Genomic DNA, 49,603 nt, shown 5'->3' on the forward strand with positions numbered 1-49,603 from the left:
GGCTGGCCAGGTTGCCGCCCGCCAGGTCAATGGTCTGGTTCGGCGCCGCGCCGGCCATGCCGCTGACGTCGATGCTGGTGACCAGTGACGCGCCGCTGCCGCTGACAGTGAAGTGCAGGTAGTCATCGAGCGACGCGGCGCTGCCATTCTCCCCTTGCAGCAGCTGCGACAGGTCGAGTTTGTCGGTGCCCGGCGTAAAGTCGGTGATCACATCGTGGCCACTGTTGCCTTTGAGCCATTGGAACGTGTCGGCGCCGCTGCCGCCGGTCAGCGTATTGTTGCCCAGTCCGCCGATCAGGAAGTCATCGCCACCCTCGCCCTTGAGCACGTCATTGCCCAGGCCGCCGGTAATGATGTTGCTGTTGTTGTCGCCGGTAAGGTTGTCGTTGAAATCGGAGCCGACGAGGTTTTCGATGGCGGTCAGGGTGTCGGTGCCGGCGCCCAAGGTGTTTTGCGGCCCACTCTGGCCCAGGTTGACCGTAACGCCAGTGGTGGCATGGGCGTAGCTCGCGGTGTCGTTACCGATGCCGCCATCGAGCAGGTCGTTGCCCGTGCCACTGAACAACAAGTCATTGCCCGCATCGCCATGCAGCGTGTTGTTGCCGGTGCCTGCGGTGAGGATGTCATTGCCGTCACCGGCATTGATGATGTTGTCGCCGTTGCCTGCCACCAGGGTGTCGTTGCCCGTGGTCCCGGTGAGGGTATGACCGTCCTGATAGCTGATGGTCAGGTTGGCGCTGTCGCTGCCACCATGGTTATCGCTGGCAGTGTAGGTGCCGTGATAGTCCGGGGCAGTGTCGTGGGCACCGGAATAATCGAGCTTCATGGTCAGCTGATAGCTTTCCGAGTTGCCTGCACCGCTGCCGCCACCGGTGTTGGTGATGTTGGTCACATGGATCTGATAGACGCCGTCCGACGTCGCCGTGATAGTCTGGCCATCGCCGAGGGCAATCCAGGCACCGCCGTTGATCGAGTACTCCATAGTGATATGGCCGGCAGCCAGATTGTGGTCAAGGTTGAGGGTCTCGCCCTGCTTGAGGTTGACGGTGATGCGATCTTCATCGTTAACGTTGGCCGCAGTGACCGGCCCCAGATAACCACTGATCACCAACAGGGCCGTCATCGAGGCGGTATTGGCTGCGAACGCGCCGCGCACGTTGCTCAGGCTCTGGTTGCTCGGCTTGACGCCGCTGCCGGAGAAATCGATGGCGCCGCTGCCGGTGAAGTCGGCACCTTTGGCGACCCAGCCCGTATTGAACGTGGTTGGCGAGGCCTTGAGCGGGTCGCCATCGGCGTCGGTGTCGTTGGCCAGCAGTAATTCACCCGGCACCGTCACGCTGCCTGAAAGCACATTGGTGATGATGTGATCATCGGTGGCCACCGGTGCTGCATTCGGAATGACTTTGACCACCAGTGTCGAGCTGGCGAGATCGCCGTCGTTGTCGCTGAGGGTGAAGCCGATGTTTTCAGTAAGCACCACCGATGTGGTTTTCTGCGATACGTAGTTGTACTCACCAGTATCGAGATTCACCACCAGCGTGCCCTTGTTGTTGGTGGCGATACTCAGGGTGTTGTTGGTCGTATTGAACGTACCGTGATTGGCGCCGCCGCTGAAATTCAGCGAGCCCTGGTTGCTGTTGCCTTTCGGATCGTAGGTGTACGTGGTGCCATCGACGGTGATGGTTTTTATGAAGCCGCCATCTGCACCAAACGCCCCACCCTCGCCCAGCAGTGAACCGGTGACCGGTGCGCCCATCACCGTGCCCGAAAGCACCGAGTTGAGTTGGCCAAGGTCGGTGACGATCACGGCGTTGTTATTGGTGCCCGTGCCAGTGCCGTCATATGCCAGCGGATCGAGGGCATCATTGTCGACGTTTGCGCCCAGGCCGATCGCGTAGTTCTTGATTTGATTCTCGGTAAGAAATGCCTTCCAGAGCGCCTCGTCCTGCGTCTCGATCGAACCTTCATTGGGTTTGCCGTCAGAGAAGAAGTAGCCGACATTCTGTGCGCCCGTCAGCTTGCCGTTGGTCTCAAATGCAGTTTGTGCCACGGCCACCGCCGCGTCGTAGTTGGTGCCGCCGCCCGCCGTCAGACCAGCGACGATTGCCTTGGCGGTCGCCACGTCAACCCACACCGACGACTTGTCGATGGCATTGCTGCTGAACGTGACAATCTGCACTTTGACGTCGCCGAGGTCGTCGTATTTGTCGAGCAAGGCACTGATCGCCTGCTTGGCCAGATCCAGCCTCGACAGCCCCGTTACGCCGGAGGGGTCGACCATGCTGCCGGAGACATCGATCACCAGCAGCAGGTTGGAGTCAATCTCGACTGCTGCCACCGAACGCTCCGAAGCCACAGCCTTGGGCACGTCGTCGACGATGTTGACCACGATAGTGCTGGTGGTGGTGGTGTTGCCCAGCGCATCGGTGGCCTTGTAGGTAAAGGTGTCGCTCAGGGAGTTGGGGCCATCGTTGGCGCCCGGTGTTGTTTTCGGTGCCGAGGTCAAGGTGTAGGTATACGTGCCGTTGGGGTTGAGCAGGATTTGCCCAAAGTTGCCGTTGGCGCTGCCGACCAGGGTGTAGCTGATCGCGCCAGTCGCGCCGCTGACCGAGCCGACCAGCGTGCCGGACGCGGTTTCACCGGCGTTGGCTGGATCGCTGCCGGTAACGGTGCCGGCCGCCAGGTCCTGGCCGTCCTTGTTCAGGTCGAGGGCTTTTTCGTAGACGGTGGCGTCGGCGTCGCTCACCGCTTGCAGGCAGCTGTTGTAGACGTCGATGGTGATGGTCGTGGTGCTTTCATCGCCGTCGGCATCGCGCACGGTGTAGGTGAACACATCCACCGCACCGGGGCCGCTCACAGCGTTCGGGTTGCTGTGATAAACCGCGTTGCCGCTGGCGTCGAGGGTCAGGTAGCCGTAGGTGCCGTTGATCTGGCTGTTCAGGCCACCGATAGCCGAGGTCGAGGTATCCGAACCGGCGCGCACGCCGATCACCGCACCGAGGCCATCGGCGCCGCCGATGTCATTGACCAGTACGTTGCCGCTGACGGTGCCGCCCTCCACCACCGAATCCACGTCCGCTTTGGCAGTGGGCACGTCGTCGACGATGTTGACCACGATGGTGCTGGTGACCACATTGCCCAAGGAATCGGTGGCCTGATAGGTGAAGGTTTCGTGGGTGACGTTCGGCCCATCGTTGGCGCTCGGCGTGGTGCTCGGTGGCGAAGTCAGGGTGTAGGTGTAGGTGCCGTTGGGATTTAGCACGATTTGACCATAGGCCCCGGTGGCGCTGCCGACCAGTGCGTAGGTGATCGCACCGACGGCGCCGCTGACCGAGCCGACCAAGGTGCCGGACGCGGTTTCACCGGAGTGCCCCGGTTCGCTGCCGGTGACGCTGCCGGCCGCCAGGTCCTGGCCGTCCTTGTTCAGGTCGAGGGCTTTTTCGTAGACGGTGGCGTCGGCGTCGCTCACCGCTTGCAGGCAGCTGTTGTAGACGTCGATGGTGATGGTCGTGGTGCTTTCATCGCCGTCGGCATCGCGCACGGTGTAGGTGAACACATCCACCGCACCGGGGCCGCTCACAGCGTTCGGGTTGCTGTGATAAACCGCGTTGCCGCTGGCGTCGAGGGTCAGGTAGCCGTAGGTGCCGTTGATCTGGCTGTTCAGGCCACCGATAGCCGAGGTCGAGGTATCCGAACCGGCGCGCACGCCGACCACTGCACCGCTGGCGGCCGGGCCGTCGGCGCCGCCAATGTCATTGCTCAGCACATTGCCACTGACGGTGCCGCCCTCCTGCACGGAGTCCGCGTCGGGTTTGGCGCTCGGCAAGTCATCGACGATGTTGACGTTGATCTGCCCCGATGCGGTGCTGCCGTCAGTGTCGGTTGCGATGACGTTGAGGTTCTCGGTGATGCTGTTGGCGCCGTTGGCAGTCGGGTGGGTTTCGTTATCGGCCAGGGTGTAGCTGTAGCTGACCACGCCGGTGGTTGGGTTGTAGCCGGTGATGGTCAGGGTGCTGCCCAACGGAGTGGTGATCGTTTGTGGGAAACCGGCGGCCACGCCACCGCTGACTACGGTAATGCCGCCCACGGTCAGGGTTTGCAGGCCATCGAGAGCGGTGACGGTGAAGGTGCCGCTCTGGGTCAACGCCGATGCGTTGGGGCTGGTGCCGTCGCCGAGGTTTTTCTCGTAGACGGTCAGTTCGCCGCCCTCGACGTCGAGGCCGTTGATCGTCACCCCGTCGTCGTTGTTGTGGATGTTCAGCACCAGGTTGGCGGTGCTGCTGTCGCCGTCGGCATCGGTGAGTACGTAGGTGAACGTTTCGGTACCGTTGCCACCGCCATGCAGCGCTTTGAAATCCGCATCGCTGGTGTTCAGGGTGTAGGTGTACGTGCCGTTGGCATTCAGCACCAGGGTGCCGTAGGTTCCGACGAACGTACCGGGGGTGATCGGGCCGCTGTTTTCACCGACCGGCACGCGATCCGCGCCTTGTATATCGTTGGTCAGCACGTTGCCGTTGAGGGTCAGCTGGGTTTCCGACGCCACGCCGTTATCGTCGTCGATGGCTTTGGGCACATCGTCGGTGATGTTGACGTTCAATTCACCGTTGGCGGTGGTGTTGTTGTCATCGACCACCACCACGGCGAACGACTCGGAAAGGCTGTTGGCGCCGTTGGCATTCGGGTGCGTTTCGTTATCGGCCAGGGTGTAGCTGTAGCTCACCACGCCGGTAACCGGGTCGAACCCGGTGATGGTCAGCGTACTGCCCAACGGAGTGACGATCGATTGCGGAAAACCGGCTGCCACACCGCCAGTGACGACGGCGATGCCCCCGACGGTCAGGGTTTGCACACCGTCGAGGGCGGTAATGGTGAAGGTGCCGCTCTGGGTCAACGCCGATGCGTTGGGGCTGGTGCCGTCGCCGAGGTTTTTCTCGTAGACGGTCAGTTCGCCGCCCTCGACGTCGAGGCCGTTGATCGTCACCCCGTCGTCGTTGTTGTGGATGTTCAGCACCAGGTTGGCGGTGCTGCTGTCGCCGTCGGCATCGGTGAGTACGTAGGTGAACGTTTCGGTACCGTTGCCACCGCCATGCAGCGCTTTGAAATCCGCATCGCTGGTGTTCAGGGTGTAGGTGTACGTGCCGTTGGCATTCAGCACCAGGGTGCCGTAGGTTCCGACGAACGTACCGGGGGTGATCGGGCCGCTGTTTTCACCGACCGGCACGCGATCCGCGCCTTGTATATCGTTGGTCAGCACGTTGCCGTTGAGGGTCAGCTGGGTTTCCGACGCCACGCCGTTATCGTCGTCGATGGCTTTGGGCACATCGTCGGTGATGTTGACGTCCAGCGACCCGGTAGCGGTGTCGCCATTGCTGTCACCGGCGACCACAGTGAAGTGTTCGCTGAGGGTGGTGCCGTCGCCGCTCGTGTGGGTTTCGCTGCCATTGAGGGTGTAGCTGTAGCTCACAACGCCAGTGGCCGGGTTGTATCCGGTGATGGTCAGGGTACTACCCAACGCTGTGATGATCGACTGCGGGAAACCGCTGGCTACACCGCCACTGATCACGTTGATCCCGCCGATGCTCAGGCTGCTCAAGCCGTCGGGGGCGTTGATGGTGAACGTACCGTTCTGCGTCAGGGCACTTGGGCTGCTGGCCGAGCCGTTGGAAAGGTTGGCTTCCTTGACGGTCAGCTCACCGCCTTCTACCGACAGGCCGTCGAGGCTGACCGGGTTGTCCGCCACCGGTGGTACCAGCGGGATGACAACCGGAGGAATCCCTGGGGCAACCGGCGTCAGACTGCCATCGTCGGTATCCGTATCGCCTTCGCGGCGACCTTCCGGAAACTCGGGAATGCCATTGAATCCGGCAGTGGGAAAACCGATGATCGGATCGACTCTCCCACCGACCTCCTCCAGCATCACGAAACTGTGCCCGCCTCCCGCCTCACCACCCGGCGCGCCAGTCGATGGTCCCGCCGCGGTGGCTTCCGCGGTTTGCGTCGGGTCGTCACCCGCGGCAATGGCTTTTTGCAGTTGTTCGACATCGCTCAGTTGCGCCTGGCTCGGCGTCACTGCTTCGGCGGTGTCGACGCGGGGGATGTGATTAGTCAATAACTGCGGCGTCAGTTGCAGGCTGCTTCCCCGTCCAAGGGTCAGTTCCTGGCCATTTTGCAAATGCACCGCTACCGCGCCCTCGGCTCCGGTCGACAGTTGATCACCGGCGAACAAGCGGTCGCCCTCGATCAGGACGCGACGCGTGCCGTCGCTTGTCACCGCGAACACCTGCCCGACGACCTTACTGACGATACCGATGAGCGTAGCCATGTGCATTTTCTCCGCTGCCAACCGCTGTCGGCACTTTTTTATTGCGCGGAGCAATGCTTGATGGACGGTTTACCGAGTGCCTGGCGGATCGTCTACCGGCCAGCGGGTTTACCTGAGTAAGCCGCTGCCCTGGCGACGATCTCGCCGGCGTTGCTCACGGTCACGTTTGGTTGCGCAACAAACCCCTTTGCAATCAAAGGCATCGGGAATACATCGCAAATACGCTGCCCTGCGAGCAATGCGTAACGGAGCTGAATCAACCGAGTGACAAAAAACCGTCACACAATTCCGCTACGCCTCCCTCCCCTCCAGCACTTCTCCGCCCTATGTCGATAAGTGGATCGGAACTTTTCACCTGCCCCGATGAGCGCCCTAAAGCTCATAAATCAAGGGCTTTGGTAATGAACAATGTGCTGGATTTTGCGGAGCGCATAAGTTTTTTTCGGCATAGGGCTTATGAGAAAAACTTCTTAGGTTCTCTCCAGAATGTTCTTAGCTCTTCTGTAAAACCCGTGAAACGGTTTACCTATAAATTTCGTCAAATAATTGGCGACTGATTAAGCACCATCAGGACTTCAGGGAGAAGCACCATGCGCCTTTTAACCCCCCTCTGCAGCGCAGTTCTATTGGCCATGGCCTGCACTTCTCAAGCTCACGCCATGTCGCTGACCGAAGCCATCCAGAGCACCATTGCCACTCACCCGGAATTGGCGTCACGAGTGGACAGCCGTCTGTCGGCTGACGAAGACGTGAAAGTCGCGAAGGGGGGCTTTTATCCGTCGGTGGACTTGAATGCCGCATACGGGCGCGGGTACAGCGATAACACCAACACCCGGGCGCTCGGCAAACACCACACGGAAATCCTCAATTACACCCAGTCGGAACTGCGGTTGCGGCAAATGCTTTTCGACGGGTTCAACACTGCCAACGAAGTCGAACGCACCAAAGGCGTAGTCAACTCCCGCGCCTATTACGCCCAGGGCACCGCCCAGGATCTGGCTTTGCGCACCACCGAGGTCTACCTCGAAGTACTCAAGCGCCGTGAGCTGGTGACGCTGGCCAAGAACAACCTGCAGGCACACTTGCGCGTCAACGATCAGATCGGCCTGCGCACCGAGCGCGGAGTCGGCAGCAACGCCGACGCCGACCAGTCCAGTGCCCGTCGGGCATTGGCGGAGAACAACCTCGACACCGCCGAAGTCGACCTGGCCGACGCCGAATCGAACTTCGCCGCCGTCGTTGGGCGCCTGCCCGATGAACTGGAAGCACCGCCCTCGATTCGCGGCGAAGTGCCTGCATCCCTGACGGAAGCCCAGCAGAGCATGGTGGAAAACAACCCGTACCTGAAATCGGCCCAGGCCGACGTGCAATCGGCCGAGAGCCAGTACGAAGTCGCCAAGTCGCCGTTCTACCCGCGCTTCGACGCTGAAGCGGCGGTGGGCGCCAACAACAACATCGCCGGTGAAGAAGGCCATGACAACGAATGGCGGGTCGGCGTGGTGATGAACTACAACCTGTTCCGCGGCGGCAGCGACAAGGCGCGCCTGCAATCGGACGCGCACAAGATCAATCAGGCGATGGACATCCGCAACAACGCCCTGCGCCAGCTCAACGAGAACATTCATCTGGCCTGGAACGCCATGGTCAACGCCAAGAAGCAAACCCCGACCGCCCGTGAGTATGCCGATACCAGCAAACGCGTGCGCATGGCCTACCAGGACCAGTTCGGCCTCGGCCAGCGCACCCTGCTCGATCTGCTGGACAGTGAAAACGAGCTCTACAACGCCAACCGCCGCTACACCGAAGTGCGCTACACCGAGGAATATTCGATGTACCGGATACTGGCGAACATGGGCCAGTTGTTGAGCAAACAGCGGGTCGTACTGCCAGCCGATGCCATCGCCCAGACCGAAGTGAAAAGCGAAGCCCGTTTGCCTGATCTCAAATAAACACCCCTGCAGGAGCTGCCTCAGGCTGCGATCTTTTGATTTGAACTGTTCAAGATCGCAGCCTGCGGTAACGCTTGCAGGGGGACGTGCAGAAACCGTTACCCATTGATGTAGCGCAACCGGAGCGATCACATTGACCAGCATGGAACCTGGCAACACAGGCGTTGATCCGCGCCTGAGCTTCGATGACCCGCTTCTGGACGGTCTGCTGATCCTCTGCAAACTCCATGGCGCGACGGTCAGTCGCGCCAGCCTGAGTGCCGGGCTGCCAATGGCACACCAACGCCTGAGCCTGGACCTGCTGCCTCGCGCAGCGGCCCGGGCCGGATTGCAGGCACGCCTGCTACGTCGCGAGCTCAAAGACATTTCTCCACTCAACCTTCCCGTGATGCTCCTGCTCAGCCATGGACGCACCGCTGTCCTGCGCCGTTACGGCGAAGACGGTCGGGTGCTGATCCTGCCCAGTGAAGCCGACGGTGGCGAACAGTGGATCAGCCCGCAAGAGCTGGCCGAACACTACAGCGGCCAGGCCCTGTTCGCCCGGCCACGGCATGAACTCGAAGACCTGCGCTCGCCCTTGGTGCCCCGCGTACAGGCGTGGTTCAGAGACACGCTGAAACTGTCGAAATGGCTGTACAGCGATGCAATCCTCGCCAGCTTCCTGATCAACCTGTTGGGTTTGATGGTGCCGCTGTTCGTGATGCAGACCTACGATCGCGTAGTGCCGAACCAGGCCACCTCGACCTTGTGGGTCCTGTCCATCGGCCTGCTGATCGGCACCGGTTTCGAGCTGGTGCTGCGCGTGGTGCGCGCGCACTTGCTGGACACCGCCGGCAAGAAGACCGATGTGATTCTTTCGGCGACCCTGTTCGAACGCATCACCGGCATGGCGATGAAAGCGCGGCCTGCGACCATTGGCGGATTCGCCCAAAGCATTCATGACTTCCAGGGCTTGCGGGAATTTCTCACGGCGGTGACCCTGACCAGCCTGATCGACCTGCCCTTTGCGTTGCTGATGCTGGTGGTGATCGGCCTGCTCGGCGGCTGGCTGGTGGTGATTCCGGTGTTGGCGTTTCCGATCACGATCATCTTTGCCATGATCATTCAGACACGCCTGCGCGACACGGTGCAAAAAAGCTTGAGCCTCGGCGCCGAACGCCAGGCGCTGCTGATCGAAACCCTCGGCGGCCTGGAAACCCTCAAGGCCTGCAGCGCCGAAAGCGAGCGCCAGCACAAATGGGAAAGCACCCACGGCGCCCTCACCCGCCTCGACAGCCACGCGCGTAACCTGGCGGCGCTGGCCACCAACGGCACCCTGTTCATCCAGCAGTTTTCCGGCATGGCAACCATCGTCGCCGGGGTCTACAGCATCATCGCCGGCAACCTCAGCGTCGGCGCACTGGTGGCGACCTACATGCTCGGCAGTCGCGTGCTGGCACCGCTGGGGCAAATCGCCGGGCTGATCACCCGCTACCAGCAAGCACAGTTGACCATGAAGAGTACCGACGCCCTGATGTCGCTACCCCAGGAGCGCGATGCCCGGCAGCGGCCGCTTGAACGCACGCAACTACGAGGTGCACTGGATGTGGTCGGTGTGACCTTCCACTACAACGGCCAGGCCGCCCCGGCGCTGGCCAACATCAGCTTCAGCGTCAAACCCGGTGAACGCATCGGCATCATTGGCCGCAGTGGCTCGGGCAAAAGCACGCTGGGGCGCCTGGTGATGGGGTTCTATGAGCCGGAAGAAGGCCAGCTCCTGCTCGATGGCCTGGACTTGCGGCAACTGGACGTCGCCGACCTGCGCCATCAGATCGGCTATGTCGCCCATGACTTGCCGTTGCTGGCCGGCAGCCTGCGCGACAACCTGACACTCGGCGCACGCTACATCAGCGACGCTCGCATGCTTGAAGTCGCCGAGCTCACCGGCGTCACCGAACTGGCCCGGCAACACCCGCAAGGCTTCGACCGGCCCGTCGGCGAGCGTGGGCAATTGCTCTCCGGTGGTCAACGCCAGGCTGTGTTGCTGGCCCGGGCGCTTCTGCTCGACCCGCCGATCATGTTGCTCGATGAGCCGACCAGCGCCATGGACAACAGCAGCGAGGATGTACTGCGGCAAAAACTCCACGGCTGGGTGCAGGGCAAAACCGTGCTGCTGGTCACGCACCGCACCTCGATGCTCAGCCTGGTGGATCGGCTGGTGGTGCTCGACAACGGGCGAATCGTTGCCGACGGACCGAAAGAAGCGGTCATCGATGCATTGCGCAAGGGCCGCGTCGGCTCGGCGGCTGTCTAGATGCGAATACACAACCTGTGGCGAGGGAGCTTGCTCCCGCTGGGTTGCGAAGCAGCCGCCTGGTTGTGTCACCTGGATCGCGTCAGCAGTTTTTGCGACGGCTTCGCCGCCGGACGGGAGCAAGCTCCCTCGCCACAGGGTTGTGTTCGGCACTATTTCTCTTAACTGACGGGTATCGCCCATGTCTGCTCAAACGCCAGATTCAGCGCCCCGAGGCTACTTCAACAGCTTCGGCAAAAGCGCCGAAGCCGAGTTCATGCCGGAAACCGCCGGCGCTTCGTTGCAGGACTCGCCGCGCTGGTCGCGGGTGACCGTGTGGCTGGCCGCCGCGTTGCTGATCAGTGCGCTGGTCTGGGCCAAGTTCGCCGTGTTGCAGGAAGTCACCATGGGCGAAGGCAAGGCGATTCCGTCAAGCAAAGTCCAGGTCATCCAGAACCTCGAGGGCGGCATCGTCAGTGAAATCTTCGTGCGTGAAGGGCAAATGGTCAGCAAGGGCGATACCTTGTTGCGCCTCGACGACACGCGCTACCTGTCGAACAAGGGCGAAAGCGAGGCCGATCGCTATGCCCTGACCGCGCAAGTCGAGCGGCTGTCGGCGGAAGCGGAAGGCCGGCCTTTCAAGCTGTCGGAGGAAGTAATTGCCAAGGCGCCGCAAGTGGCCGAGGACGAACGCTCGTTGTACGAACAACGACAACGCCGACTGGCCAGCGAGCAACGCACCCTGACCGAACAACTTCGGCAAAAAACCCAGGAGCTGGCAGAGTTCCGCTCGAAAGCCGGGCAATACAGTTCAAGCCTGGCGCTGGTCAATCAAGAGATGAACATGTCCGAGCCACTGGTGAAAACCGGTGCCGTATCGCCGGTGGAGATTCTGCGGCTCAAGCGCAGCGCCGTGGAAATCCGTGGCTCGCTGAACGCCACGACGCTGGCGATACCTCGTGCTGAGTCCGCGATCGCCGAGATCCGCAGCAAGATCGACGAGTCGGAACAATCCTTCCGTTCGGATGCGGCCAAGGAGCTCAACGAGAAACGCACCGACCTGTCGAAAATCACCGCATCGAGCATCGCCATCGACGACCGCGTGACCCGCACCACAGTGACCTCGCCAGTCAAAGGCATCATCAAGGTTTTGAAGGTCAACACCATCGGCGGCGTGGTCCAGCCAGGCAGCGACATGGTGGAAATCGTGCCACTGGAAGACAACCTGTTGATCGAAGCCAAGGTCCGGCCTCAAGACGTTGCGTTCCTGCATCCTGGCCAGAAAGCCATGGTCAAGTTCACCGCTTACGACTACACGATCTACGGTGGCCTGAGCGCGAAACTGGAGTTGATCGGCGCCGACACCATCACCGATGACAAGGGCAACAGCTTCTATCTGATCCAGGTGCGTACCGATAAAAACCATCTGGGCGGGGACGCCAAACCATTGCTGATCATTCCGGGGATGGTGGCGACTGTGGACATCATTACCGGGGAAAAGACAGTGCTGGATTATCTGCTTAAGCCGGTGCTCAAGGCCCGCACCGAGGCGATGCGGGAAAGATAGTCCTGAATCCTTCCGTGTGGCGTGGGAGCTTGCTCCCGCTGGGCTGCGAAGCAGCCCCAAGTGGTGTGTCCGGGCTATCGAATTCGCTGGTTTGGGGCGCGCTTCGCACTCCAGCGGGAGCTAGCTCCCTCGCCACAACGGGTCATCCGCCATGATTGCGCTGGTAAACCTCCTCCCCCATCGCCGCAATCTGCCCCTCGATCAACGCCTCGAACGGTTTCAGCAAAGGCGCAAACGAGGCCGGTGCCTCCAGGGTTTCCAGCGCCTGCACAATCGCTTCCACCGTCGACAACGCTCCCGGCCCCGGCGCCTTGCGCAGTCGATAGCGCGACACGCCACCCTCGGCCAGCGTCACTCTGGGCAACGCGGCCAGCAACGGATTGAGATGCAGCATTTTGCGCGCCTTACGCCAGGTACCATCCGGGACCACCAGCAGCAACGGCTCGTCAGACGCGGCATACGTCTGCAGCGGCTGTGCATCCTCACCGGGAAACAACAACCGCGCCCGATACCCTGGCTGATGCAACAGCGCCGGCAAATCCGCAAACACCTCACCGACGATCAGCTCGGCATTCTGCAACCCGAGTGCCGCCAGACGTGCGGTGTTCAACGCATGATTCACTTCACTCGGATGCTGTAACAACAGCACCCGGGTGCGGCTGTCGAGACTCGGGATCAGCGGACACAAGCAATGACTTTGCGGGCGCAGACAACGCGGACATTGAATTCTGGACATGCTCTTCAGGCCTGATTGAGTTGTGCTTTGAGCAGATCGCGGAAGGTCTGGATCAACGGCTCGCGGCTGCGTCCCCGGCGCATGATCATGGAAAACGGTGCCTGATAACCGAAGGTCGCCGGCAGCAGCACACGCAAATCACCCTTGTCGGCCCAGGCCTGGGCGTAGTGCTCCGGCAGGTAACCGATGTAGGCGCCGGACAACACCAGAATCAGCTGCGCCTCCATACTTTCCACCGTCGCGGCGCTGTGCTTGAAACCGTGGCGGGCCAGTTCCGCCTGGCTCCAGTAGCCACGACCGACCATGCGCTGCTGGGTAATGACCTGCTCGGGAATGCGCCGCTCGTTGAACAGCGGATGCCGCGAACTGCAATACAGCCAGTGCTGTTCGCGGTACAACGGCATGTACACCAGACCGCTCATGCGCGTGGAGAATGCGCCGATGGCCAGGTCAAGACGGTTGTCCTGCACGCCGAGCTGCAACTCATAAGGGCTCATGACCGAAAGGTGCAAGTGCACCGCCGGGTGTTCCTGACTGTAGGCGCCAATGGCTTCAGCGAACGGCAAGGCCTTGTCGCTGACCGTGGAGTCGATCACCCCCAGGTTGAGCGTACCTCGCAATTCGCCCTTGAGCGCGGCGGCGTATTGCTCGAAACCTTCCAGCTCGCCCAGCAGGCGCAGGGTTTCCTGATGGAACAACTCACCCTTGCTGGTCAGGCTGAACCCGCCACGGCCGCGATGGCAAAGCACCAGGCCCAGCGCCGATTCGAGCTGGCTCATGTAAGTACTGATAGCCGATGTCGATAGATTGAGCTCCTGCTGGGCGTTGGCGAACCCCTGATGACGCACGACGCTGACGAAGATGCGCAAAAGTTTCAGGTCGGGTAAAGCGTTGGCCATGGGCACTCCTGCTCTTGTGGCGAGGGAGCTTGCTCCCGCTCGGCTGCGCAGCAGTCGTAAACCTGCTCATGTGGTTTGTCTGCCGGACTTGGGTGAATGGTTTGGGGGTGCTTCGCCCCCCAGCGGGAGCAAGCTCCCTCGCCACGGGGTTCTGTAGACCGCCTCAAGTCTATCTCCCTCCCCGCCATTAGTTTAGAAAAATCTGAACTAAGTATTTGCCCGTAGCGATTCTTCCCGTCCACTACATTTCGCAGAATCGGCCCACAACGGTGCCCGTACCTTCCGTGAACGGCGCAACCCAATAAATAAAACAACGACGATGAGGCCCTACCCGTGGACAAGATTCTTCACCAACCACTGGGCGGCAACGAAATGCCGCGCTTCGGCGGCATCGCCACCATGCTCCGACTCCCCCATGTACCGACTGCTGCCGGCCTCGACGCGGCCTTCGTTGGCGTGCCGCTGGACATCGGTACTTCGCTGCGCCCCGGTACCCGCTTCGGACCACGTGACATCCGCGCCGAATCGGTGATGATCCGCCCGTACAACATGGCCACCGGTGCTGCACCGTTCGATTCGCTGTCGGTTGCCGATATCGGCGACGTGGCGATCAACACCTTCAACCTGCTGGATGCCGTGCGGATCATCGAAGAGTCCTACGACAACATCCTCGAACACGACGTGATCCCGCTGACCCTCGGCGGCGACCACACCATCACCCTGCCGATCCTGCGTGCCATCCATAAAAAGCACGGCAAGGTCGGCCTGGTGCACATCGACGCCCACGCCGATGTCAACGATCACATGTTCGGCGAGAAAATCGCCCACGGCACCACCTTCCGCCGCGCCGTCGAAGAAGGCTTGATTGACCCGGACCGCGTTGTACAAATCGGTCTGCGCGCCCAGGGCTACACCGCTGACGACTTCAACTGGAGCCGTAACCAGGGCTTCCGTGTGGTCCAGGCCGAAGAGTGCTGGCACAAATCCCTGGCGCCATTGATGGCCGAAGTCCGCGAGAAAGTCGGCGGTGGTCCGGTGTACCTGAGCTTCGACATCGACGGCATCGACCCGGCTTGGGCACCCGGCACCGGTACCCCGGAAATCGGCGGTCTGACGACCATTCAGGCGATCGAGATCGTTCGCGGCTGCCAAGGCCTCGACCTGATCGGTTGCGATCTGGTAGAAGTCTCGCCCGCTTACGACACCACCGGCAACACCTCGCTGCTGGCCGCCAACCTGCTGTACGAAATGCTCTGCGTACTGCCTGGCGTGGTCCATCGCTGAGGATCGGTCATGAACGAACGTGATCAGGTTTTGAACGCGGCGGCCGATCTGGTCGCCGCCTTCGCCCGTAACGATCGAGAAGCCTACTTCGGTGCGTTCAGCGCCGATGCCAGCTTTGTTTTCTACACCCTCGGCCAGCCGCTGCTGTCGCGCGATGCCTACCAGGCGTTGTGGGACAGCTGGCGTGCCGAGGATGGCTTCGAGGTGCTGTCGTGCACGTCGAGCAACGCCTTCGTCAGCCTGCAGGGTGACGTGGCGATTTTCATTCATGACGTTGCCACCGAGCTGCGCATGCAAGGGGAGCAACACTTCAGCCAGGAGCGCGAGACGATTGTTTTCAAGAAACAAGCGTCTGGCCAAGAACAACAAGGCCTATGGCTGGCCTGTCACGAACATTTGTCCGCAATGCCGGAAGGGCTGCCACCCCCTTAGCCAAACAGGTGACGCTCACACACGATGAGCGCGCCTTTATGATCGGAGCAGATCATGAATAACAACAACAAAGAAAAAAGCCTTAGCATCGAAACAAACGGGGTCGAACAGATTCCGGACAATGAGCGCACCGCCCGGCCCAGCGACCTGTTTCGCTTGATCTTCGGCGGCGCCAACACCTTTGCCACCGCCGTGCTCGGCAGTTTCCCGGTTCTGTTCGGCCTGTCTTTCCAGGCGGGCGTCTGGGCGATTGTGCTGGGCGTCGCGCTCGGTGCGCTGATCCTGGCGCCGATGGGCCTGTTCGGTCCGATCAACGGCACCAACAACGCGGTGTCTTCCGGTGCACACTTCGGCGTGCACGGGCGGATCGTCGGCTCCTTCCTGTCCCTGTTGACCGCTATCGCGTTCTTCTCGCTCTCCGTCTGGAGTTCGGGGGACGCATTGGTGGGCGGCGCGAAACGCCTGGTCGACCTGCCGGAAACCGACTTGACCCTGGGCCTGGCCTACGGTCTGTTCGCGCTGCTGGTGCTGACAGTGTGCATCTACGGTTTCCGTTTCATGTTGTGGGTCAACCGCATCGCGGTGTGGGCGGCGAGCCTGTTGTTCCTGCTGGGCATCTTCGCGTTCGCCCCGGCGTTCGACAGTCAGTACGCCGGTACCGTGGCCATGGGTCAGGCTGGTTTCTGGGCAGCGTTCATCGGCGCAGCACTGGTTGCCATGAGCAATCCGATTTCCTTCGGTGCGTTCCTCGGCGACTGGTCGCGCTACATCCCGCGTGAAACGCCGAAAGGCCGGATCATGCTCGCGGTGATCGCCGCGCAACTGGCGACGCTGATTCCGTTCCTGTTCGGCCTCGCCACCGCGACGATCGTGGCGATCAAGGCACCGGACTACATTGCGGCCAACAATTATGTCGGCGGGCTGTTGGCGGTTTCGCCCACCTGGTTCTTCCTGCCGGTGTGTTTGATTGCGGTGATCGGCGGCATGTCCACCGGCACCACGTCGCTTTATGGCACCGGGCTGGACATGTCCAGCGTGTTCCCACGGGTGTTGTCGCGGGTCAAGGCCACGCTGCTGATCGGTGTGATGTCGATTGCCTTCATCTTCATCGGTCGCTTCGCGGCGAACCTGGTGCAGAGCGTGTCGACTTTCGCCGTACTGATCATCACCTGCACCACGCCATGGATGGTGATCATGATCATCGGCCTGGTGACGCGTCGCGGTTTCTACTGCCCGGATGACCTGCAAGTGTTCACCCGTGGCGAGAAAGGTGGCCGCTACTGGTTCACCCACGGCTGGAACTGGCGTGGCATGGGCGCCTGGATCCCGAGCGCGGCCGTCGGCCTGTGCTTCGTCAACCTGCCGGGGCAGTTTGTCGGTCCGCTGGGCAACCTGGCCGATGGCATCGACATCAGCCTGCCGGTGACACTGGGCCTGGCCTCGGTGGTGTACCTGATGTTGCTCAAGATGTTCCCGGAAGCGCACGCGGTGTTCGGCCCGAACGATTCACGCAGCAAGAGCACGGACCCGCTCGTTAAACCGGCGATGCGGCAAGTCGCCTGAAAAAAAACGCACGAACCTGTGGACAACGCATGACCTGTAGGAGCGACGCTTGCCCGCGAAGATCGATGACGCGGTCAGGCTGACTCACCGCGGCACCCCATTCGCGGGCAAGCCACGCTCCTACAGGAATACATTCACAGGAATTGATTTTCAGCCTCACATAAAAAAGACAATCGGAGACACGCCATCATGGCTTTGGATTTATTCGTCGTACTCATCTACGCCGCCGCGATGCTGATACTCGGCTACTACGGCATGCGCAAGGCCAAGACCAACGAAGATTTTTTGGTTGCCGGTCGCAATCTCGGCCCTAGCCTGTACATGGGCACCATGGCAGCCACCGTCCTGGGCGGCGCGTCCACCGTGGGCACCGTGCGTTTGGGCTACGTGCATGGCATCTCCGGTTTCTGGCTGTGCGCAGCCCTGGGTTGCGGGATCGTGGCGTTGAACCTGTTCCTCGCCAAGCCGCTGCTGAAACTGAAGATCTACACCGTTACCCAGGTGCTGGAAAAACGCTACAACCCGATGGCCCGCTCGGCGAGCGCGGTGATCATGCTGGCCTATGCCCTGATGATCGGCGTGACCTCGATCCTGGCGATCGGCACCGTACTGCAAGTGCTGTTCGGGTTGCCGTTCTGGATTTCGGTAGTGCTCGGTGGTGGTGTGGTAGTGGTTTACTCGGCCATCGGCGGCATGTGGTCGCTGACCCTGACCGACATCGTCCAGTTCGTGATCAAGACCGTTGGCCTGATGTTCATCCTGTTGCCGATCTGCCTGTACCGCGTCGGTGGTTGGGATGAGTTGGTGTTGAAACTGCCGGCGGCGAGCTTCAGCTTCACCACCATTGGTTGGGACACCATCATCACCTACTTCATGATCTACTTCTTCGGCATCCTGATCGGTCAGGACATCTGGCAGCGGGTGTTCACCGTCAAGACCGCCAAAGTCGCTCAGGTTGCCGGCACCGCTGCCGGTATCTACTGCATCCTCTACGGCCTGGCCTGCGCCTTGATCGGCATGGCTGCACACGTACTGATTCCGGATCTAGACAACGTCAACAACGCCTTCGCCGCCATCGTGAAACTGTCCTTGCCGGACGGTATCCGCGGCCTGGTAATCGCTGCAGCACTCGCGGCCATGATGTCCACCGCCAGCGCCGGCCTGCTCGCCGCTGCCACCACCCTGACCGAAGACCTGCTGCCGAAACTGCGTGGCGGTAAGCAATCGAGCCTGGGCCTCAACCGCCTGGTCACCATGCTCACCGGTATCGTGGTACTCGGGATCGCCCTGGTGGTGAACGACGTGATCAGCGCCCTGACCCTGGCCTACAACTTGTTGGTAGGTGGCATGCTGATCCCATTGATCGGTGCGATTTTCTGGAAACGCGCTACCACCGCCGGCGCCATCGCCAGCATGGGCCTGGGCTTCGTCACTGCGCTGGTGTTCATGGTCAAGGACGGTCTGGATGCCAACACCCCGATCTACTACAGCCTGGCTGTTGGCCTGGTGAGCTTCGTCGTGGTCAGCCTGCTGTCCCGTCGTCCGGTGACACTGGCCAGCGCTGCCTAAGCTGAACACAACGAATTGATGTTTTCTTCGACGGGTGTGGCGTCGGTTGCCTCACCCGTTTTTTTTCGCCTGGAGAAAATGTCGTATGCAGAGCCACGTGATTGACGAGTGGTAACACCAGCATGGCGCAAGCCTGCTGTACTCAATACCAGGAACCCATCCAGCAGGGACGACAATCGATTTGGCGTGTCCCCATGAACAAAGCAGCCGTGCGTGCCGCCGTGCATCAATTCATCAGCCGCTTGCTGGAAGGCCGGGATGACTTCGACGACAACGCCAGTCTGGCGCAGTTGGGATTGGATAAAGCGGATATCGAAGATTTGATCTTCCATCTGGAAGATGAATTCGGTTTGACGGCTTTTACCGCCGAAGAAGACACGATGCTAAAGACCGCCAGAACGGCAAATGACCTGAGTCGGTTTTTAATTGAGATCGGGCGGCATTGACAGCCTGATCACCGCCCTATGCCTTGTACGCGCACCTGTAGCAGCGAAACTGCTCGCAAAAAACTCCAAGCGCCACGTACTTTCAGGCAGCCGACAGCATTGTCAACGTCCACTGCGAGCGTGCTCGCTCCTGCAGGACTACCGGCGGCGCTGCTGGCGTCGACGCTGTTCGTCGTCCGTACGGATGGGCACAGGTTGCAGAGGCGGTTCGATCAGACCGAGTGCGACACCCAGGTCGTGCAGCCAATTTTGGATTTTCTCTTTCATGATGCCCCCTTCAGGGTAGTGCCGAGCGGCCAAAATTCTGTAGCCCCTTCGCACTGATAATAGTCCGAAGTCCTGAGCAATGCTCGCCCAAAGTGGCAATGATCTGTTACTGAATGGATCACAATCGAGCGCCATTAAATCATGCAATCGCCCGGGCCTGGCTTTGCGCCGACGGATAGACCGCTTGCTGTTCCTCGATCCACGCATTCAGGTTGGCCCCCACCATGCCCTTGCGCCACATCAGCCATGTGGTTGCGCTGGCAAAAGGCTCGGGGAGCGGGTGCACCGCTACGCTTTCACGCCCCGGCAGGCTGGCCAGCATCGACTCCGACATCAATGCCACGCCGGAGCCGGCAATCACGCACGCGAGCATCCCCGGGTAGGACTCGATTTCCATCGCCCGGCCCATGGCCGCGTGATCGTGAGAGAACCAGGACTCCAGGCGCATCCGATAAGAGCACCCTTGGCGAAAGGTGAATACCGAACGCCCTTCCACGTCACGCGCGCTACGCACCGGCGGGTGGTCGGCTTCGCTGATCAGCACCAGTCGTTCCTCACACAACAGCACGCCGTCGATCACTGCCAACTCTGGCGGCCCATCCACAAGTGCCGCATCGAGGCGGCCGGTGAGCAAACCTTCCAGCAGCTCACCGCTGGGTCCGGACTGCACTTGCAGGTTCACCGCCGGGTAGCGCCGGTGATAGCGGGCCAGCAACGCCGGCAGATGAATCGCAGCAGTGCTGTACATGGTGCCGAGAACGAAGTCGCCGGCCGGTTGACCGCCCTGCACCGCTGTATGGGCTTCGTCGTGCAAGGCGAACAACCTGGCGGTGTAGTCCAGCAGGACTTTTCCCGCAGGCGACAACTGCAGCCGCTGACGCTCGCGTACGAACAATTCAACGCCGAGTTGTTCTTCGAGCTGCTTGAGTCGTGTCGACAGGTTGGATGGCACCCGGTGCAGGCGTTCGGCGGCACGGGTGATGGAGGCTTCCTCCGCCACCGCCTGGAAGATCCGCAACTGACTGAATTCCACACCTTTCTCCAAAAATGAACAACTCAGCCACTATTGTTCATCCATGAAGAAAGTCAATCAATCCCGGCCTGACGGTTGCCTGTCTTCTTCGCTCAGCTTTGACCCAGCACCCTGCGCAGTCGGCGGCGAACCCACTGCTCAGCGCTGACGAAGGTGATGCCCAACAACACCAGGACCGCGCCAATCACGAAGTTCAGGCTCAGCTCTTCGCCCAAGAGCAACACGCCGAACGTGACACCGAACAGCGGCGTCATGAACGAAAACACCGCCAGGTTTGCCGCCAGATAACGGCGCAGCAGCCAGAACCAGATCAGATAGCTGAAGAACGACACCACCACACCTTGGAACAGCACGCTGGTGACCGCCACGGTAGTCAGGCTGACATGGGTGATTTGACCGCTGAGCAGCGCGATCAAAAGCAGGCCGACAAACCCGACTACCAATTGATAGAACAACGTCAGTGTCACGGGCGCCTCAGACAGCCGCGAAGCCCTCACCACTACTGTCGTCGCGCCCCAGGCCGCACCGGCCAGTACGCCCAGCGCGTCACCGAGCAGCATGCGGCGATCGAGGTTATCCCACGAAACCCCACCGGCAAACGCGGTGCCGATCCCGATGAATGCCAGAATAATCCCCAGCCATTGCACCGGCCGTAAACGCTCACTGGGCAATAACCAATGCACGCCCAACGCCGTGAAGATCGGCGCGGTATAAAGAAACACCGACATGTGCGCTGCAGTGGTCAGTTGCAGGCCTTCCGAGATGAAGAAAAACTCCAGGCCAAACAAGGCACCGGCCAACAGCCCGCCGCGCCACGTGGAGCCGACCTGGTCCCAACCGCCCTTCCAGCAGATCAACAGTCCTACGAGCAATGCAGACATGCCCGACCGCCCTGCCGCCTGCATGACCGGCGCGATGTCGGGTGCCGCCCACTTGATCATCACCTGCTGAACACCCCAGACCAGGCACAACCCCAGCATCACCTGCAGGGCAAATCCATCGGCGCTGCGCCGGGTGGCGCTCACCTTGAAACCTCGACATCACAAAACATGGCGGTGGCTCGACAGTTAAAGCAAAGCCCCGGCCTGCTTGTTGGCCAAGCGGTGCCGGGGCGGATTTCAGGCTGTAGGGTGACCTCGCAGGCAACACCCTGAAGTGTTGACTACAAGCAGCAATCAGCTCAGCTCAATACGATCGGCATGAATGACGATCTGGCCGTTCTTGTACAACGCACCAATGGCCTTCTTGAAGTTGCCTTTGCTGACACCGAACATGCTGCTGATAACGGTTGGGTCGCTTTTGTCGCTGACTGGCAAAGTGCCGTTGTTCTCACGCAACTTGGCGAGGATCTTCGAGTTCAGGCTGGTCGCCGCTTCCTGGCCAACCGGTTGCAGGCTCAGACTGATCTTGCCATCGGCACGAACTTCCTTGATGAAGCCCTTCTCTTCTTTGCCGGCGCGCATGAACTTGAAGATTTCGTTCTTGTGGATCAGGCCCCAGTGCTTGTTGTTGATGATTGCCTTGAAGCCCATGTCCGTGGCTTCGGCAACCAGCAGATCAACTTCCTGGCCGGGCGTGTAGTTGGCCGGAGTTTTGTCCAGGTAGCGGTCCAGACGCGCCGTCGCGGTGATGCGGCGAGTGTGCTTGTCGAGATAGACGTGCACCACGGCGTATTCACCCGCTGACATCTGACGCTTTTCTTCCGAGTACGGCAGCAACAGATCCTTCGGCAAGCCCCAATCCAGGAACACCCCAATGCTGTTGACTTCAACAACTTTCAAACTGGCGAATTCACCGACTTGAACTTTCGGCTTTTCAGTTGTTGCGATGAGTTTGTCATCGCTGTCCAAATATACAAATACGTTGAGCCAGTCTTCATCTTCGCTTGGAACATCTTTTGGAATATAACGATTCGGCAAAAGAATTTCGCCGTCCGCACCACCGTCCAGATATAAACCGAAGTTAGTGTGTTTAACCACTTGCAAACTGTTGTAACGCCCGACTAAAGCCATGTCCAATACCCTCATTACGTGGCGGCATTCTACCCGGTTTTGCGGGCCGCGTTCGGTGGGCGGTCCGGTGGTGGGAGAAAAACCTCTGAAGGCCGCAATTTTTCTGGGTTCGGCCACGACCGCTGGCCGCTCGTCTGATCGATCTGTCCACTTTCATGGCGCCCCAAGCAGCGCATAAAACGCCTTTTTCGAGAGCTGTTTTTATTTAAAACAGCGACTTAGGAAAAAACTCCAACAATTAACCGCCGTTTATTTTTCCTGTACATCGAATGCTTCAGGGGATATTTGCCAAGCAAATTGCAGGCATTTCCTGTACGATGCCTGGCCAAGTTAATTTTCTACAGGTTAATGGCCGCCATGCGCGTAAAAGCATCCAACAGCAAAGCAAAGCCAGCTCCAGCCGTCGAAACCAGCGAATCGATCAATAACCAGATCGCTGCATTCCTCAAATCCGGCGGTGAAATCCAGCAAATTGCCAAAGGCGTAAGCGGCCAGACGTTCGGCCCGTCCAAGCAGATCACGCTGGGCAAAAAGTAAAAACCACGCCTTACCTGGTCCCTGGGCGCTTTGAGCTTCGAAGCGTCTGGACTGGAACTCTGCAATAGCCTCCCCCCAACATCACCAATCTCGTAAAAATCGACGAACGGCCCTCGATGCCTGTCATTCGCCGGTATCCTTGCACGCGTCTAGATCAAGCGTTTCAGCAGGCCAAACCGCCTGCACTCGCTGTTCATGGAGTGACGCATGCAAAAACTCTCCTGCCTTTGCTTACTACTCGGCGGTCTACTGGCGTGCTCCGTTGCCCAAGGTCAGGTTTTTCAGCGCGAGCTGGGCGATTTCGACCTGAAACTCGGTACCAACCCAGCTCGCAGCATGGCCCAGGGTCTGGTCAAACCTTCCGCCGTCGGTTCATTCCATGGTGGCCTGGACCTGACCCATGACAGCGGTTTCTACTTCGGCCAATGGTCACCCAGCATGGGAATCAGTCCCGGGAAAAATCTCGAAATCGATTCCTACGCAGGCTTTAAACAGCCCTTCGACCAAACGCTCGGTTACGAAGTGGGCATCATTCATTACAGCTATCCCGAAGTGGAAACCCTCGACAGTCAGGAACTGTTCGCAGGCTTGACCTTGCTGGGCAGCCGTTTCGGCGTTGCGTTGAGCAACGACCCGGACAAACAGAACAGCACCCTGTTCGCCAATCTCAGCGGCAATGAGCCCTTCGGCATCGGGATCAGTATGAAATACACCACCCACCAGTTGAATACTCCGGTGGCTGTGGACGGTGGTTACGTAGGCAGTTTCACTGATTGGTCGGTGAAGTTGTCCCGCCCCTTCATGGGAATCGACCTTGACCTGATCTACAGTGATTCCAGCCTCAGCGGCAGCACTTGTTCAGCCTATTCCGGGCACAACAACCAGTGTGACGGACTTGTCACACTCAAGGCCGAACGCAGCTTCTATTGATCGGCTGAACTGCCGGCCTCCTCTTGCGTTCACATGAGAATCAGATTCCGAAGCCAGGCCTTCGCAAGGATTCGCCCATGTCTCGCTGGTTAAAATACATCGCCTGTGCACTCATCTGCAGCCTGACCCTGGGCGCGTGCAGTCGCATGGGCCTGGCCTATCGCAACCTCGATGTGATCATTCCCTGGACGCTCAGCGATTACCTGGACATGAACGGCGAGCAGAAAGGCTGGTTTAACGAGCGCCTCAAGGAACATTTGAGTTGGCACTGCTCCACGCAAATGCCCGGCTACCTTGACTGGCTGGACCGCTTGCAAAACATGGTCGCCAGCAATCAGGTCACCGATGCCGCACTGCAGGACCGCGCCACCGAAGCCAAGCAGGCGATCGCCGAAACCGCGCGGGAAATCACTCCGTCAGCGGTCCAGTTGCTGCGGGGGCTGGATGACAAACAGGTGGCAGAGATGAACGAGGCGTTCGCCAAAGACCAGCGCAAACGTCAGGAGAAATACCTAAACCCCTCCCTTGATCAGCAGATCAAGGATCGCGGCGAACGCATGGAAAAGCGCCTGAATGACTGGCTCGGACCACTCAGTCAGGCCCAGCGGCAACGAGTAGCGGCGTGGTCGAATGCCTTGGGCGACCAGAATACGGAGTGGATTGCCAACCGTGCTCACTGGCAAAAGCAATTCAGCGCAGCGGTAGCCCAACGTCAGAGCCCAGAATTCCCACAGCGAATCGAGACGCTTCTGGTCGACCGAGAACGCCTGTGGACACCGGCTTATCGGCAGGCCTTTGCCAAAACCGAAGCGCAAGCGCGTTCGCTGTTTGTCGACCTGATGGCAGAAAGCACGCCGGAACAACGTCAACGGCTGCTGACAAAGATTGAAGGCGTGAAGAAAGACTTCAGTGATCTGAAGTGCCTGAAAGCTGCAAAACAAAACTGACAAAGCACTTATTTACTGTAGGAGCGAGCCTGCTCGCGATAGCGGTGGGTCGGTCGACGCGAATATCGACTTCTCCACCGCTATCGCGAGCAAGCGTACTCCAACACGCTATCGCAGAAGATCAGGCAATCTGCGCCTTGGACGCCACCTCATCGAACGTCAGCTCATCCAGCGCATCTTCCTGTTCATCGAGCACTTGCCGAGGATGCTCATTGCCCGGAATGCTGCTGTCGATCAGGCTCAATAAACTCGAGCCCCGGGGCGTCAGAATGTAGTTGGCACCGGTGCCGCCCTGTTCCTCAGGCCGAGGTTCGATGTAGCCCCGCTCCAGCAGGAGCTTTTCATATTCGCCCGCCACCGCTTTGAGATGGTCAAGGTTCTCTGTCTGTTCACCCTCCGACGCCTTTTCTGCTGCGTATTGCTCGGCATAGGGCCGTGGGGTAAAGCTGGCTTCGCCGCGCTGCACCTCGTGCAGCAAGCGCTCGATCAAATCCCAGTTATAAGTCGTCATCCTGCAACCTCCGGTGCCCGTGAGTGGGGGCTTCATAGTGTGTGACCGGCAGGCCGGGCGGCCGTTCACCCTGGATTTTTCAGCCCGACCGACCGGCGGCATGTCGAATTCCAGGCATGCCAAACGACTAGGCTGTGTAAGTCACTCCCAGCCCCACGCAGGAGAAAAAACAATGAACGTTCAGAACCATCCCGTCGTGTCGCGGGAAGAATGGCTCGCCGCCCGCAAGCAACACCTGGCCCACGAAAAAGCCTTCACCAAGGAACGGGATAAACTCAGCGCCGAACGCCGCGCCTTGCCTTGGGTGAAAATCGACAAGGACTACCACTTTCAAGGTCCGAACGGCGAATTGAAGCTCGCCGACCTGTTTGGCGGCCGCAGTCAGTTGATCATTTACCATTTCATGTTCGCCGAGGGCTGGGACGAAGGTTGCCCCGGTTGTTCGTTTCTTTCCGACCACATCGATGGCGCCAATCAGCACCTGGCCCACCATGACGTTGCAGTGGTGGCGGTTTCCCACGCACCTTTCGCCGAATTCCAGGCATTCAAGCGACGCATGGGGTGGAAGTTTGACTGGGTCTCGTCAGAGGGCTGCGACTTCAACTACGACTTTGGCGTCTCGGCCAGAGCTGAAGATGTCGCCGCCGGCAAGGCCACCTACAACTACGAAAAAACTGACGGCTCCGAGGAAGAACTTCCGGGCCTCAGCGTGTTTTATCGCAACGAGGATGGCGAAATTTTTCACACCTACTCAACCTATGCCCGAGGCCTGGACATGCTGGTGGGTGCCTACAACTACCTGGATTTGACGCCCAAGGGGCGAAATGAAGAGGAGATCATGGAGTGGGTGAAGCATCACGATAAATATGACGATAATGCGCCGGCAACTTGCTGCCATGGGTGAATCTGAACTTTTTCCATGCTTGAGGCCTCAACCGGTTAACCCGCCTTAACCGGAACTGAGGCCTGACACATGAAAAACCTGCTCAAGCTCACCCTCGCCGCCACCCTCGCTTGCGCACTGCCTGCCTGGGCCTGTACGCCCGAAGAGGCCACAGCCAAACGCGAACAACTGGCCAAGGAAGTCACCAGGCTCACCGAACAGAACCCGGCCAAGGCCAAGGAAATCAACGATGAGCTGCAAAAAATGGACCTGGGAACGGCTGCGAAAGACCTGCCGGACAAGTGCCAGTTGATCGATCAGCGTTTGAAAGAGCTGGGAACGGCAGAGAAGAAGGCCGACAGCTGAAAACAGACATAAAAAAACCCGGGCTTTGCCCTTGATGCTGTTCACGTAAGAGAACGTCAGCAACCTGTGGCGAGGGAGCTAACTCCCTCGCCACAAGTACAATGTTCGTCCTTAGGTGAAGAGAATCAGGACTTTGTCCGGGTATTTCCAGAACGCTACGGCGCTTTATTCAGCCGCCGGTGCTTCCGGCTTGCGACGTTTCAGCGGGGCCATACCGTCCTTGCTCACCAGCGAATCGCTTTTCGGGCGATTGACGCTCTTGCGTTTGGTCGGGGTCTTGGCGGCGGTTTTCTTCTTGTCGCCCTTGGCGTCGGTCTTTTTCTTCTTCACGCCGACGGCCTTGCCCGAAGCCTTGACCTTTTTCGGTCCGCCGTAGGTGCCTTTGACTTCCTTGATGGTGCGGCGCTCGAAGCTCTGCTTGAGGTAGCGCTCGATGCTCGACATCAGGTTCCAGTCGCCGTGGCAGATCAGCGAGATGGCCAGGCCATCGTTGCCAGCGCGGCCGGTACGACCGATGCGGTGTACATATTCGTCGCCGCTGCGCGGCATATCGAAGTTGATCACCAGATCCAGGCCGTCCACGTCGAGACCGCGAGCGGCGACGTCGGTCGCCACGAGGATTTTCACCCCACCCTGCTTCAGCCGGTCGATCGCCAGTTTGCGATCTTTCTGGTCTTTCTCGCCGTGCAGCACGAACGCTTTGTATTCCTGAGCCACCAGACGACCATAGATACGGTCGGCCATCGCCCGGGTATTGGTGAACACGATGGCCTTCTGGTAGGTCTCGTTGGCGAGCAACCAGTTGACGATCTGTTCTTTGTGCTGGTTGTGGTCAGCGGTGATGATTTGCTGACGGGTGGTTTCGTTCAGCTGGCTGACCGCGTTGAGCTGCAGGTGCTCAGGATTGTTCAGGACCTTGGCGATCATCTCGCGCAGACCGGAGCCACCCGTGGTAGCGGAGAACAGCATGGTCTGCTGACGGTTGGTGCACTCATCGACCAGACGCTGCACGTCATCGGCGAAGCCCATATCGAGCATGCGATCGGCTTCGTCGAGCACCAGCACTTCAACTTCTTTCAAGTCGAGGTTACCGGCGTTCAATTGCTCGATCATCCGCCCGGGCGTACCGATCAGGATGTCCGGCACCTTGCGCAGCATGGCGGCCTGGACCTTGAAGTCTTCACCGCCGGTGATCAGGCCGGATTTGATGAAAGTGAACTGCGAGAAGCGTTCAACTTCTTTCAGGGTCTGCTGGGCCAGTTCACGGGTTGGCAGCAGGATCAGGGTCTTGATGCTGACGCGGATCTTGGCCGGCCCGATCAGGCGGTTGAGGATCGGCAAAACGAACGCAGCGGTCTTGCCGCTACCGGTTTGCGCTGTCACCCGCAGGTCACGCCCTTGGAGCGCCAGCGGAATGGCCGCTGCTTGCACAGGCGTTGGCTCGACAAATTTCAGCTCGGCCACGGCTTTGAGCAGGCGTTCGTGCAGGGCGAATTGGGAAAACACGGGTGCTACCTCGAAGAAATACAAAAAATCAGCTGCATAGGGTAACGGTTTCGAGCGCCGAGGCCGAGTTTCTTTATGCAAACGACAGTAAACAGTGGCTTTTTTGTTGCCTGATTTGTCTCCGAAGGTAATACAAAGCGTCTTAAATGCTCTAATCGCCCGTCGCGTCTCACAGAAGAATCGTTTTTACCCATGGATATCAAACAGCTCTGGCTCAACGCCCAAGACCTTTGGGGTGCACTCGATCAACATCCCGTCGTGCATGCCGGCCTTGCGCTGGCGATGCTGCTGGTCATAGCGCTGCTGCTCGGACGAGTGGCGCGCTACCTGATCCTGCATGCCAGCCGAATGCTTGGCCGCCAGCCTGCGTTGCACTGGATCAACGACTTTCGTCACAACAAGGTGTTTCAACGCCTGGCGCAGATGACGCCGTCGTTGGTAGTCCAGTTCGGCCTGCACTTGGTGCCGGAACTGAGTAAAACCGCGATGATTTTCCTCGGCAATGTGGCGCTGGCATTCACCGTGCTGTTCCTGATCCTGGCGATCAGCGCGCTGCTCAATGCCTTGCTGGACATCTACGCCCGCACCGAACACGCCCGCACCCGCTCGATCAAGGGTTATGTGCAACTGACGAAAATGGTCTTGTACGTATTTGGCGCGATCATCATCGTCGCTACGCTGATCGATCGCTCACCGCTGTTGCTGCTGTCAGGCTTGGGTGCCATGTCGGCGGTGATCCTGTTGGTCTACAAGGACACGCTGCTGTCATTCGTCGCCAGTGTGCAGCTCACCAGCAATGACATGCTGCGGGTGGGTGACTGGATCGAGATGCCACAGGTCGGCGCCGATGGCGATGTGGTGGACATTACGCTGCATACGGTCAAGGTGCAGAACTTCGACAAGACCATCGTCTCGATCCCGACCTGGCGCCTGATGTCCGAATCGTTCAAGAACTGGCGCGGCATGCAGGCTTCTGGCGGCCGCCGGATCAAGCGCAGTCTGTTCATCGACGCCAGCGGTGTGCGTTTTTTGCGTGATGAAGAAGAGCAGAAACTGGCGCAGGTGCATCTGCTGACCGACTACATGTCCCGCAAGCAGGCCGAACTCAAAGCGTGGAATGAAGCCCAAGGCAACCTCGCCGCCATGTCGGCCAACCGCCGACGCATGACCAACATCGGCACGTTCCGCGCCTATGCACTGGCCTATCTGAAAAGCCACGCGCAGATCCAGCCGAACATGACCTGCATGGTCCGGCAGATGCAGACCACGGCACAGGGCATTCCGCTGGAAATCTATTGCTTTACCCGAACCACGGCGTGGGCCGATTACGAGCGGATCCAGGGGGATATCTTCGACTACTTGCTGGCGGTGCTGCCGGAGTTTGGCTTGAGCCTTTATCAGCAGCCCAGTGGCGGCGACTTGCGGGCCGGGTTGTTGCCGGCCCTGCTGGGTTCAAGCCACATTCCCGAGCCGGAAAAAAACCGTATGTAAGGGGTTCAACAGGTCAAGTGGCTAGGTTTTGAAGAGTCGCCGCACATCCACGGGGTCGGCATTTCCGCTCGGGTCAATAGCGAGGAAATACTTCAGCTGCCACTGCTGCGTCTTGATAGCTTGCCGGGCGACGGGCCGGGACCACGGCGGATACACGCGAATCGCTCGCTTACCGCCTTCGCCGGCAATCGACATGACACCTTTGGCAGCCAATATCTCCCGGTCAAACACAAACTGGCCGTCATGGGTTTCATCGCCAACGCTCACCACCACAAAGGCGATACCATCGTCGCGATCGAGTGGTGCAATCTCGCTGGTCGGCGTTGGCCGTTTCCACAACGTGACGAACTGGCCAATCTTGGTCGGCGTGGTTTTCGCCACCCGGAAGACGATCGCCTGGCCATCGAGGCCGAAACGGAAGGCGCCATACTCGGCACTTTCCTCCTCGCGCCGCGCTTCATCCGTCAACGCCAAACCTGCGCGCTTGTAGATCTGCTCAATGGCGGCGATCAAGCCCTTCATGTCCGACTCCGCAACGGCAACACTTCTCGCCTGACGCCCAACCGGCTGATCCAGACCGCCATCAAAATCACAGAGCCACCGAGCAACAACCGCCCCAGCTGCTCATGCTGATTCCAGATCAGCAGATTGATCAGCAACCCCACCGGCACATGCAGGTTGTTCATCACTGCCAGCGTCCCGCCATTGACCAGGCAAGCGCCCTTGTTCCACCAGTACAGCCCCAATGCGGTCGAGACCAGGCCGAGGAACAACAACACAGCCCATTGCAACGGTGCTTCGGGTAGGAAATTCTGTTTGCCGAACAGCAGGAACGCCGGCAACGCCACGGCCAGTGCCCCGAGGTAGAAGTAGCCGAAGCGCCGATAATGCGGCAGATCACTCGGGTGTCGTGCGACCAGATGCTTATAGAGCACCTGCCCGGCGGCATAGGTGAAGTTGGCCAGCTGCAGCAGCAGGAACCCCATGAAGAAGTCGGGATTGATCCGGTCGAAGCGAATCACCGCGGCGCCCGCGACCGCCACCAGGGCCGCGATCAAGGCCCACGGATTGAAGCGACGGTTCAGGGCATCTTCGATCAGGGTCACGTGCAAGGGCGTGAGGATGGTGAACAGCAACACTTCCGGCACCGTCAGCACGCGAAAGCTCAGATACAGGCAGACGTAGGTCACACCAAACTGCAACGCGCCGATCAGCAGCATGCCGCGCATGAACGCCGGTTCCACCGAACGCCAGCGCGTCAACGGAATGAACACCAGCCCCGCCAGCAGCACGCGCACGAGCACCGCGAAGTAACTGTCGACATGACCGGCCAGGTACTCACCGATCAAACTGAAGGAAAACGCCTGGATCAGCGTGACAAAAAGTAGATAGCCCATGCTCGCCTCGTTTCGAATGGCGGCGACGATAGCGGGTTTTGCCAATGATCGCGACCAGTCAAACAATACAAAAACCTGTGGAAGCGGGCTTTTATGCCACCCCATCAAATCGCAGGCAAAAAAAAGCCCGATCTCGCTAAAGCGTTCAATCGGGCTACGGCACTCAGGAGCAATAAGTGCAAAGGGAGGTTCGATGCGCGTACAGGCTTGAAGGGTTGCGCCAGGTCACTAGACCATCGAGCGATTATCTGGCGATTAACAGGTCAGGCCACTTGCGATAGCTTGGCATTGGCCTGGTTCAGGCCTTTCTCCTGGAAGTCGCCACCCAGGTTCATGCCTTCGGCATGGATGAATGTCACATCGTGGATACCGATGAAGCCCATGACCTGACGCAGGTACGGTTCCTGGTGATCCGCCGTGCTGCCGGCATAGATACCGCCGCGCGCCGTCAGCACATAAGCGCGCTTGCCGCTGAGCAGACCTTGAGGCCCGGTTTCTGTGTATTTGAAGGTGACGCCGGCGCGCAGCACATGGTCCAGCCAGGCTTTGAGGGTGCTGGGAATTGCAAAGTTGTACATCGGCGCGGCCATCACCAGTACGTCTGCGGCCAGCAATTCGTCTGTCAGCTGGTTAGACCGCTCCAGCGAAACCTGTTCGATGTCGCTGCGTTGTTCAGCGGGCTTCATCCAGCCACCCAGCAGGTTGATGTCCAGATGCGGTACCGGGTTGACGGCAAGGTCACGAACCGTGATCTGATCCTGCGGATGAGCGGCTTGCCATTGTTTGATGAACGTCTGGGTCAGTTGACGGGAAACCGAGTCTTGCTGACGGGCACTGCTTTCGATGATCAGAACGCGGGACATGGGATGTAGGCTCCATCTGAGAATGCTGTAAGTCGATGGAGTGAAGGTTAAACAGAGTCATATCGATGAAAAAGCGCAAATAATTGCTATAACCCATCAATAAATTCGTTTATAAGCGGAGCATGCCCGTCAGGTTTGCTCCGTTCGGTGTCATTTCGGGGTGCAGCTCAGCTCGATGCGCAGTTTGATGATGTTGCGGCTGAACTTGGCGGTGACGTTTTTGTGTTTGCCAGCCGGTACATCGATCTTTCGGGTGCGTGGAGCTTCCGGGCCGTTGCTGAAAACCGCCTTGCAGCTGGCATCGACATCGCCATAGTTGGCCACCCGAATGGAGCCGATATCGCTATCGGTGTCGAAGGTTTCGTAATCGATCTTCAGGCCATTGAGGTCTTTTTTCACATCGATCGGGTAAGCAGACGCAGTCAGCGGCAACAGGCTCAGCAGTACGCAACCTGATACCAGACAACACATTTTTTTCATTGAGCAGTCTCCAATAAGAACTGCCCAGCTTAGGACAAGAGGAGCACATCATGAAAGCGCCCCGCGTGACCCTTGATCAATGGCGAACACTTCAAGCCGTGGTCGACCACGGTGGTTTCGCCCAGGCCGCCGAAGCGCTGCATCGCTCGCAATCCTCCGTCAGCTACACCGTAGCGCGGATGCAGGATCAGCTTGGCGTGCCATTGCTGCGCATCGACGGGCGCAAAGCAGTGCTGACCGAAGCCGGCGGCGTGCTGTTGCGACGGTCCCGGCAACTGGTGAAACAGGCCAGTCAGCTCGAAGACCTGGCTCACCATATGGAGCAAGGCTGGGAAGCCGAAGTGCGCCTGGTGGTCGACGCCGCCTATCCGAGCGCTCGCCTCGTCCGCGCGTTGACCGCCTTCATGCCGCAAAGCCGAGGTTGCCGGGTGCGATTGCGCGAAGAGGTGCTATCAGGTGTGGAGGAAGTCCTGCTCGAAGGCGTCGCCGACCTGGCGATCACCGGGTTCAGCATTCCGGGCTACCTGGGTGCGGAATTAAGCGACGTCGAATTCGTCGCGGTCGCCCACCCGGAACATTCCCTGCATCGCCTTAACCGCGAACTGAGCTTCCAGGATCTGGAAAGCCACATGCAAGTGGTCATCCGGGACTCCGGTCGCCAGCAACCACGGGACGTCGGCTGGCTCGGCGCCGAACAGCGCTGGACGGTCGGCAGCCTGGCCACCGCCGCGACATTCGTCGGCAGCGGCCTGGGGTTCGCCTGGTTGCCCAGGCACATGATCGAACGAGAACTCAAGGAAGGCACGCTCAAGCTGCTACCTTTGGATCAGGGCGGCAGCCGTAACCCGAGCTTCTATCTGTATTCGAACAAAGACAAACCCCTCGGGCCAGCCACACAGATTCTCGTCGAATTGCTGCGCACCTTCGACACTGCACCACTGGACGCACCGTTCGCCGCCCCCGAACAAGCCTGACACGGAGTGTATGCATGGCCTATTTCGAACATGAAGGATGCAACCTGCACTATGAGGAATATGGTCACGGCACGCCGTTGCTGCTGGTCCACGGGCTGGGTTCCAGCACGCTGGACTGGGAAAAACAGATACCCGCGCTGGCTGCACGCTATCGGGTGATCGTCCCGGATGTACGCGGCCACGGTCGCTCCGACAAACCCCGCGAGCGTTACAGCATTGCCGGCTTCAGCGCCGACCTGATCGCGCTGATGGAGCATCTGAAGCTGGGTCCGACACATTATGTCGGACTTTCCATGGGGGGCATGATCGGCTTTCAACTCGGGGTCGATCAGCCACAACTGCTTAAAAGCCTGTGCATCGTCAACAGCGCGCCGGAGGTCAAATTACGCAGCCGTGACGACTATTGGCAATGGTTCAAACGCTGGAGCCTGATGCGCGTGCTCAGTCTGCGCACCATCGGCAAGGCCTTGGGCGGCAAGCTGTTCCCCAAACCCGAGCAGGCAGATTTACGACAAAAGATGGCTGAGCGCTGGGCAAAAAACGACAAACATGCTTATCTCGCCAGCTTCGATGCCATTGTCGGTTGGGGTGTTCAGGAACGCTTGTCGAAGGTGTCCTGTCCAACCCTCATCATCAGCGCCGACCGTGACTACACTCCGGTCGCGTTGAAGGAAAACTACGTAAAACTGTTGCCTGATGCGCGGCTGGCAGTGATCGCCGATTCGCGTCATGCCACTCCGATGGATCAACCCGAACGCTTCAACCAGACACTGCTCGAATTTCTCACCGCAGTCGACACCACCAATCAGGATCTCTGACCCATGCTGAAAAAAATCGTCCTCGCCGCTGGTTCCGTTCTGTTTGCCGCCAACCTTATGGCCGCAACGCCTGCCAAGGCGCCGCATGTTCTGCTGGAAACCACCAACGGCCAGATCGAAATCGAACTGGACCCGGTCAAGGCTCCGATCAGTACCAAGAACTTTCTTGAGTACGTTGACAGCGGCTTCTACAACAACACGATTTTCCACCGTGTGATTCCGGGCTTCATGGTCCAGGGCGGCGGTTTCACCCAGCAAATGCAACAAAAAGAAACCAAGGCGCCGATCAAGAACGAGCACAACAACGGCCTGGTCAACGTGCGTGGCACCTTGTCCATGGCCCGTACCTCGGTGCCGGACTCTGCCACCAGCCAGTTCTTCATCAACGTCAAGGACAACGACTTCCTCGACCAGGGCGACGGCTACGCGGTGTTCGGCAAAGTCGTCAAAGGCATGGATGTGGTCGACATCATCGTCAACTCGCCTACCACCGTTCGCAGCGGCATGAAAGACGTACCGGCAGATCCGGTGTTCATCAAGTCGGCCAAGCGCATCGACTGAAACCAAGCTGGACAAGGATGTCCGAGCGGTTGCCGGCTCTGTCGGCAACGCTCAATCCGTTCAAAGGAGAGCCCGTTAACGGGTAAACACCGATGCTTTATCGCCGTTTTGAAAAACTGATCGACATCTTCCGCGACGCCCCTTCGGCCGCTCCGCCGGATCGCGTCCTGCCCTTCTATACCTATTACCTCAAACAGGTCTGGCCAAGTTTCGTCGCCCTGTTGATCGTCGGCCTGTTCGGCGCGCTGATCGAAGTCGCGCTGTTCAGCTATCTGAGCCGCATCATCGACCTGGCCCAAGGCACACCCAACGCTGACTTTTTCAAGGTACACGGCCTTGAACTGGCCTGGATGGTGGTGGTGGCGCTCGTCCTGCGGCCGATTTTCGTCGGCCTGCATGATCTGCTGGTGCACCAGACCTTGAGCCCGAGCATGACCAGCCTGATTCGCTGGCAAAACCACAGCTATGTGCTCAAGCAGAGCCTGAATTTTTTCCAGAATGACTTCGCCGGCCGTATCGCCCAGCGCATCATGCAAACCGGCAACTCCTTGCGCGATTCAGCGGTACAAGCGGTGGACGCCCTGTGGCATGTGCTGATCTACGCGATCAGCTCGCTGGTGCTGTTTGCCGAAGCCGACTGGCGCCTGATGATCCCGCTGCTGACGTGGATCGTGGCGTTCATCAGTGCACTGTATTACTTCGTACCGCGAGTCAAGGAACGCTCGGTGGTGTCCTCCGATGCGCGCTCCAAACTGATGGGGCGGATCGTCGACGGCTACACCAACATCACCACCCTGAAGCTGTTTGCCCATACCAACTTCGAACAGCAATACGCTCGCGAAGCGATCAAGGAACAAACCGAAAAGGCCCAACTGGCCGGCCGCGTCGTCACCAGTATGGACGTGGTGATCACCAGCATGAACGGCCTGTTGATCGTCGGTACCACCGGCCTGGCCCTGTGGCTTTGGACGCAGTCGCTGATCAGCGTGGGCGCCATCGCCCTGGCCACCGGGCTGGTGATCCGCATCGTCAACATGTCCGGCTGGATCATGTGGGTGGTCACCGGCATCTTCGAAAACATCGGCATGGTTCAGGACGGCCTGCAGAGCATCTCGCAACCGGTCAGCGTCACCGACCGAGACCAGGCCAAACCCCTGGCCGTGGCCCGTGGCGAAGTGCGTTTCGAAGACGTGGATTTCCACTACGGCAAACAGAGCGGGATCATCGGTGGGCTCAACCTGACGATCAAACCCGGCGAGAAGATCGGCCTGATCGGTCCGTCCGGTGCCGGCAAATCAACGTTGGTCAACCTGCTGCTGCGTCTCTATGACGTGGAAGGCGGGAGGATTCTCATCGATGGCCAGAACATCGCCGATGTCAGTCAGGAAAGCCTGCGTGAACGCATCGGCATGATCACCCAGGACACGTCGTTACTGCACCGTTCGATCCGCGACAATCTGCTTTACGGAAAACCCGACGCCACCGATAGCGAACTCTGGGAAGCGGTGCACAAGGCCCGGGCCGACGGTTTTATCCCAATGCTTTCGGACGCTGAAGGCCGTGTCGGTTTCGATGCCCACGTCGGTGAACGCGGTGTGAAACTCTCCGGTGGCCAGCGTCAGCGCATCGCCATCGCTCGCGTGCTGCTCAAGGACGCGCCGATTCTGATCATGGACGAAGCCACATCGGCACTGGACTCGGAAGTCGAAGCGGCAATCCAGGAAAGCCTCGAGACCCTGATGCAGGGCAAAACCGTCATTGCCATCGCGCACCGGCTCTCGACCATTGCCCGCATGGACCGCCTGGTGGTGCTGGAAAACGGCAAGATTGCCGAAACCGGCAGCCATGCCGAATTGCTGGCATTGGGTGGGTTGTATGCGCGGCTGTGGCAGCATCAGACGGGTGGGTTTGTCGGGATCGATTAACTTCAGATCACCCTGACCCCTGTGGGAGCGACGGTGCGACGATTCGACTTGCCCGCGATGACGGATTCACATTCAACATTGATGTTGACTGATATTCCGCTATCGCTGGCAAGCCAGCTCCCACAAAGACTCCTTGCCAATTACGCCTGCCGGTAAGGCAAGGCTGTCCGCGCTTCTTCGGCATACGCCAACACCCCCAGCCGCTCCTGTTGCAGAAAGTCTTTAACCGCCGCTTTCAGGCCTGGATGGCGCAGGTAATGCCAGGAATGGGTAATCACCGGTTCGAACCCGCGAATCAATTTGTGCTCGCCTTGAGCACCCGCATCGAAGCGTTGAAAGCCGTTGGCGATTGCGTAGTCCATGCCCTGATAGAAACAGGTCTCGAAATGCAGGCGATCGAACTCTGCCAGGCATCCCCAATAACGGCCGTAAAAACTGTCGCCCCCCACCAGGCTGAAAGCCATGGCTACCGGCCGTGAACCTTGTTTGGCAAAAACGACGCGGATCGATTGCGGCATGCGTTCGGCCAACAGGCTGAAAAACGCTCGCGTCAGGTAGGGCCGTTGCCGACGCACTGCGTAGGTGTTGGCGTAGCAGGCGTAGACAAAATCCCACTGCACCTGACTCAACTCACGACCTTCGAGCCACTCGAAATCGAAACCCTGCCCCGCCACCTGTTCCCGCTCTTTACGCATCTGTTTGCGCTTGCGTGAACTCAGTACATCGAGAAAATCCTGGAAGTCCCGGTAGCCGCGGTTTTGCCAGTGATACTGGCAGCCGACACGTTGCAGCCAGCCCGGCTGCTCGGCCAGCGCGGCGTCAGTGAACGGGTCTGTGAAATTGATGTGGGCGCTCAAGAGTTGTTCGATCTCCAGATAACCCGGCAGGCTTTTCAGCAATTCGGAACCGTCCTCCACTGTGGCCGCCAACAAACGCGGCCCGCTGACTGGACTGAAAGGCACTGCGGTCAAAAGCTTCGGGTAGTAATCGATGCCCGCGCGCTCGCAGGCATCGGCCCAGGCGTGATCGAACACGTACTCGCCGTAGGAATGCCACTTGCGGTAGCTGGGCAATGCGGCGATCAGTCGATCACCTTCGGTGTGCAGCAAATGCTCGGGTTGCCAACCGGAGTGAGGTCCGACGCTGCCGCTGTCCTCCAATGCGCTCAGGAACGCGTGAGACAAAAATGGTTGTGTCTCGGGTACCAACGCATCCCATGTTTGCGCAGTGATTTCAGACAGACTTTGCAGGCGCTGCAACGGCATTACACATCTCTCTCATCGATGGCATGAAGCTTTGCGAGTATCGCCCATCGCCATCCGTTGCACACGATCAATTCGACGACAGCGCTCTAAATCAAGAGTTCGCGACGACTCGGCATCGTCATCGACATGCCATCACATTGCCACTTCCTTGTAATAAACCATCGCGATACTGGCGCCTGTTTTTAGAGCGTCGGGTTCTAACCCGGCCACTGTTTTCCGTCCATCAATGGTCGGTTGTGCCCTGGATGGCTCAGCCATCCACTCTCATCTTCGGAGATTGATATGCGTCTTGCTTCCACGAAAACTGCGGCAGCCCTGTGTGGCGGTCTGTTGCTGGCCATGAGTGTTCCGGCCAGCGCCGCAGTCGACGCCAAACTGCTCGACATGCTCAAGGCAAACGGTTCGATTACCAACGCGCAGTACAGTGAACTGCAAGCCGAGCTGGCCCGGGATCAGAAAGAACAGCAAATCGCCCGCCAGGCTCAACAGGAGACTAACGAGCAGATCGCAGCGACCGCGAAGAAAACCAACGAACTGAGCACCTTCGACCAGAAACTGGCGTGGGCTGCCAAGACCCAGTTCAAGGGCGATGTGCGTTTCCGCCAGGAAAACGTGCACAACGATGGCGTGTCGAACAACAAAGACCAGGATCGTCAGCGCATTCGTGCCCGCCTGGGTGCCTATACCGAAATCAACCCGCAAGTCGACACCGGTATCCGAATCGCCACCGGCAACAACGACGACGCGCGTTCTACCAACCAGAGCCTGGACAACTACTTTGACAAGAAGCAGATCTGGCTGGATCAGGGTTACGTCGACTACCACCCCGACGCGATCAAGAACCTGCACCTGGTGGGCGGCAAGATGCCACAACAATGGGTCAGCATGGGCGACGTGATTTGGGATAGCGACATCAGCCCGGAAGGCCTGTCGGTGTCGTACAAGTACCCGCTGAGCGGCAGTACCGAGCTGTTCGGTAGCGCCGGTCACTACACCCTCAAGGACAACGTCGATGGCGACGGCGTGCAGTTCAAACACGACCTGCGCCTGTACGCGGGCCAGTTGGGTGCACGCTTCGGCATCACCGACAACCTTAAGCTGACCCTGGGTGGCAGCGTCTACGGCTACGACAACGACGACGACATCATCCCCGGCGGCACCTCGATCCCGGCCGCATTGGCCATCAACGGCAACAGCCCGAACGAACAATTCAAGCTGTTCGAAGGTTTCGGTCAGCTCGACATCGGCGGCCTGCCAATGCCGCTCTCGCTGTACGGCCAGTACGTCAACAACGACGATGCCAGCAACGATCAGGATACCGCCTGGCTGGCCGGTTTGAAGACCAAGGTCTACGGTTTCGCCATCGACTACAACTACCGCGACGTGCAGCGTAACGCTGTGGTTGGCGCGTTCACTGACTCCGACTTCGCCAACGGCTTCACCGGTTCGCGCGGCAGCAAGTTGAAAGTGAGCTACGAGCTGGACAAGAACTTCAACCTCGGCGCGACGTACTTCATGGCCAACTCTGACTACACCAACGCCACGCTCAAAGACTCCGACATCAACACCCTGCAACTGGATGCTGAAGCGAAGTTCTGATTCACCCCGCTACACGACTCGGGCAGGGAAGCCCGAGTCACGCTTTACAGCCTGGCGTTGGCCCGACGGTCCCCATCATCCGTGCGCCGGACCAACGCGAGTCTGTTTTACCGACCTTGCAGCCTGCCTTGTGCAATCAACGACGATCTCCCACCCGCGAATGGCTTTTGCTCCAGTCGTTCAACAGGCTGTACGCCACTGCCAGCAACGTCGGACCGATGAACAGCCCGATGAAGCCAAACGCAATCAACCCGCCAAACACGCCCAGCAACACAATCACCAGCGGCAGGTTTCCGCCGCGGCTGATCAGGTACGGTTTGAGCACGTTGTCCACGCCACTGATGATGAATGTGCCCCAGATGCCGAGGAATATTGCCATCCCGTAGTCACCTCTCCATGCCAGCCAGGCGGTAGCTGGAATCCACACCAGCGGTGGCCCCATGGGAATCAGGCTAAGCATGAACGTTACGATGCCGAGCACCAAAGCCCCCGGCACACCGGCAATCAGGAAGCCGACCAGCGCCAGGACGGCCTGGGCCGCTGCCGTACCGATCACGCCGTTCACTACCCGCTGCACCGTGCCCGCCACCAATTCGATGTAGTACCCGGCCCGTTTACCGATCAGGCGCTCCAGCAAGCCATGGACAAACGCCGCCAGCCGCGGACCGTCGCGATAGAAAAAGAACACGAAAACAATGCTCAAAGTCAGTTCGAGAATGCCGCCACCAATCTGCGCACTGCGCGCCAGCAGCCAGTTACCGACCTGACCGAAGTAGGGTTTGAGCGACACCATCATGGCCGCGCCCTGCTGATCGACACTGTTCCAGATTCCCAGCAGTCGCTCACCCACCAGCGGAATGCTGCCCAGCCAGTCCGGCGCTTGCGGCAGACCATCGACCTGCACATCCTTGATGAACGCCGTGGCGTCGCGCACATGGTCCGCCAGGTTGAAGCCCAGCCAGACCAGAGGCGCTGCCACCAGCACCATCCAGCCCACGGTCAACAGCGCCGCCGCCAGGGATTCGCGACCATTTAGCCAACGGGTCAGCAAGCGCATCAGTGGCCAACTGGCAAACGCCAGCACCGCCCCCCAGAACAACGCTGACCAGAACGGTGCCATCACCCAAAAGCTCGCGCCAAACAGCACCAGGAGCAGGATCTGCACCAACAGCCGATCATTATTGATCATCTAAAGTCTCAAAAAATCAGTTCGAAAGAGTTGGCGAACGCGTTACGCGCGTTCGCCGGGTTAAAGCCTAGCGCAATAGCTGGATGTGCAGGCCAGAGCCTTCGACGCTGCCGGTTTCCAGCCGTGCCGCACGCACGCCCTGAGCGATCAGCGCCTGCCGCCAGGCTTCGGCAGCAGGCCCGGAAACACTGACCCGCAACGTCGTGTCCAGGTTCAGACCACGGGAAATCAAACGCAGCCAGGTGTCATCCGGTGCATCCGTGAGTTTGGGAAAGTCGAGTTCGCCGGTGCTTTTGAGTTCACGCAGCAAGGTCGCCGAGGTCGGCAGCAAATCGCCCAGCGGCGCAGCGGCATCGAACTGCTCGACGTGCAGGTAGGCTTTGCGATTGCCACGGGTGATGCTGTAGAGCGCCACCAGTGTGTTGTCTTTCGGAGCAGCCAGGCGCAACAGCAGGTACGCCTGCTCATTGTCGGCGCCATAGAGCTTGGCGTTGCCGAAGACTTCGTTGGCCCACAGGCTGCTTTCGCCGCAATCACGGGCCTGGCACCAGAACAGCAACTGGGCGTCCTGTTTCTGCAAGGCTTCGCGGGCGGCCGTGAATGCTTCGGTGGATGAATGCTCCGGTGGCAGCTCGTAGGTCACTGACGTGGCATTGCCACGGGCGCTGACCTGGCCATCGAAGCGCAGCTGGCCGCTGATCTTGCGGATCGAACCCAGTGGGTAAATTCGCTCGATGTCGACCGGAACGCGATAGTCGACGATCTGCGCATCGGCCATGCGCGGCACGATCGGCAAATCCTGACTGCCAGGCACATCAGCGGCCAACAACACGGGACTGAAACTGCACAGTGCCAACAGACTGAGGGAACGCATCGATAGACTCATCGGATCAGCATGGCCTGGGCACCCTTGATGACACTCGCTTCATCGGCGCGCTGTGGCACCAGCAAGCCACGTTGCACCGCAGGACGCGCCTCCATGGTCGCCATCCAGCGTTGCAACGCCGTCAAACCTTCCACCGAGACACCGGACCACTCGTAGCCACGTACCCAGGGGAACGTCGCGATATCGGCGATGCTGTAGTCGCCGGCAAGGAACTCGACGGCTTGCAGGCGCGTGTCGAGGACTTCGTAGAGGCGACGGGTTTCATGCTGATAGCGATCGATTGCACCCTGCAGCTTTTCCGGGAAATAACGGAAAAACACGTTGGCCTGGCCCTGCATCGGGCCGATGCCGCCCATCTGGAACATCAGCCACTGCAATACCACCGAACGCCCCTTGGGGTCGGCTGGCAAAAGCTTGCCGGTCATTTCAGCGAGGTAAATCAGGATGGCACCGGATTCAAACACGGCAAAATCGCCGTTGGCGCGATCGACGATCGCCGGAATACGCCCATTGGGGTTGATCTTGAGGAAGTCCGCGGACTTCTGTTCCTTTTTGTCGAAACTCAGGGCATGCACCTTATAGGGCAGGCCGAGTTCCTCGAGCACGATAGAGACCTTGTGGCCATTCGGGGTCGCAGCGGTGTACAGATCTATCATGGTTGTCTCCCATTTCAACCCGACCAGCCTCGACAGTTGCCTGGTGCAAGTCAAGGAATGGCGAAGAACCGATTGAAACAGTCTGCGACAAGGTCGGCACCGGACTCGTCGTTCAAGTGCAAATGGTGGCCACCAGGCAGCTGTTCACGGCTAAAGGGTAGACGCTCCAGTAATTCTGGATGTTTGGCGAGCATGCCGTCGGCGGCCACCACCAGTTTTGCCGGACAACTCACCCGCTTGACGAATGCCATTGCCTGTTCGGTCGTAAGACGCAGCGGCGATGGCAGCGTGAGGCGGTTATCGGTGCGCCAGGTGTAACCGCCCGGCACCGGCATCAAGCCACGTTGCGCCAGCAGTTCGGCGGCTTCGCGACTGACCGCCACCAACCCTTTCATTCGAGCCTCGACGGCTCGATCGAGGGTGTCGTAGACCGGTTTGCGTTTTTCTTGCAAATCCAGCTGCGCTTGCAGGGCCATGCCCATGCGTTCGGCCGCATTTTCGCCCTTGTCGGTAGGCGGAATGACGCCATCGATCAAGGCCAGATGAGTGACGCGCTCCGGCAAAGACCCGGCGATGATCAAGGACGCGATCGCCCCCATCGAGTGGCCCAACAGGGCAAAGCGCTTGAGGCCCATTTGTTCGGCGACTTGCAGCACATCGTGGGCATAGTCCCACATGGCGTACCCCGCGCCCGGCGGGCGATGCCCGGAATGGCCGTGCCCTGCCATGTCCAGTGCAATGATGCGCAGACCTTTAAGCTTCGGCGCCAGTCGGGCGAAGCTGTTGGCGTTGTCGAGCCAGCCGTGCAAGGCAATCACCGGCAATCCGTCTTCCGGGCCGAACAGATGCGCCGCCAGCTCGATGTGCGGCAGGCTCAAGCGGACTTCTTCAACGACGTGACTCATGCGCAATCCTGTGGGCGGCGTCCTTCCCATTTGCTGAACAGGTTTTTCAGCAACAGGGCGGTGTCTTGCGGACGTTCGAGGGGAAACATGTGGCCTCCAGGCATGGTCAGGGACTCTCCCAAAGGCATGCGCCCGACCGAACTGGCGTGGTGGCGCATCACCACCCGGCTGCTGCGCCCGCGCACCACCGCCAGCGGCACTTTCAATTGTCGCGTGCGGCCGGGGCTGGTGTGGGGTACGCCACGGTAGATACTGATTTCCGTGGCCGGGTCGAAGCGCAGGCGCAGCTTGTCACCGACCTTGTGCAAGCCGTGTTGCAGATAGGCGTCGAAACATTCCGGATCGAAGCTGCGAAACAGGGTTTTGCCGGCGAAATAGCGGCGGGCACTGTCGAGATCGGCGAACTCTTCCCGCCGCCCCAGGGTACGACCCGCCGGGGTCAGGCGATCGATGAAACCCAAACGCTTGGCCGCACGGATCACCCATTGATCGGTCCGGGTCAGCACAGGGGAATCAAGCATCACCACGCCGCGATAGAGATGAGGACAGCGCAACGCCGCGTGCTGGTGCAGTACGCCACCAAATGAATGGCCGACGCCCCAAACCGGCTCCGGCTGCTGCTCCAGGTGATGAATCAACTCATCCACCAGGTTGTACCAGTTGTCGTCCGCCGGAAAACGCGGGTCATGGGCGTGCTGCTCCAGATGCGTCACCTGATACTCGGGCGCCAGCGCCGCGAACAGTTTGCCGTAGGTGCCCGAAGGAAACCCGTTGGCGTGGGCGAAAAATATCTGTTGCGACATACCGGCAAATCCATGAGCGAAAACAGGTGTTGATTGTCCGTAAGACCACGTACTACAGCAATGACCGTAACTGACAGGAATGATGACAGTCCGGTCAAAGCTATGGACTGCTCTCAACGTGCCGGCGGATTCTCGCCCAACGGCACCACCGCCATGGTCAAGCGCGACACGCAACTGGCCTTGCCCTCATCACTGGTCAGGCGGATGTCCCAGACATGGGTCGTGCGCCCGATGTGAATCGGCTTGGCCACCGCCGTCACTCGCCCGCTTCGCAGGCCGCGCAAATGGTTGGCGTTGATTTCCAGGCCCACGCAGTAAAACTTGCTGGCGTCGATGCACAGGTAACTGGCCATGGAGCCGACGGTTTCAGCCAGCACCACCGAAGCGCCGCCGTGCAGCAAGCCATAAGGCTGGTGGGTGCGGTGGTCGATGACCATGCTCGCGGTCAGCGACTCTTCATCAAAGGCTTCGAAACGGATGTCCAACACTTCGCCAATAGTGTTCTTCTGGATTGCATTCAACTGTTCGATGTTGGGGGTGGTGCGCCACAAACTCATCGCTGGATTCCTTGTTGGTTTTGTTCGTGACTCAATCCTGCCACAGCACTGCTTCGCTGCGCTCGCTCCATTCTTCGAATTGCCCACCGTAAGCCGCTTCGATGACGTTGCGCTTGATCTTCAAGGTCGGCGTGAGGAAGCCGTTTTCCACGGCCCAGCTGTCCTTGACCACCACCAGACGCCGCAGACGTTCGTGCTTGTCGAGTGCGGCATTGACCTCCTCGAGCAGTTTTTCCAGGCTTGAATGCAACCCCGCGCGCGCCTCCTGTTGCCCGACGGCCGAGAGTACGCATAGCCCCAACGGCGCACTCAAGCCATCGCCGACCACGCAAACCTGTTCGATGCGCGAATGCACCGCCAAGCGATTTTCAATCGGTGCCGGTGCCACGTATTTGCCTTTGCTGGTCTTGAAGATTTCCTTCAAACGCCCAGTCAGGCGCAAGTTGCCTTCGGCGTCCTCTTCGCCTTTGTCGCCGGTCCGCAGGAAACCGTCCTCGGTGATGGTTTCAGCGGTTTTCTGCGGTTCCTTGAAATAGCCGAGCATGGTCGCGCCGCTGCGCACCAGCACCTCGCCCGATTCCTCGATGCGCACTTCCACCTCGGGGCATGGCTTGCCGATCCAACCGGGTTTGTTCTGGCCCGGCAGGCATATGTGCGAGTAACCACAGCTTTCGGTCATGCCGTAGACCTCCAGCACGTCCAGGCCCAATTTGCGGTACCACAGCAACAAGGTCTGTGGCACCGGCGCGGCACCGGACAAGGCCACGCGCAACGCATCAAGCCCCAACCCGGCGAGCACCTTGTGCCCAACCCGCTTGCCGATAAACGGCAAGCCGAGCAAAAAATCGAGGCGTTTTGCCGGGATCTTGCTGTACACGCCCATCTGGAATTTGGTCCAGATCCGCGGTACGCCAAACAGCGCCGTCGGTCGCGCACGTTTCAGGTCGGTGAGAAAAGTATCGAGGCTCTCGGCAAAAAAAACGGTTTGCCCGGTATAGATCGAGGCCAGCTCGACGAACATCCGTTCCGCCACATGGCACAACGGCAAATAGGACAACAGTCGGTCCGACTCGTTGAGGCCGAACAACGAAGTGCCACGTGTGGTCGCAAACCCAAGGTTGCCGAAACTGTGCATCACGCCCTTTGGCATGCCGGTGGTGCCGGAGGTGTAGATGATCGTCGCGAGTTGATCGGCAGCAGGCTTGGGATCGTCCTGGATCGGTGAGCTGCGTTGCAGATCGGCCCAGCTGAAATCGAAGGTGCCAGGCGGATGCAGCGGCAGGCTGATCGTCACCAAGTCCGGGCTCACCCCTCGGGACATACCGGGCCAGTCGTCGAGTTTGCCAATAAAGGCCAGGGCCGCTTCAGAATGCTCCAGCACCTGGGCCACGGATTCGGCCGTCAGGTTCGGGTACAGCGGCACCGAGACATGGCCAGCCATCCAGATCGCCAGGTCGGCAATGATCCAGTGGGCGCAGTTTTTCGAGATCAGGGCGATATGGCTGCCTTGTGGCAACTCCCGCGCTCGCAACCAATGTGCTGCACAGCGGGCCTGATGGCCGACGTCGGCCCAGGTCAGGGTCTCGACTTGCCCACCGCCAACGGGCTGCACCAAAAAGCGCTGGCGTGGATGACGGGCTTCACGCTCGTAGAAAACGTCCAGCGGCAAACGAAAAGCAGCAGACATGCGACTCGCTCCTGTTTTTTTGTTCTGGAGCAAGCGTAGTCAACCAAGCAAGTGCTTGGTTAGCTATTTTGTACGATTTTTTTCAAGCCCTCTCTGCCTGTAGAAGCGAGGCTTGCCCGCGAAGGGAGCCTCTGAATTGCCAAAAGCTTCGCGGGCAAGCCTCGCTCCTGCATAAGAAAAATCAAAGACGGCTATGGGTGCTTGACGCTGTTGAGCCTCATCGAGCCGACCAGCAGTTCACTGCCTTCGAGTTCCGCCAGCCCGGCAGTGCTGATCCGCTCCGGTGGGTGTCCGGCACCGTGTTGCAAATAGCTCAGCAAATTGCCCACCAACGGGTTGTGACTGACCAGCAGTACGTCACTCACCGCAACCATCTGCTCGGCCACTTTGTCCGGATCAGTGTCCGGTGTCAGCCAATCGACAGTGCGGATTTCCGGTTCGAAACCCAACGCTTCGCGCACCAACTGCGCTGTTTGCTGTGCGCGCAGGTAGGGGCTGGCGTAGATCGCGGTCAGCGGCTGGCCGATCAGCAGTGCCGCACTGCGCAATACTTCTTCACGACCGTGGTCCGTCAGTTCCCGCTCCGAATCGTGGGGGCGGGAGCCGTGTGGTACGGCTTCACCATGACGCAATACCCAGAGTTTCATAGCTTGGGTTCCTCATCTCGGGCCGGATGCGGCGCTGGCGCCACGACGTGCGGCGCTTCACCTTCCGGCGTACGCGGCGTCGGCCAATCGGCGAACGGCCAAGGCTTCTGGTCGCTGTGAAAACTGCCGAACCGACCGATCTGAGCCAGGAACTGGCTCAGACTGTCGCCGAAGTTCATCAAACTGGCGCTCGGGGCGCCGTAAATCAAACGATAGATCAACTGCACCAGCACCACGGCACCCAGGATGAATTGCGCCACTTGCCAGACCAGCACAAAAACCACCATCCACAACACCCGCAGCAGGATGGATTCGTACTTGGCTTCTACTTTCTGATCGTTCATGTCTCACTCCGTTCCGGTTAAGGGGTGGGCTCAGTTGAAACCGCTGGTGGAAATAAAGTCGACATCGGTTTTGGGTTCACCACGCATCAACAGCGCGATCACCTGTTCCAGCGTGCGCCCTTCGAACAAAATCGCATGCAGCCCGGCGACCAGCGGCATATAAACGCCCACCTCCTGGGACTTGGCCTTGAGCACCTTGAGGGTGTTCACGCCTTCGGCCACTTCACCCAGGCGATTGACCGCCTCTTCCAGGCTCAAGCCCTGACCGAGGGCAAAACCGACCTGATAGTTGCGGCTTTTCGGCGAGGAGCAGGTCACGATCAAATCGCCCACGCCCGCCAGGCCGAGGAAAGTCATCGGGTTGGCGCCCTGATTGACCGCAAAGCGGGTCATTTCCGCCAACGCCCGGGTGATCAGCATGCTCTTGGTGTTTTCGCCCATCTCCAGTGCCACGGCCATGCCGGCAATGATTGCGTAGACGTTTTTCAACGCGCCGCCCAGTTCCACGCCGAATCGATCCGCACTGGCATACACACGGAAGGTGCGGCCATGCAGCACGGCCTGAACCCGCTCGCAGAGTTCCTCGTCTTCACTGGCAACCACCGTGGCGGTCAGCGCATGTTCGGCGATTTCGCGGGCCAGGTTCGGCCCGGATAACACGCCGATGCGTGCTTGCGGGGCAATCTCTTCGAGAATCTGGCTCATCAATTTGAACGTATGAGCCTCGATGCCTTTGGTCAGGCTCACCAGCATCTTGCCGCGCAGACGCTCGGCGTGCGGCGCCAGCACCGAGCGCAACGCGCCGGATGGCAGCGCAACGAAACTCAGATCGCAGGCTTCAAGGGTGGCTTGCAGATCGGTGACCGGCGTCACGCCGGGCAGAATCTTGATGCCCTTGAGATAACGCGGGTTCTCACGATTGACCCGAATGGCTTCGGCCTGTTCAGGGTCACGCATCCACTGCAGGACCTGGTGACCGTTTTCGGCCAGCAGGTTTGCCACGGCGGTACCAAAACTTCCGCCTCCCAGGACCGCAATCGGGCGCTGTTCAGTCATATGTAATCCGTTAATCCATACCAGTGGCGATGTCGGCATTATACGGAGCGCCCCAGTGTCGGCCAGCCCCTGTGTCAATTACCGGCGCAAGTTGAAAGTTGCAGGATAAAACCCCAGGAAAATGCTGACATCGTGACTGGAAAAGTCATCGGCCTCGGTTAACATGCGCGCCATCAATTGCTGACAAGGATGTGTTGTGTCACTGGGTTCTCCTTCACCTCGCTCGCCGTTGGTGCTGGCGCTGGTCTTCAGCTCGCCATTGCTGGCAGACGACTTGTTCCTCGATAGCGAACCGTTGCCGCAGGTGCTGACGGCCACGCGCCTTAAACAGTCGCCAGCGGCCGTTCCGGGAAGCATGACCGTGATCGACAGTGCGCTGATCAATGCCACGGGTGCCCGGGACATCAGTGAAGTGCTGCGATTGGTGCCCGGAATGATGGTCGGCAACATCAGCGGCAACCAGGCGACGGTGAATTATCACGGCACCAGCGCCAGCGAAGCGCGGCGCATGCAGGTATTGATCGACGGTCGCTCGGTGTACCGCGCCGGCCTGGCTACGGTGGACTGGAGCGACATTCCGGTGGCCATGGAGGATATCGAGCGCATCGAAGTTTTCCGCGGCCCGAACACCGTCAGCTATGGCGCCAATGCGCTGATGGCGGTGGTCAATATCATTACGCGCAACCCGGCCGACAGCCATGGCACGCGGATGAAAGTCACTCGTGGCCAACGCGGCATCAACGATTTTTACGCCAGCCAAGGCGTGGGTTGGAATGACGGAGATCTACGCCTGTCGTTGTCCGGCCAGCAGGACGACGGCTTCGACACCGACCGCAACGGCGCCGATTATCGCGACAGCCGCCGTTTGAATCGCTTCAATCTGGCCGTCAGCCAAGCGCTCGACGAACGCCAAAGCATCGATTGGCAATTGAACGCCAAAGAAGGCAGTAATCAGCGGCCGTATACCTACCGTCCAGTGTTTTCGGGGATTACCCGTGCCGGCGACAATTCTGACGTCACCGCCAAGGATTACGCCGGCTCGTTGCGTTGGAACCTCGATATCAATCCCGACCACAGTCTGTATGTCCAGGGCTCAGCCCAGCATTGGGATCGCCAGCAAACCTGGCGCGCGTGCGATGCCGAGATCTCGTTCAGTCCGCAACTGACCGAACTCTGGCAGCTCAACCCAAACTACACCGAACGCCTGGCACGCAATATCGAACGTTTTACCGGCCCCGGCGCCCCTCCCGGCGAAGCCACCGAGCAAGCATTGGCCAACCAGGCGCTCGATCAATGGCGAAATGGTGCCCGGCAGACCGTTTGCGGCGACATCGATCAAAGCACCCGGGAGACCCGCTACGATCTTGAACTGCAGGACACCCTGAGTCTGTCCGATAGTCTGCGACTGGTCAGTGGCTTGAACTATCGTTACGACCGGGCAGATTCCGAGACTTACTTCAATGGCACCC

At 59.6% G+C, this 49,603-nt stretch carries 44 protein-coding genes; 20 read left to right on the plus strand and 24 right to left on the minus strand.

What is annotated here, in order from left to right:
- Positions 1-6,322 (minus strand): retention module-containing protein (locus D8V06_RS14925; RefSeq protein ID WP_130931218.1); only part of this gene is annotated, 6,322 nt, incomplete at its 3' end.
- Positions 6,323-6,912: 590 nt separating this feature from the next.
- Here D8V06_RS14925 and D8V06_RS14930 point away from each other — a divergent pair.
- The 3 genes from D8V06_RS14930 (at position 6,913) to D8V06_RS14940 (ending at position 12,110) form a co-directional block, all read left to right on the plus strand.
- Positions 6,913-8,271, plus strand: a complete 1,359-nt coding sequence (locus D8V06_RS14930; RefSeq protein WP_056853075.1) for a TolC family outer membrane protein — start codon at positions 6,913-6,915, stop codon at positions 8,269-8,271.
- A 133-nt stretch (positions 8,272-8,404) separates the two neighbouring features.
- On the plus strand, positions 8,405-10,564 hold the full coding sequence (locus D8V06_RS14935; RefSeq protein ID WP_130931219.1) for a type I secretion system permease/ATPase: 2,160 nt from the start codon (positions 8,405-8,407) through the stop codon (positions 10,562-10,564).
- A 181-nt stretch (positions 10,565-10,745) separates the two neighbouring features.
- Positions 10,746-12,110: an HlyD family type I secretion periplasmic adaptor subunit gene (locus D8V06_RS14940; protein WP_130931220.1), complete on the plus strand. Its 1,365-nt coding sequence runs from the start codon at positions 10,746-10,748 to the stop codon at positions 12,108-12,110.
- A gap of 142 nt (positions 12,111-12,252) precedes the next feature.
- On the opposite strand, the gene D8V06_RS14945 is transcribed toward D8V06_RS14940, so the two are convergent.
- Positions 12,253-12,846, minus strand: coding sequence for a DTW domain-containing protein (locus D8V06_RS14945; protein WP_056853078.1), 594 nt, complete (start codon positions 12,844-12,846; stop codon positions 12,253-12,255).
- 5 nt (positions 12,847-12,851) lie between these two features.
- The gene (locus D8V06_RS14950) at positions 12,852-13,745 is read right to left on the minus strand and encodes a LysR family transcriptional regulator (protein WP_056853079.1); all 894 of its coding nucleotides are present in this window, start codon (positions 13,743-13,745) and stop codon (positions 12,852-12,854) included.
- A 333-nt stretch (positions 13,746-14,078) separates the two neighbouring features.
- Here D8V06_RS14950 and speB point away from each other — a divergent pair, with 333 nt between their 5' ends.
- The 5 genes from speB (at position 14,079) to D8V06_RS14980 (ending at position 19,039) form a co-directional block, all read left to right on the plus strand.
- Positions 14,079-15,029, plus strand: a complete 951-nt coding sequence (gene speB, locus D8V06_RS14955) for an agmatinase (protein WP_056853080.1) — start codon at positions 14,079-14,081, stop codon at positions 15,027-15,029.
- A gap of 9 nt (positions 15,030-15,038) precedes the next feature.
- Positions 15,039-15,461, plus strand: coding sequence for a nuclear transport factor 2 family protein (locus tag D8V06_RS14960; RefSeq protein ID WP_056853081.1), 423 nt, complete (start codon positions 15,039-15,041; stop codon positions 15,459-15,461).
- Between the two features lie 51 nt (positions 15,462-15,512).
- On the plus strand, positions 15,513-17,024 hold the full coding sequence (locus D8V06_RS14965) for a cytosine permease (RefSeq protein WP_241667826.1): 1,512 nt from the start codon (positions 15,513-15,515) through the stop codon (positions 17,022-17,024).
- A gap of 189 nt (positions 17,025-17,213) precedes the next feature.
- Complete coding sequence (locus tag D8V06_RS14975; protein ID WP_056853083.1) at positions 17,214-18,593, plus strand: sodium:solute symporter; 1,380 nt, start codon at positions 17,214-17,216, stop codon at positions 18,591-18,593.
- Between the two features lie 194 nt (positions 18,594-18,787).
- Positions 18,788-19,039 carry an acyl carrier protein gene (locus D8V06_RS14980; protein ID WP_130904805.1) on the plus strand — a complete coding sequence of 84 codons (252 nt, stop codon included), beginning with the start codon at positions 18,788-18,790 and terminating at the stop codon, positions 19,037-19,039.
- 138 nt (positions 19,040-19,177) lie between these two features.
- Here the strand turns inward: D8V06_RS14980 and D8V06_RS31030 are convergent, their stop codons facing one another.
- The 4 genes from D8V06_RS31030 to D8V06_RS14995 all read right to left on the minus strand — a co-directional run bounded on the left by D8V06_RS31030 (position 19,178) and on the right by D8V06_RS14995 (position 22,351).
- The gene (locus D8V06_RS31030; protein ID WP_007914492.1) at positions 19,178-19,306 is read right to left on the minus strand and encodes a PA1414 family protein; all 129 of its coding nucleotides are present in this window, start codon (positions 19,304-19,306) and stop codon (positions 19,178-19,180) included.
- A 139-nt stretch (positions 19,307-19,445) separates the two neighbouring features.
- Positions 19,446-20,339 (minus strand): LysR family transcriptional regulator, encoded by an 894-nt coding sequence (locus D8V06_RS14985; RefSeq protein ID WP_130908028.1) that lies wholly within the window; start codon positions 20,337-20,339, stop codon positions 19,446-19,448.
- Positions 20,340-20,431: 92 nt separating this feature from the next.
- On the minus strand, positions 20,432-21,364 hold the full coding sequence (locus D8V06_RS14990) for a DMT family transporter (RefSeq protein WP_130908029.1): 933 nt from the start codon (positions 21,362-21,364) through the stop codon (positions 20,432-20,434).
- 150 nt (positions 21,365-21,514) lie between these two features.
- Positions 21,515-22,351, minus strand: a complete 837-nt coding sequence (locus tag D8V06_RS14995; RefSeq protein ID WP_130908030.1) for a S1-like domain-containing RNA-binding protein — start codon at positions 22,349-22,351, stop codon at positions 21,515-21,517.
- Positions 22,352-22,699: 348 nt separating this feature from the next.
- Between D8V06_RS14995 and D8V06_RS15000 the strand changes: the two genes are divergently transcribed.
- The 3 genes from D8V06_RS15000 (at position 22,700) to D8V06_RS15010 (ending at position 24,765) form a co-directional block, all read left to right on the plus strand.
- A complete protein-coding gene (locus tag D8V06_RS15000; protein ID WP_017337097.1) occupies positions 22,700-22,888 on the plus strand; it encodes a hypothetical protein in 189 nt (62 codons plus the stop codon).
- Positions 22,889-23,095: 207 nt separating this feature from the next.
- Complete coding sequence (locus D8V06_RS15005; protein WP_056853088.1) at positions 23,096-23,818, plus strand: TorF family putative porin; 723 nt, start codon at positions 23,096-23,098, stop codon at positions 23,816-23,818.
- A 77-nt stretch (positions 23,819-23,895) separates the two neighbouring features.
- Complete coding sequence (locus D8V06_RS15010; protein ID WP_056853089.1) at positions 23,896-24,765, plus strand: DUF6279 family lipoprotein; 870 nt, start codon at positions 23,896-23,898, stop codon at positions 24,763-24,765.
- Positions 24,766-24,886: 121 nt separating this feature from the next.
- Here the strand turns inward: D8V06_RS15010 and D8V06_RS15015 are convergent, their stop codons facing one another.
- A complete protein-coding gene (locus D8V06_RS15015) occupies positions 24,887-25,276 on the minus strand; it encodes a hypothetical protein (protein ID WP_056853090.1) in 390 nt (129 codons plus the stop codon).
- Positions 25,277-25,448: 172 nt separating this feature from the next.
- On the opposite strand from D8V06_RS15015, the gene D8V06_RS15020 reads away from it, so the two are divergent.
- Both D8V06_RS15020 and D8V06_RS15025 read left to right on the plus strand, forming a co-directional pair.
- Positions 25,449-26,180, plus strand: coding sequence for a thioredoxin family protein (locus D8V06_RS15020; protein WP_056853091.1), 732 nt, complete (start codon positions 25,449-25,451; stop codon positions 26,178-26,180).
- 69 nt (positions 26,181-26,249) lie between these two features.
- Positions 26,250-26,525: a hypothetical protein gene (locus tag D8V06_RS15025; protein WP_056853092.1), complete on the plus strand. Its 276-nt coding sequence runs from the start codon at positions 26,250-26,252 to the stop codon at positions 26,523-26,525.
- 165 nt (positions 26,526-26,690) lie between these two features.
- On the opposite strand, the gene D8V06_RS15030 is transcribed toward D8V06_RS15025, so the two are convergent.
- Positions 26,691-28,031, minus strand: coding sequence for a DEAD/DEAH box helicase (locus D8V06_RS15030; protein WP_056853093.1), 1,341 nt, complete (start codon positions 28,029-28,031; stop codon positions 26,691-26,693).
- 192 nt (positions 28,032-28,223) lie between these two features.
- Here D8V06_RS15030 and D8V06_RS15035 point away from each other — a divergent pair, with 192 nt between their 5' ends.
- Entirely contained in the window at positions 28,224-29,522 is a 1,299-nt protein-coding gene (locus tag D8V06_RS15035; protein ID WP_056853094.1) for a mechanosensitive ion channel family protein, read from the plus strand.
- 21 nt (positions 29,523-29,543) lie between these two features.
- On the opposite strand, the gene D8V06_RS15040 is transcribed toward D8V06_RS15035, so the two are convergent.
- The 4 genes from D8V06_RS15040 to D8V06_RS15055 all read right to left on the minus strand — a co-directional run bounded on the left by D8V06_RS15040 (position 29,544) and on the right by D8V06_RS15055 (position 32,262).
- A complete protein-coding gene (locus tag D8V06_RS15040; RefSeq protein ID WP_056853095.1) occupies positions 29,544-30,044 on the minus strand; it encodes a MepB family protein in 501 nt (166 codons plus the stop codon).
- Positions 30,041-30,919, minus strand: a complete 879-nt coding sequence (locus D8V06_RS15045) for a carboxylate/amino acid/amine transporter (protein ID WP_056853096.1) — start codon at positions 30,917-30,919, stop codon at positions 30,041-30,043. Before D8V06_RS15045 ends, D8V06_RS15040 begins: the two co-directional genes overlap by 4 nt.
- 263 nt (positions 30,920-31,182) lie before the next feature.
- Entirely contained in the window at positions 31,183-31,782 is a 600-nt protein-coding gene (locus tag D8V06_RS15050; RefSeq protein WP_056853097.1) for an FMN-dependent NADH-azoreductase, read from the minus strand.
- A gap of 150 nt (positions 31,783-31,932) precedes the next feature.
- Entirely contained in the window at positions 31,933-32,262 is a 330-nt protein-coding gene (locus tag D8V06_RS15055; protein ID WP_056853098.1) for a hypothetical protein, read from the minus strand.
- Positions 32,263-32,312: 50 nt separating this feature from the next.
- Between D8V06_RS15055 and D8V06_RS15060 the strand changes: the two genes are divergently transcribed.
- The 4 genes from D8V06_RS15060 to D8V06_RS15075 all read left to right on the plus strand — a co-directional run bounded on the left by D8V06_RS15060 (position 32,313) and on the right by D8V06_RS15075 (position 36,540).
- Positions 32,313-33,236 carry a LysR family transcriptional regulator gene (locus D8V06_RS15060; protein ID WP_056853099.1) on the plus strand — a complete coding sequence of 308 codons (924 nt, stop codon included), beginning with the start codon at positions 32,313-32,315 and terminating at the stop codon, positions 33,234-33,236.
- A 14-nt stretch (positions 33,237-33,250) separates the two neighbouring features.
- Positions 33,251-34,054 carry an alpha/beta hydrolase gene (locus D8V06_RS15065; RefSeq protein WP_056853100.1) on the plus strand — a complete coding sequence of 268 codons (804 nt, stop codon included), beginning with the start codon at positions 33,251-33,253 and terminating at the stop codon, positions 34,052-34,054.
- Positions 34,055-34,057: 3 nt separating this feature from the next.
- Entirely contained in the window at positions 34,058-34,615 is a 558-nt protein-coding gene (locus D8V06_RS15070; protein ID WP_056853101.1) for a peptidylprolyl isomerase, read from the plus strand.
- Between the two features lie 92 nt (positions 34,616-34,707).
- Positions 34,708-36,540, plus strand: a complete 1,833-nt coding sequence (locus tag D8V06_RS15075; protein WP_130904798.1) for an ABC transporter ATP-binding protein — start codon at positions 34,708-34,710, stop codon at positions 36,538-36,540.
- 140 nt (positions 36,541-36,680) lie between these two features.
- Here the strand turns inward: D8V06_RS15075 and D8V06_RS15080 are convergent, their stop codons facing one another.
- A complete protein-coding gene (locus D8V06_RS15080; protein WP_056853103.1) occupies positions 36,681-37,805 on the minus strand; it encodes a GNAT family N-acetyltransferase in 1,125 nt (374 codons plus the stop codon).
- A 282-nt stretch (positions 37,806-38,087) separates the two neighbouring features.
- Between D8V06_RS15080 and D8V06_RS15085 the strand changes: the two genes are divergently transcribed.
- Positions 38,088-39,404 (plus strand): putative porin, encoded by a 1,317-nt coding sequence (locus D8V06_RS15085; RefSeq protein ID WP_056853104.1) that lies wholly within the window; start codon positions 38,088-38,090, stop codon positions 39,402-39,404.
- A gap of 136 nt (positions 39,405-39,540) precedes the next feature.
- Here D8V06_RS15085 and D8V06_RS15090 read toward each other — a convergent pair whose 3' ends face one another.
- The 10 genes from D8V06_RS15090 to D8V06_RS15135 all read right to left on the minus strand — a co-directional run bounded on the left by D8V06_RS15090 (position 39,541) and on the right by D8V06_RS15135 (position 48,134).
- Positions 39,541-40,593 (minus strand): AI-2E family transporter, encoded by a 1,053-nt coding sequence (locus tag D8V06_RS15090; RefSeq protein WP_130904799.1) that lies wholly within the window; start codon positions 40,591-40,593, stop codon positions 39,541-39,543.
- 67 nt (positions 40,594-40,660) lie between these two features.
- Positions 40,661-41,467 carry a DUF4892 domain-containing protein gene (locus D8V06_RS15095; protein ID WP_056853106.1) on the minus strand — a complete coding sequence of 269 codons (807 nt, stop codon included), beginning with the start codon at positions 41,465-41,467 and terminating at the stop codon, positions 40,661-40,663.
- 8 nt (positions 41,468-41,475) lie between these two features.
- Positions 41,476-42,135 carry a glutathione S-transferase N-terminal domain-containing protein gene (locus tag D8V06_RS15100; protein ID WP_056853107.1) on the minus strand — a complete coding sequence of 220 codons (660 nt, stop codon included), beginning with the start codon at positions 42,133-42,135 and terminating at the stop codon, positions 41,476-41,478.
- 50 nt (positions 42,136-42,185) lie between these two features.
- Positions 42,186-43,040: an alpha/beta hydrolase gene (locus D8V06_RS15105; protein ID WP_056853108.1), complete on the minus strand. Its 855-nt coding sequence runs from the start codon at positions 43,038-43,040 to the stop codon at positions 42,186-42,188.
- The gene (locus D8V06_RS15110) at positions 43,037-43,843 is read right to left on the minus strand and encodes an alpha/beta hydrolase (RefSeq protein ID WP_056853109.1); all 807 of its coding nucleotides are present in this window, start codon (positions 43,841-43,843) and stop codon (positions 43,037-43,039) included. Before D8V06_RS15110 ends, D8V06_RS15105 begins: the two co-directional genes overlap by 4 nt.
- Positions 43,844-43,956: 113 nt before the next feature.
- On the minus strand, positions 43,957-44,400 hold the full coding sequence (locus D8V06_RS15115) for a hotdog fold thioesterase (protein WP_056853110.1): 444 nt from the start codon (positions 44,398-44,400) through the stop codon (positions 43,957-43,959).
- Between the two features lie 31 nt (positions 44,401-44,431).
- Positions 44,432-46,087 carry an AMP-binding protein gene (locus tag D8V06_RS15120; RefSeq protein WP_130931221.1) on the minus strand — a complete coding sequence of 552 codons (1,656 nt, stop codon included), beginning with the start codon at positions 46,085-46,087 and terminating at the stop codon, positions 44,432-44,434.
- Between the two features lie 191 nt (positions 46,088-46,278).
- Complete coding sequence (gene sixA, locus D8V06_RS15125; RefSeq protein WP_056853112.1) at positions 46,279-46,734, minus strand: phosphohistidine phosphatase SixA; 456 nt, start codon at positions 46,732-46,734, stop codon at positions 46,279-46,281.
- Positions 46,731-47,078, minus strand: coding sequence for a DUF4389 domain-containing protein (locus D8V06_RS15130; protein WP_056853113.1), 348 nt, complete (start codon positions 47,076-47,078; stop codon positions 46,731-46,733). Before D8V06_RS15130 ends, sixA begins: the two co-directional genes overlap by 4 nt.
- 30 nt (positions 47,079-47,108) lie before the next feature.
- Entirely contained in the window at positions 47,109-48,134 is a 1,026-nt protein-coding gene (locus D8V06_RS15135; protein ID WP_130904803.1) for an NAD(P)H-dependent glycerol-3-phosphate dehydrogenase, read from the minus strand.
- A 196-nt stretch (positions 48,135-48,330) separates the two neighbouring features.
- Between D8V06_RS15135 and D8V06_RS15140 the strand changes: the two genes are divergently transcribed.
- Positions 48,331-49,603, plus strand: a 1,273-nt coding sequence (locus tag D8V06_RS15140; RefSeq protein ID WP_130931222.1) for a TonB-dependent receptor plug domain-containing protein, incomplete at its 3' end; no start/stop codon positions are given.

The sequence above is a fragment of the Pseudomonas sp. Sample_24 genome, from assembly GCF_004307605.1.
Lineage (GTDB): Bacteria > Pseudomonadota > Gammaproteobacteria > Pseudomonadales > Pseudomonadaceae > Aquipseudomonas.

Coding starts and splice junctions, on each gene's coding strand:
- D8V06_RS14930 (WP_056853075.1), top strand. CDS start 6,913: ATGCGCCTTTTAACCCCCCTCTGCAGCGCAGTTCTATTGGCCATGGCC.
- D8V06_RS15110 (WP_056853109.1), bottom strand. CDS start 43,843: ATGTCGCAACAGATATTTTTCGCCCACGCCAACGGGTTTCCTTCGGGC.
- D8V06_RS15100 (WP_056853107.1), bottom strand. CDS start 42,135: ATGATAGATCTGTACACCGCTGCGACCCCGAATGGCCACAAGGTCTCT.
- D8V06_RS15065 (WP_056853100.1), top strand. CDS start 33,251: ATGGCCTATTTCGAACATGAAGGATGCAACCTGCACTATGAGGAATAT.
- D8V06_RS14940 (WP_130931220.1), top strand. CDS start 10,746: ATGTCTGCTCAAACGCCAGATTCAGCGCCCCGAGGCTACTTCAACAGC.
- D8V06_RS15120 (WP_130931221.1), bottom strand. CDS start 46,087: ATGTCTGCTGCTTTTCGTTTGCCGCTGGACGTTTTCTACGAGCGTGAA.
- D8V06_RS15000 (WP_017337097.1), top strand. CDS start 22,700: ATGGCCGCCATGCGCGTAAAAGCATCCAACAGCAAAGCAAAGCCAGCT.
- D8V06_RS15050 (WP_056853097.1), bottom strand. CDS start 31,782: ATGTCCCGCGTTCTGATCATCGAAAGCAGTGCCCGTCAGCAAGACTCG.
- sixA (WP_056853112.1), bottom strand. CDS start 46,734: ATGAAACTCTGGGTATTGCGTCATGGTGAAGCCGTACCACACGGCTCC.
- D8V06_RS15105 (WP_056853108.1), bottom strand. CDS start 43,040: ATGAGTCACGTCGTTGAAGAAGTCCGCTTGAGCCTGCCGCACATCGAG.
- D8V06_RS15045 (WP_056853096.1), bottom strand. CDS start 30,919: ATGGGCTATCTACTTTTTGTCACGCTGATCCAGGCGTTTTCCTTCAGT.
- D8V06_RS15090 (WP_130904799.1), bottom strand. CDS start 40,593: ATGATCAATAATGATCGGCTGTTGGTGCAGATCCTGCTCCTGGTGCTG.
- D8V06_RS14995 (WP_130908030.1), bottom strand. CDS start 22,351: ATGGCTTTAGTCGGGCGTTACAACAGTTTGCAAGTGGTTAAACACACT.
- D8V06_RS15020 (WP_056853091.1), top strand. CDS start 25,449: ATGAACGTTCAGAACCATCCCGTCGTGTCGCGGGAAGAATGGCTCGCC.
- D8V06_RS15055 (WP_056853098.1), bottom strand. CDS start 32,262: ATGAAAAAAATGTGTTGTCTGGTATCAGGTTGCGTACTGCTGAGCCTG.
- D8V06_RS15075 (WP_130904798.1), top strand. CDS start 34,708: ATGCTTTATCGCCGTTTTGAAAAACTGATCGACATCTTCCGCGACGCC.
- D8V06_RS15130 (WP_056853113.1), bottom strand. CDS start 47,078: ATGAACGATCAGAAAGTAGAAGCCAAGTACGAATCCATCCTGCTGCGG.
- D8V06_RS15070 (WP_056853101.1), top strand. CDS start 34,058: ATGCTGAAAAAAATCGTCCTCGCCGCTGGTTCCGTTCTGTTTGCCGCC.
- D8V06_RS15010 (WP_056853089.1), top strand. CDS start 23,896: ATGTCTCGCTGGTTAAAATACATCGCCTGTGCACTCATCTGCAGCCTG.
- D8V06_RS15035 (WP_056853094.1), top strand. CDS start 28,224: ATGGATATCAAACAGCTCTGGCTCAACGCCCAAGACCTTTGGGGTGCA.
- D8V06_RS31030 (WP_007914492.1), bottom strand. CDS start 19,306: ATGAAAGAGAAAATCCAAAATTGGCTGCACGACCTGGGTGTCGCACTC.
- D8V06_RS15135 (WP_130904803.1), bottom strand. CDS start 48,134: ATGACTGAACAGCGCCCGATTGCGGTCCTGGGAGGCGGAAGTTTTGGT.
- D8V06_RS14975 (WP_056853083.1), top strand. CDS start 17,214: ATGGCTTTGGATTTATTCGTCGTACTCATCTACGCCGCCGCGATGCTG.
- D8V06_RS14950 (WP_056853079.1), bottom strand. CDS start 13,745: ATGGCCAACGCTTTACCCGACCTGAAACTTTTGCGCATCTTCGTCAGC.
- D8V06_RS15060 (WP_056853099.1), top strand. CDS start 32,313: ATGAAAGCGCCCCGCGTGACCCTTGATCAATGGCGAACACTTCAAGCC.
- D8V06_RS15040 (WP_056853095.1), bottom strand. CDS start 30,044: ATGAAGGGCTTGATCGCCGCCATTGAGCAGATCTACAAGCGCGCAGGT.
- D8V06_RS15095 (WP_056853106.1), bottom strand. CDS start 41,467: ATGCGTTCCCTCAGTCTGTTGGCACTGTGCAGTTTCAGTCCCGTGTTG.
- D8V06_RS14980 (WP_130904805.1), top strand. CDS start 18,788: ATGAACAAAGCAGCCGTGCGTGCCGCCGTGCATCAATTCATCAGCCGC.
- D8V06_RS15015 (WP_056853090.1), bottom strand. CDS start 25,276: ATGACGACTTATAACTGGGATTTGATCGAGCGCTTGCTGCACGAGGTG.
- D8V06_RS15115 (WP_056853110.1), bottom strand. CDS start 44,400: ATGAGTTTGTGGCGCACCACCCCCAACATCGAACAGTTGAATGCAATC.
- D8V06_RS15005 (WP_056853088.1), top strand. CDS start 23,096: ATGCAAAAACTCTCCTGCCTTTGCTTACTACTCGGCGGTCTACTGGCG.
- D8V06_RS15085 (WP_056853104.1), top strand. CDS start 38,088: ATGCGTCTTGCTTCCACGAAAACTGCGGCAGCCCTGTGTGGCGGTCTG.
- D8V06_RS14960 (WP_056853081.1), top strand. CDS start 15,039: ATGAACGAACGTGATCAGGTTTTGAACGCGGCGGCCGATCTGGTCGCC.
- D8V06_RS15025 (WP_056853092.1), top strand. CDS start 26,250: ATGAAAAACCTGCTCAAGCTCACCCTCGCCGCCACCCTCGCTTGCGCA.
- D8V06_RS14945 (WP_056853078.1), bottom strand. CDS start 12,846: ATGTCCAGAATTCAATGTCCGCGTTGTCTGCGCCCGCAAAGTCATTGC.
- D8V06_RS15080 (WP_056853103.1), bottom strand. CDS start 37,805: ATGCCGTTGCAGCGCCTGCAAAGTCTGTCTGAAATCACTGCGCAAACA.